The following is a 55,249-nucleotide window of genomic DNA, read 5'->3' as shown; positions in this document are numbered from 1 at the left end:
ATCACCTTTTCCTCGTCGATGCCGCAGCGATTGGCCACGCCCTGCAGGATTCGCTGGTTGGCCTGGTGCGGGATGAACCAATCGACCTCGGGCACGCTCACGCCCGCCTTCTCGGCGGCGGCGTGGATGGCCTCGGAGATGTTGATCACCGCGTGCTTGAAGACCTGGTTGCCCAGCATCCGCAGCTTGCCGACCGTGCCCGTAGTCGACGGACCGCCGTCGACATAGAGCAACTCCTGCTTGGTGCCGTCGGCACGCAGGGCGAAGCCCAGCATGCCGCGATCGGCCGTGGTCCCCTCGCCTTCCTGCGGCTCCAGCACCACCGCGCCGGCGCCGTCGCCGAACAGCACGCAGGTGCCGCGGTCGGTCCAGTCCATCAGGCGGGTCATGGCCTCGGCGCCGATCACCAGCGCGCACTTGGCGTTGCCGCGGGCGATGAAGCCATCGGCCACCGACAGGGCGTAGACGAAGCCCGAGCACACGGCCTGGACGTCGAAGGCGATGCCGACGCCCGCGCCCAGCTTGCGCTGGACGATGGTGGCGGTGGCCGGGAAGGTCAGGTCGGGCGTCGTGGTGGCCACGATGATCAGGTCGACGTCGGCGGCGGTCTTGCCGGCCCGTTCCAGCGCCTGCTTGGCCGCTTCCACGGCCAGGTCGGACACGGCCTGATCGTCGGCGGCCTTGTGGCGCTGGCGGATGCCCGTGCGCTCGATGATCCACTCGTCGGAGGTGTCGACGATCTTCGACAGGTCTTCGTTGGTGACGATCTGCGGCGGCAGGTAGGCCCCGACGCCGGTCACCACGCTGCGAACTACGCTCACTCGGCGGCTCCCTGGGTTTCGGCGCTGCCTGCGCCGTCGTCCTTGGCCGCTTGGTCTTTTTCCGCGGTCAGACGCTTCAGATTACGATCGATCTCGGCGGTGAAGTCGCTGCGCGCGAGGTCCACGGCCACACGCACGGCCGAGGCGAAGCCATTGGAATCGGCGCCGCCGTGGCTCTTCACCACGATCCCGTTGAGGCCCAGCAACGGCCCGCCGTTGACCCGGCCGGGATCCAGGCGCTGCTTCATCTTCTTCAGCGAGCCCGAGGCGATCAGCGCGCCCAGCATGGCCAGCGGGCCGGCGGTCAGGGTCTGCTTGATCTCATTGCCGAAGAACCGGGCCAGGCCCTCGGCGGTCTTCAGGGCGACATTGCCGGTGAAGCCGTCGGTGACGACCACGTCCACGGTGCCGTAGGCGATGTCGGTGCCCTCGACGAAGCCGCGATAGTCGAAGTCGAAGTGCGGGCTGTCCTGCAGGATGCGATGCGCCTCGCGCACCTCCTCGTGGCCCTTCTGCTCCTCGGAGCCGACATTGAGCAGGCCGACGGTCGGGCGCACCGAGCCGTGCACGGCGTGGTGGAAGGCCGCGCCCATGATGGCGAACTCGACCAGCTGCTCGGCGTCGCTCTCGACATTGGCGCCGACGTCCAGCACCGCCGAGATCCCCTTCATGGTCGGCCAGGAGGCGACGATGGCGGGGCGTTCCAGATCCGCGCTCATGCGCAGGATCAGCTTGGAGATCGCCATCAGGGCGCCGGTGTTGCCCGCCGAGACGCAGGCGGCGGCTTCGCCGGAGCGGATCGCCTCGACGGCGTTCCAGAGGCTCGAGCCCTTGCCCCGGCGCATGGCCTGGGCGGGCTTTTCGTCCATGGCGATGGACTTGTCGGTATGGACGACGGTGCAGACCGCCCGCGCGGCCGGCGCGCGCGCCAGCTCGGCGTTCAGCGCGACCTCGTCGCCGTGCACCAGGAAGCGCACGTCGGGCAGGGTCTTGGCCGCGATCTCCAGCGCCGGAACGACCACGGACGGACCGTGATCCCCGCCCATGGCGTCGATCGAGATGACTACAGGCTTGGGCACGAGGCGCTATCGACTCCTTAGACGGTCGCGACGCGGCCGATGATTCCCCGGCGTGATATCACGCCGGAAGGCGTAAGGGCCAACTCAGCCCTCGTCGCCCTTCGTTTTAAGCCCCTTCAGGGCCGCGAAGGGAGAAAGCTCAACCGGTTCGGGCGGTTGCACGAACACCGCGCCCGGCTTGCGGGGGAACGGGTCGAGCTCCAGCGCCAAGTGTTCGATGACATAGCCGGAGACGTCGATCGTCTCGCCTTCCAGCACGTCGGGCGGATCGTCGCCGTCCGGGTCGAGGCCCAGTTCGCCCCCCTCGTCCTGAGGCGCGTGCTCGCTGTTGGCCGGCAGGACGTGCAGGCTGAAGCGCGCGTCGATGGGGGTCTCGAAATCCTCGCTGGTGACGCCGCAGGTCTGGACGACACGAGCGCGCAGCACGCCCGACACCTCGGCGCCGTCCATCCACGAGCGCAGATAGACCTGGGCTTCCAGCTGATCCAGCGACACCAGGCCCAGTTGCTTGGCGATGGCCTTGCGCACGGTTTCGTCCGGCGCGAGCTTCAGGTCCACCCCGCCACGGTCGACGCGGGCCAGGGTGACGGTGCAGGGCCAGGGATCGATCAGACGTTCGGCCATTGCACTTCTCCGTTCAGCAAGGCGTCCAGCGACTGCTCCGCCAGAGCTTCGCGCGCGGACCGCACATAGGCGCTAACGGACGCCACGTCACCCTCGCCCCGCTCTTCGAAAACGGTGCGGGCCAGGGCGGCGTCGAGTTCGGCGGCGTCCGGCAGCGTCGCGAAGGCCTCGTCGTAGGTCTTCAGCCGGCCATAGAAGGCGCCGGCCAGCTTCTTCATCTTCTTGCCGACGGCGGTGTCGGACACGCCGATCTCGCGGAAGGCGTCGTCGAGACCGCGGACGTAGGAATCAAACACCGCCTGCGAGGTCTCGGCGGCGGCCTCGCCCTGCCCTTTCAGGCGTTCGATCACCAGCACCACATGCAGGGTAAAGAGCTCGAACCGCCCCTCCATCGAGTCGCGAACGCCCAGCTGCTCATAGAATCGCGAGGATCGGGCCTGGGCCGTCGCCGCTGCATAGAGCTTTTCCCCCGCCAGCGTCGCGGGCCTGGGCTTGAGTAGCCAATCCAGAAACATTCCACGCCTCTATTTCGCCGCGAGCCGCCAATAGATGGCCTGAGCATCCACGCGGGCCATTGAACTAAGCCCGCGCGGGCGATAGGTCAAAGTCCAGCCTTCTTCCGGTTCCGGAGCCTCAATGTCTCGCCCCGCCGTTTTCGCCGCCGCCGCCATCGGCCTCGCCGCCGTCGTCGGAGGCTGCACGCCGCTGACGAGCTATTCGGGCTTCCAGGCCATCGAGGCCAAGCCGGCCGACATGAAGGTGGGCGAGGACAGCAAGTCCACCGTCCGCGAGAAGCTGGGCTCGCCGTCCGCGGTCTCCACCTTCGACAACGACGCCTGGTACTACATCTCGCAGACCACCGACCGCGTGGCCTTCTACAAGCCGCGCGTGATCAAGCGCGACGTCGTGGCCATCAAGTTCAACACCGCCGACGAGAAGGTCGCCTCGGTCGACACCTTCACCCTGAAGGACGGCAAGGTCATCGCCTACAACGGGCGCGAGACCCCGACCCGCGGTCGCGAGATGACCGTGCTCGAGCAGCTGCTCGGCACCGTCGGTCGCGGCGGCATGCTGCCCCAGGACGACGAAGGCGTGCCCGGCACCCGTCCCGGCGACCGTCGCTAGGCTGACGACCTAAGTCGGTTAACCGACACTTCAACCTTACCGAAGCTTGACCATAAGCGTGTGATTTCGTGCGACTTTTTGTCGCCGCATCAACGTTTTCTCAAGCACGCCCGTCACAACCTTCCCGTCTGATCGGCGTCAGGGCCCCAACCCTGGCGTCGGTTGCTCTGGGGGAGAAGGTCGTGAGCGCGCTCGATCTGCGGGCGTTGACGATGCTTATCGTCGACGACAACGCCAACATGCGCGGCATCCTGTCCGCGATCCTGAAGTCCGCTGGGGTGCGGCGCATTCTCGAGGCCGGCGACGGCGTCGAGGGCCTGAAGCTGTTTTCCGAACGCGAGGTCGACATCGTATTCACCGACCTGATGATGCAGCCGGTGGACGGATTGTCGTTCGTGCACTGGATCCGCAACTCGCAGGCCAGCCCCAACCCGTACGCGCCGATCATCATGATGACCGGCCACGCCACCCGCCGCAGCCTCGACGAGGCGCGGATGGCCGGGGTGACCGAGTTCCTGGCCAAGCCGCTGACGGCGCGCGGGGTGATGCACCGCATCAACGAGGTCATCAACAATCCGCGCGATTTCGTGCGGACCGAGGCCTATTTCGGCCCTTGCCGGCGACGCCGCATCGACCACGACTTCACCGGCGACGACCGGCGCGGGGCCCAGCCCACGCCGACGGCCCTGGGCGGCGAGGCGGAAGGCGCCTACGACTTCGATCCCGAAGAGGTCTATTGATCCCCGACCGACTTCTGGGGGCATCCAAATGACGAACGCGCAGGAACAGGCGAGCCGGCCAGTCTTCTTGCACCTCAATCCGGACTGGAACGCCGAGCCGAACGCGCCCTGCCCGAAGGTCGCCGTCGACGGCGACGTCGTTCGGCTGAGCTTCCTGCTCAATCCCTATGCATACGAGGCCGAAGACGACGAGGTCGGGATCCTGACCTTCCGCTCTTGCCGCCGCTGGCGGCTCGATCCGACCAACGACGAGGCATGGTTCGCGGGCCGCGGACGCTTCGCCGGCGTCGCGCCGGCCTGGGGCGAGTTCTACGAGATCGTCGGCGCCATTGCACAAGACGCCCTTGATTGGGAAAGCGCGGCCGGAAGCGGCGCACGCCGCTTCCTGTTCTACTTCCGCGACGAGGCATTCGAATGCGAGGCTGAGGACTGGGCGCTGACGCGCCTCCCCGCCCCTTCCGCCTGAAACGGCAAACGCCCCGGAGGCCCAAGCCCCCGGGGCGCGCAAGGTAGGTCGAGCCGCCGATCAGCCGTGCGCCAGCACCGCCAGAAGCAGCAGGGCCACGATGTTGGTGATCTTGATCATCGGGTTCACGGCGGGACCCGAGGTGTCCTTGTAGGGGTCGCCGACGGTGTCGCCGGTGACGGCGGCCTTGTGGGTGTCGCCACCTTTCTTGTGCAGGACGCCGTCCTTGTCGGTGAAGCCTTCCTCGATCACCTTCTTGGCGTTGTCCCATGCGCCGCCGCCGCTGGTCATCGAGATAGCGACGAACAGGCCGGTGACGATCACCCCCATCAGCATGGCGCCGAGGCTGGCGAAGGCGTCGACCTTGCCGGCGATGGCGTTGATGACGAAGAACAGCACCACCGGCGAAACCACCGGCAGCAGGCTAGGCACGATCATCTCGCGGATGGCGGCCTTGGTCAGGATGTCGACCGCCTTGCCGTATTCGGGCTTGGTCTCGTAGGTCATGATGCCCGGGTTGTCGCGGAACTGGCGACGAACCTCGGCCACCACCGACTCGGCCGCGCGGCCGACGGCGGTCATCGACAGACCCCCAAACAGGAACGGCAGCAGGCCGCCGAACAGCAGGCCGACCACGACATAGGGGTTGGACAGGTCGAAGCTGACCGCCCCCATGCCGTCGAAGAAGCTGCCGGGAGCGGCGTTCTCGGAGAAGAACTTCAGGTCCTCGGTATAGGCCGCGAACAGCACCAGCGCCCCCAGCCCCGCCGAACCGATGGCGTAGCCCTTGGTCACGGCCTTGGTGGTGTTGCCGACCGCGTCGAGGGCGTCGGTGGTGACGCGGACTTCCGGCGGCAGACCGGCCATCTCGGCGATGCCGCCCGCGTTGTCGGTGACCGGACCGAAGGCGTCCAGCGCGACGATGAAGCCGGCCAGCGACAGCATGGTGGTGGTGGCGATGGCGATGCCGAACAGGCCCGCCAGGTTGTAGGTCACCACGATGCCGACGATGATCGTCAGGGCCGGCAGGGCCGTGGACTCCAGCGACATGGCCAGGCCCTGGATGACGTTGGTGCCGTGACCGGACACCGACGCCTGGGCCACCGACTTCACCGGACGGAAGCCCGTGCCGGTATAATACTCGGTGATCACCACGATCAGCGCCGTCACCGCCAGGCCCACGAGGCCGCAGTAGAACAGGTTGTTCGCGGTGAACAGGCGGCCGTCGAGCTCGATCGAGGTCGGCACCAGTTGATGGATCACCCACCAAACGGCCGGGATCGACAGGAGCCCGGTGACGATCAGGCCCTGATAGAGGGCCCCCATGATGTTGTTCTTCTTGCCCAGGCGAACAAAGAAGGCGCCGATGATCGAGGTGACGATGCAGACCGCGCAGATGGCCAGCGGCAGCAGCATCATCGAACCGACGACGTCGGTGCCGGTGAAAAAGATCGCCGCCAGCACCATGGTGGCCACCGTGGTCACCGCGTAGGTCTCGAACAGGTCGGCGGCCATGCCGGCGCAGTCGCCGACGTTGTCGCCCACGTTGTCGGCGATGGTCGCGGCGTTCCGGGGGTCGTCCTCGGGGATGCCCGCCTCGACCTTGCCGACGAGGTCGCCGCCCACGTCGGCGCCCTTGGTGAAGATGCCGCCGCCCAGACGGGCGAAGATCGAGATCAAGGACGCGCCGAAGCCCAGCGCCACCAGCGAGTCGATGACGACGCGGTCGGTGCCCTCATGCCCGACCGACAGCAGCAGGGCGAAATAGCCCGCCACCCCGATCAGCGCGAAGCCCGCCACCAGCATGCCAGTGACCGCGCCTGAGGTGAACGCCATCGAAAGGCCCTTGCCCAGCCCCTCGGACGAGGCCTGGGCGGTGCGGACGTTGGCGCGCACCGAGATCAGCATGCCGGCGAAGCCCGCCAGGCCCGACAGGATCGCGCCCAGCGCAAAGCCGACGGGCTGCTCCCAGCCCTTGAAGAAGAACGCGAGCAAAGCCACGACCACGACGCCGACGATGGCGATGGTCGTATACTGACGGTTCAGATAGGCCTGGGCGCCTTCCTGAATGGCCGCGGCGATTTCCTGCATCTTCGCATCGCCCGGCGAGGCCTTCAAAAGCCTGGCGGTCTGAACCGCGCCATACAGCACCGCCAGAAGCCCGGCGCCGATGGCTACGTAAAGCCAAGAACTCATGGGTATTGTGCCCCTTCGTGTTTCAATCACGAGGGGTCGCGGTTCCTGACCATGGCGCATTGACGACCGCCCCAGGCCAGGAGCGGCGGGCGGGCCTTAGGGCCTCACTCCCCCTCGAAGCTCCCTGATCTGGCCCCGACATCGGCGCCAGGGGGAAACACTGACATCCACAAGCCTAGCGCGCAACCGCTTGCGAGAACGGCGTTCGCGAAGCTTCAGGGAATGATCGGGGCCGAATCGGCGGGCGGCGGAGCCGGCTTGGCGGCGGCCTTCGGCGCAGCCTTGGGGAACGGCACGAAGTTTCGCGGGGTCTGCTTGCCGATGGTCACCGCGGCGACCTTGCCCTTGCCGACCAGGGCGACGGCCTCGCGCATGACGATGGCCTTCACCTTGCCCTCGTCGAGCAGCACGTAGCTGCCGGGCTTGTTCAGCGGCTGCTTGTGGGCCGCGCGCACCAAGGCGTCGCGCAGCAGCGGCTCCTTGCCGGCGAAGGCGGTGACGTCGCCCGTCGGCGGCAGGGTCAGCGACAGCTCGACGAAGATGTAGTTTATCAGGCGTCCCTCGGCGACGATCGGCAGGGCCATCGAGCCCAGCTTGATCACCGGATCTTCCTTCTCCTTCTCGCCCTCGCCGCCTTCCTTCTTCTTCTCCTTGCCGGAGGCGAAGGCGGGCGCGGCGCACAGCGCCAGCGGCGCGGCGAGCGCCAGGACGGCGCGACGGGACAGAGCGGTCGAGGTCATGCCCGCCTGTTAACCGAGAAGGCTTGAGGTTTCGCTACCGAGCGGAACCGACCCGCTAACCGTGCAGCCAGCCCAGGCGTTGGGGCGTGATGTCCTTGCCCTTGAACAGGGCGGCCACGCCCTCCCCTTCGACGAACTCGCCGATGTCGCGCACCGGCAGGCCGGCGGCGAAGGCGGCGGCCTGGAAGGCGGCGACGTCGGCGGCGGGCACGGCGCAGACGACCTCGTAGTCGTCGCCGCCCGAAGCCAGGGACATGCGGGCTTCGCCGCGCTCGGGCTGGGCTTCCAGCCACTTGCGGGCGCCGGTCGACAGCGGCAGCCGGTCGAGGTCGACCTTGACCTGCAGGCCGCTGGCCTTGGCGATGTGGCCCGCGTCGGCCAGCAGGCCGTCGGAGACGTCGGCGGCGGCGTGGGCGAACTGGCGCAGGGCCTCGCGCAGGGCCAGGCGCGGCGCGGGCGTGCGATAGCGGCGCACGAGGCCGCCGTCGGGATCCTCGACCTCGCCCCAGTGGGCCAGCAGGCCAAGCCAGCCGTCGCCGATGCTGCCGGAAACCATCAGCCGGTCTCCCGCCTTGGCGCCGCGGCGCAGGACGGCCGCGCCTTGCGGGACCCAGCCCAGCAGGGTGGCCGAGACGACCAGAGCGCCGGAGGTGGTGACGGTGTCGCCGCCCAGCAGGTTGACACCGAAGGCCTGGCCGTCCTCGGCCAGACCGCGGGCGAAGGTCTCGCGATCCTCGACGGTCGTGCCCGAAGGCCAGCCGACGGCCAGGAAATAGCCGTAAGGCTCGGCGCCCTTGGCCGCCAGGTCGGAAAGATTGGTGCGCAGCAGCCGCCGGGCGACGATGTCGAGATCCTCGCCGGCCAGGAAGTGCACGCCCGCGACCATGGCGTCCTTGGTGATCACCAGGTCATAGCCGGGACGCGAGGGCAGCACCGCCGCATCGTCCAGCAGGTCGAGCGCGACGGGGTCGCCGTTGGTCAGCGGACGCAGGTGGGTCGCGATCAGCTCGAACTCGTCCGGACCCGACGGCGCGGCCGCCGGAGGGACGTCGTCGAACCACGACTCGTCGTCCTCCGCCGCCGGCGCTACGGCCGGGGCGGGATCGTCGAACCAGTCGTCGTCAGACTCGGGCGTCACGCGCGATGGCGTCCAGGGCGCCGTTGATGAAGCCGGCTTCCGGCCCCTCGAAGAACGACTTGGCGATCTCGACGTACTCGTCGATCACCACCTCGGTCGGAACGTCCGGGCGGTTCATCAGCTCGTAGGCGCCGGCGCGCAACACGGCACGGGCGGTGGCGTCCAGGCGCTCAAGCTTCCAGCCCGAGGCCAGGCGGCGCACGATGGCCGGGTCGATGATCGCCTGCTTGGAGACGACGCCCTTTACCAGGTCGGCGAAGAAGGTCTCGTCGGCCTGGGCCAGCTGGGCGCCTTCGGTGTCCTCGACGGCGCGGTCGAAGCGGTGTTCGGAGAACTCGCGCACGACGGCGTCGACGCCGGCGCCGGAGACTTCCATCTGGTAGAGGGCCTGCACGGCCGCCAGACGCGAAACGGAACGGGGCTGGATGCGCTTGCTCATCGCGCTTGTCCCGACAGCTGACGCTTCAAACCCACGATCTCCAGGCATTCCCGAGCGGCTTGGCCCCCGCGGTCGCCCTGCGAGAGGCGCGCGCGATTCCAGGCCTGATCCTCGTCATCAACCGTCAACACGCCGTAACCAATGGCCAACCTTTTTCCGACGGCCAGGTCCTGCAGGCCCCGGGCGGTCTCGTTGGACACGATTTCGAAGTGGTAGGTCTCGCCGCGCACGACCACGCCCAGCGCGATGTAGCCGTCGTAGCGCACGCCCGACGGGCCCTTGCCGGCCTCCTCGGCGATGGCGATGGCGGCCGGGATCTGCAGGGCGTCGGAAACGGTGACGACCTCGTACTCCGCCCCCTGAGCCTCGATCGCCTGCACGGCGCCGGCCAGCAGCGCGTCCGACAGGCCCGAATAACGGCGCCCCTCGACGATCAGCAGACGAATCCTGTCTTCCACCATATGCCTCTGAACTCCTGGGCGGACGGGAGGCCTCACTGGGCCGTCACACGTCGACCCGAAAAAACGAATCGTAGGATGCGCCTATAGCTCGTCTTCGGCGACGTCGCTCAAGCCTTCTTCGCCCAAAAACTTCGCGAAATCACTGGTCTCCCGGAAATCGCGATAAACCGAGGCGTAGCGGACATAGGCTACATCATCGAGCGATTTCAGGGCCTTCATGACCATCTCGCCGACGACCGACGACTGAAGCTCGGTCTCGCCCTGGCTTTCCAGCTGGCGAACGATGCCGTTGACCATCCGCTCGACCCGCTCGCCCTCGATGGGCCGCTTGCGGGTGGCCAGCGAGATCGAGCGCATCAGCTTGTCGCGGTCGAACGGCGAGCGACGGCCCGACCGCTTGACGATAATCAGCTCACGAAGCTGGACGCGCTCGAAGGTCGTGAAGCGGCCGCCGCACTCCGGGCAAAGGCGGCGACGGCGGATGGCCGCGCCGTCTTCCGACGGGCGGCTGTCCTTCACCTGGCTTTCGGCGTGGCCGCAGAATGGGCAGCGCATGATCTTGGGCCCTCCCCTGCGGCCTTAGGCCATTAGTTGTAGATCGGGAACCGAGCCGTCAAGGCCAGCACTTCCTCGCGCACCTTGGCCTCGACCGCGGCGTTGCCTTCCGGACCGCTGGCGGCCAGGCCGTTGACGACCTCGCCGATCAGCTCGCCCACGCGGGTGAACTCGGCTTCCTTGAAGCCGCGGGTGGTACCGGCCGGCGTGCCCAGGCGGATGCCCGAGGTGATCGTGAACGGCGCGGTGTCGAACGGCACGCCGTTCTTGTTGCAGGTCATGTGGGCGCGTTCGAGGCTGTGCTCGGCGTCGCGGCCGGTCACGCCCTTGGGACGCAGGTCGACCAGCATCAGGTGGCTGTCGGTGCCGCCCGAGACGATGTTGACGCCCGACTTGCCCAGCGCGTCGGCCAGGGCCTTGGCGTTGGCGATGATCTGGGCGGCGTATTCCTTGAACGAGGGTTGCAGGGCCTCGCCGAAGGCCACGGCCTTGGCGGCGATGACGTGCTCCAGCGGGCCGCCTTGCAGGCCGGGGAACACGGCCGAGTTGACCTTCTTGATGATGGCTTCGTCGTTGGTCAGCACCATGCCGCCGCGCGGGCCGCGCAGGGTCTTGTGGGTGGTGGTGGTGACGACGTGGGCGTGCGGGACGGGATTGGGGAACACGCCGCCAGCCACCAGGCCCGCGAAGTGGGCCATGTCGACCATCAGGTAGGCGCCGACGCTGTCGGCGATCTCGCGGAAGCGGGCGAAGTCGATCTCGCGGCTGTAGGCGCTGCCGCCGGCGATGATCAGCTTGGGCTTCTCGCGCTGGGCGACCTCGGCGACGTTGTCGTAGTCGATCAGCTGGTCCTGCTGGCGCACGGTGTAGGACACCGGCTTGAACCACTTGCCCGACTGGTTGGCGGGCGAGCCGTGGGTCAGGTGGCCGCCGGCGGCCAGGTCCATGCCCATGAAGGTGTCGCCCGGCTGCAGGAGCGACATGAACACCGACTGGTTGGCCTGCGAGCCCGAGTGCGGCTGGACGTTGGCGAAGGCCGCGCCGAACAGTTGCTTGGCGCGCTCGATGGCGATGGTCTCGATCTCGTCGACGTACTCGCAACCGCCGTAGTAGCGCTTGCCCGGATAGCCTTCGGCGTACTTGTTGGTCAGGATCGAGCCCTGGGCCTCCAGCACCGCCTTCGAGACGATGTTTTCCGAGGCGATCAGTTCGATCTGGTTCTGCTGACGACCCAGCTCCCGACCAATGCGATCGAAGATGTCGCGGTCGGCGGTCGCGAGATCGGCGCCGAAGAACTTGGTCAGGTCGGTGGTGGTCGTCATCGGCAGCTCCTTGGGGCGGGCGGCTGGGCTTTGGGCGGCGCGCTCCCGCGAGGGAGTCGACGGCGCTCTCTTTAGCGCCCTTCGCGCCACGATCAATGACGGAACCGCGACGATAACCATGCGTTGGTGACGAACCTCGGCGGGGTGTTGCCGCTGCGCCGAGCGTTTTTTAGTGCAAACGAACAGAACGGGCGGGATGCGTATGGCGGCTTCACACGACGAGACGGGGTCGGACATGACGGACGACACCGATCTGCTGGCGCTGAGCGCGAGCATCGTCGCGGCCTATGTCGGCCAGAACAAGATTTCCCAGACAGCCGTCCCCGACCTGATCCGCACCGTGCACGGAGCGCTGCTGGGGTTGCACGGCGAACCGGTCGCCGCCAAGCCCGCCGAGAAGCAGAAGCCCGCAGTGCCCGTTTCGCGCTCGGTGCAGCACGACTACATCGTCTGCCTCGAGGACGGCAAGAAGCTGAAGATGCTCAAGCGCTACCTGCGCTCGCACTACGACATGAGCCCCGAGGACTACCGCCGCAAATGGGGCCTGCCGTCGGACTATCCGATGGTCGCGCCGGCCTATGCCGCGCGTCGCTCCGACTTCGCCAAGCAGATCGGCCTGGGCAAGGGCGTGCGCAGGAGGGCGTAGAGGCCTGGGAGGCGAAAACCCCGCCCTTCGACAGGTTCAGGGTGAGGTTTTCACTGCGCCGTCCATGATCCTCATCCTGAGCTTGTCGAAGGACGAAGATCACGCCCCTCACGCCGCCGAGAAGATGTCGCGCTTCTTGAAGCCGGCGGTCATGAACCGTCCCATGGCCTTGGGCATGGTCAGCCAGCGCACCGGCGCGGCCGTGGCCTCGCCCTTCAGCACGCCGTCGGCGATGAACGGCGCCACCGTCTCCACGCGGTCGCCGAGGATGTTGTAGAGCTTCATCGACTTGGCGCGGTCGGCGTCCGAGGCGTCGCGCATCTCCGACTGCAGGAGGTCGGTGGCGACGATGCCGGGGCTGATCGTGCCCATGCGCACCTTGGTGCCGTCCAGTTCCTTGCCCATCGACTTGGTGAAGTAGGTCACGGCCCGCTTGGTGGCGCCATAGAGCGTCAGGCCCGAGGCGGTCATGCCGTCGCTGCCGAAACCCTCGAAATTGTAGATCGCCCCGCCGCCGGGCTGGGCCAGCATGCGGATCATGGCCAGCTTGGAGGCCTTGATGACGCCCAGCAGGTTGGTGGCGACCACCGCGTCGATCTCGGCCTCCTCGACCTGGTCGAGACGCACGCGCGGCGAAACCGAGCCGGCGTTGTTGATCCAGATGTCGACCGAGCCGAACCGCTCGACGGCCGTGTTCCACAGCGCTTCCAGGTCGGCCACCTTGCTGACGTCGCAGGCCTGGGCGGCGACCGCGCCGCCGGTGGCTTCCAGCTTGGCCAGGGCCTCCGCGAGAACCGCCGGATTGCGCCCCGAGATCACGACCTGGCAGCCGCGCTCCAGGAAGGCTTCCGCCAGGCCGAAGCCGATGCCGCGGCTGCTGCCGGTGATCACGATGGTCTTCACGGGGCGACTCTCCTGCGCACGAGGCGCCATCCAGCCCCAAGCGACCGCCAAGCGCAGCGGCGAAGTGGCGGGAAACCGCCACGCGGAGAGGCTTTAGCCCGCCCCTGCCCGCTCCAGCCAGTCCCTTGCCTCGGTCCGCGCCCAGGCGATCTCCGGTCCGATGTCGAACCGCGCGTCTTCGTCGGCCAGCGACAGCAGATCCTCGGCCTCGTCGAGAGCGGAAAGGTCGTGGGCGGGATCGCCCAGATAGGCGCCTGGCAATTCGTGCTGGTGGAAAGCGATGTCGGCCAGGATCGCGCGGACCAGGTCCACCCGGGCCGGCACGCACAGCGGATCTCGCGCCAGGGCCTGGCGAAGGAACGGCGTCGGCGGCGCGTGCCAGGTCGCGCCCCCGCTCGACAGCCGGGCCAGCCAGACCAACGGCCAGGGATCGGTCGGCTTCGCGGCGACCCACTCTTCCAGGGTCGGGCGGACCAGCAGGCGAAACAGCGGGACGGGCAGCACGGCCTCGGGCTGCCCCCGATAGGCCAGGCGCTTCTCGCCGATCCAGGCGGCGAAGGCCACGCGGTCAGCCAGCGGCCTGCTCACCGCCTCGGCGACGAACGTGTCGAGCGCTTCCAGCGCCTCGCGGCGAAGCCCCTGGTGACGAAGACGGAAATAGTCGGCCGCGCCCGACCAGCCTGGATGCTCGGACGCATCCTCGGCCAGCTCGCGCAGATAACCGAGATCGAAACCCAAGACGGGTGCTTTAGGCCGCGTGGCCGCCCATGCGGGCGACATTGCAGTGGGCCCAGAGCTTTTCCATCGCCCCGACCAGCTTGCGCATCATGTCGTCGGTGTGGAACGGCGTGGGCGTGAAGCGCAGCCGCTCGGTGCCGCGCGGAACGGTCGGATAGTTGATCGGCTGCACGTAGACGCCGTGGTCGGCCAGCAGCATGTCGCTGATCAGCTTGGTGTGGATCGGATCGCCGACCAGCACCGGCACGATGTGGCTGTCGTTTTCCATCACCGGCAGGCCGGCGTCCTGGAACATCTTCTTCAGGGTGGCGGCGCGCTCCTGGTGGGCGTCGCGCACTTCGGGATGCTGCTTGAGCCACTTCACGCTTGCCAGCGCGCCGGCGGTCAGAGCCGGCGGCAGCGAGGTGGTGAAGATGAAGCCCGAGGCCATCAGGCGCACGGCGTCGATCACCTCGGCGTCGCCGGTGATGTAGCCGCCCATGACGCCAAACGCCTTGCCCAGCGTGCCCTCGATGATGTCGATCTGGTCCATCACGCCATCGCGCTCGGCGACGCCGCCGCCGCGCGGGCCGTACATGCCCACCGCGTGGACCTCGTCCAGATAGGTCATGGCGCCGTACTTCTTGGCGAGGGCCGCCGTGGCGCCGATGTCGGCGATGTCGCCGTCCATCGAGTAGACGCTCTCGAAGGCCACCAGCTTGGGCGCATCGGCCGGAGCGGCCGCCAGCAGCTCTTCCAGATGCGCCAGGTCGTTGTGGCGGAAGATGTGACGCGGACCGCCGCCGTTGCGGATGCCGGCGATCATCGAGGCGTGGTTCTGGGCGTCGGAGAAGATGATCAGGCCCGGCAGGATCTTCTGCAGGACGCTGAGCGTGGCTTCGTTGGAGACGTAGCCCGAGGTGAACAGCAACGCGGCCTGCTTGCCGTGCAGGTCGGCCAGCTCGACTTCCAGCTCCACGTGGTGGTGGTTGGTGCCCGAGATGTTGCGTGTGCCGCCCGAGCCGGAGCCATGGTCGTCGATCGCCTGGTGCATGGCGTCCAGCACGACGGGGTTCTGGCCCTGGCCGAGATAGTCGTTCGAGCACCAGACCACGACTTCGCTCTCGCCGCCGTCGGCACGCGTCCAGGTTGCGCGCGGGAAGGCGCCGCGATGGCGCTTCAGGTCGGCGAAGACCCGATAGCGACCCTCGTCGCGGATCTGGGAGACAGCGGCGGTGAACGCGGCTTTGTAGTCCATGCTGGTCTCTACCCGTCGAACCGAAGCTCTACGGTCCTTTTCTTCTGGCACGGCTTTTCGCACCACGCAGGCATAGTGTCCACCTAAGGGCCTCTACCTACAAATTGGAATTGGGCGTGGTGTCGCATCGATTGGTTCTATAATCGCCGATCGCAACCCTGCCTTGTTCAAACCAGCTCAGCAATACGGCCGCGCAGCATCTGCAGGACGGCCGAGAAGTCCTTGCCGCCGAAGCCGTTGGCGTCGAACAGGGCGTAAAGCGCCTCGGCCTGCGCGCCCATCGGCGTGCTGGCGCCGGCGCGCGCCGCCGCCTCCTGGGCCAGCTTCAGGTCCTTGAGCATCATCGCCGTGGCGAATCCGCCCTCGTAGCCGCGATCGGCCGGCGTGGCAGGACCCACGCCCGGCACGGGGCAATAGGTCGACACCGACCAGCACTGCCCCGACGACTGGCTGGCGATCTCGAAGAAGCGGTCTGCGGCCAGGCCCAGTTTTTCGGCCAGGGCGAAGGCTTCGCAAGTCCCCAGCATCGACACGCCCAGCAGCATGTTGTTGCAAATCTTGGCAGCCTGCCCCGCCCCGTGGTCGCCGGCGTGGATCACCGCCCTCGCCATCGGCTTCAGCGCCGCCTCGACGGCGGCGAAGTCGGCGTCGTCGCAGCCGACCATGAAGGCCAGACTCCCGGCCTCGGCGGCCATGATCCCGCCCGACACCGGGGCGTCGGCGAAGCGGAAATCCGCCGCCCTCGCCTGCTGCGCCACCGCGCGGGCGCTGTCGACGTCGATGGTCGAGCAGTCGATCAGCAGGGCCGACTTGGGCGCATTGGCCAGCACCTGCTCGCCATAGACCGCGCGGACGTGCGGACCGGCCGGCAGCATGGTTATGACGACTTCGGCGTCCTTGACCGCCTCGGCCACGGAAGCCGCAGCGACGCAGCCCGCGCCGACGGCCTTCTCCAGCGCCTTGGCCGAAAGGTCGAAGGCCGCCACCGCGTGGCCGGCCCTGGCCTGGTTGGCGGCCATGCCGCCACCCATGTTGCCCAGGCCGATGAAGGCGATCCTGGTCATTGGTACGCTCCCTAAATGCGAACCGCGCCTACGTGGGCGCGGTCCTTGTCGTTGCCGTCCGCGCGCGCGGAGCGCTTACCGCGCCCCGGCCGGCTTGCGGAACTTGTAGATGAACTGGTCGGTCTTGCCGCGGATCGACGGGTCGAAGACCGAGACGTTGCGCTTGTCGGCGGCGTCGCGCAGCACGCGGCTCTCGCCCTCGAACACGAAGCCGGCGGCGGTGACCTCGGCCTTCACGGTCTCGGGGTCGATACGGTGCAGCTTCTCGGCGTCGCGCAGGCCCGAGCCCGGCTGGGCCGAGTGGTCGAGCACCAGATAGACGCCGCCCGGCTTCAGCGACTGGAAGACCTTGCGATTGACCACCGCCATGTCGGGTTTGCCCATCAGCGGGGTGTGCATGTCGTGATAGTTCTGGGCGGTGAACACCAGGTCCAGCTTCTCGGGCGCGCCGAAGCTGGGCAGCAGGTTCAGGATCACCGAAACGTTCTTGTAGGCGGGGTCGGCGGCGATGGCGTTCACCGCCGGCTCGCGGTTGGCCAGCTTGGTCAGCTCGTCGGGCACGTAGGCGTAGACGTGGCCGCGCGGGCCGACGGCCTTCGACAGGATGCGGGTGAAGTAGCCGGTGCCGGGAATCAGGTCGGCGACCTTGGCTCCGTTGCGCACGCCGGCGAAGGCCAGCACCTGGGCCGGCAGGCGATCGGCGTCGCGCTTGCTGTCAACCTCGGGGCGCAGCGGGTTGTCGACCGCGGCGATGATGTTGGCCGGAATGGAAACCGGGGCGTCGGCGGGGGGCGGAGGCGGCGGCGCGGCGGGCCCCATCGGGGTCGTGGCGCACGCGGTCACGGCGAGCGCGGCGACGAGGCTGAGAAGCGGCTTACGCATGGTCTTCCTTCCGGCGGACTTTCTTCTTTGGCTGGCGGCAAGCTAGCGAGGCCAAGCGACAGCTTCAATGCCGCTACGGCATAACGCTGTCAGGCGTCCGACGCATGTCGGAAGACCGAACGCCTTTCAGGCGTCTGGCAAGGGCGTCCACTCTTCTTCCGGCGGCAGGGGCGCGAAGATCGCCTGGATGTCGGCGTCGTTCACGGCCTCGATGCTCGGCGGGTCCCAGCGGGGCGCGTTGTCCTTGTCGACGATCACCGCCCGCACGCCCTCGATGAAGTCGTGCCTGCGCACCACGCGCGAACCGATCCGGTATTCCATGGCCATGTTGTCGGCGAAGTCGGTCATGGCCTCGCCGCGCTTCAGCTGCTCGAAGGCCACCTTCAGGGTCTGGGGCGACTTGGTCTTCAGCACGGCCAGTTGGGCCTTGCCCCAGTCGCAGGAGTCGGCCTCGAGGAACTCGAAGATCTCTTCGACGCTGTCGCCGACGAACAGGCGGTTGAGGTCCTGCTCGAAACCGACCAGCGGCGCCTTGCCGGCGTCGGCGCGATACATTCGCAGGGTCTCGTCGATGCGGCGATGGTCGGCCAGGATCGCCTTCTTCAGCCCCTCGACGGCGCCGAACTCGATGAAGTGCGTGGCGATCCCCAGGCGCATGCAGTCCGCGCCCTTGATGCGCGCGCCGGTCAGGGCCAGCCACAGCCCCGCCTTGCCCGGCAGGCGCGGCAGGTACCAGCCGCCGCCGACGTCGGGGAACAGGCCGATGCCGGTCTCGGGCATGGCGAAGGTCGTACGCTCGGTGGCGATCCGATAGTGGGCCGGCATCGAGATGCCGACGCCCCCGCCCATCACCACGCCGTCCATGATCGCCACGATCGGCCGGTCGTAGTGGAACAGCAGATGGTTCAGCCGGTACTCGGTGTGGAAGAACTTCCGCGCCTCGACGCCGTCGCCGGCCCCGCTCTCGGCGAGCATCCTGATGTCGCCGCCGGCGCAGAAGCCACGCTCGCCCGAGTGGTCGATCATGACCATGTCGATCTCGGGATCGGCCTGCCACGCCAGCAGGGTCTCGATCATCGTCTCGCACATCGACAGCGTCAGGGCGTGCAACGCCTTGGGCCGGTTCAGGGTGATCCGGCCGACGTTCTTCTTGACGCTGACGAGGACTTCGCGGGCTTCGGTCATAGAGTTTCTCAAGCGAATTCGGGGTCTTCGACCGGGGCGCAGTCGAAGCGGTCGATCTGGCCGGCCAGCAGGCGATAGACCGCGTCCTGCGGAACCTCCTGGGCCAGGGTGTCGGCGCGCGACAGGCCGGCATAGGCGCCGCGCAGCAGCCGCCCGGCGACACCGTGGCTGACAACGATCAGCCGGCGCTCGTTTTCCGGGTCCTGCTCGGCCAGCCATCCGGCGACGCGGGCTGTGACATCCTCGAAGGTCTCGCCGCCCGGCGCGCGGAACGCCCATTCGTAGCTGGCGAACAGCTCCGGATTTTCGGCGCGGATGTCCTCCCGCAGACGGCCAGACCAGTCGCCGACGCTGATCTCCAGCAGGCGATCGTCGAAAGAGAGCGGCAGGCCGGTGCGCTCGGCGATGGCTTCGGCGGTGTTCCGCGCGCGGCGCAGCGGACTGGCGACGATCCGCCAGGCGTCGGACGGCTCTCGCGCGATCAGGTCGGCCAGCAGGTCGCCCATGGCCCGCGCCTGGGCGCGCCCCAGGGCGGTCAGGTCAGACTCGGTCTGCCCCTGGAAGCGTCCCTGGCGGTTGAACTCGGTCTGGCCGTGGCGGCAGAGATAGATCATCGGGCCTCGAAACGCGCTTTCCGTTCGGCGACCCTATCCATGAAGGCATCTGCAACGGGCAGATACAGGTCGTCGTCGATCTCGGAGAGATAGACAGGTTCGGGCGAGGCCAGAAGCTCCGAGCTGACGAACATCAGCGACAACCACAACGCTTGCACCGGATCGTAGCCGCCGATGGCCACAGCGCGCGCTCGCCCATCCGGCCAAGTGATCCGCGCCTCGCATCTCCATCCACCGCCCTGCGGATGGGGCGTGGGAACAAGCCAGCGACAAACCACCGGCCGCGCCTCGCCATCGACGAGAACCTGATAGGTCCGTTCGCACGCCACTCCGGCGGCCAGTGGAGCCTCCGGCGCGTTCACTGCCGGAACATCTCGCGGGCGATGATCACCCGCATGATCTCGTTGGTGCCCTCCAGGATCTGGTGCACCCGCAGATCGCGGACGATGCGCTCCAGCGGATAGTCCTGCAGGTAGCCGTAGCCGCCGTGCAGTTGCAGGGCGTCGTTGGCGACCTGGAAGCCGGCGTCGGTGGCGAAGCGCTTGGCCATGGCGCACAGCTTAGTGGCCTGAGGGTCCCTGTTGTCCAGCGCGTGGGCCGCGCGGCGCACCATCAGGCGGGCGGCCTCCAGCTCGGTGGCCATGTCGGCCAGCTTGAATTGCAGGGCCTGGAAGTCCTTCAGCGGCCGGCCGAACTGATTGCGGGTCTCGAGATAGGCCTTGGCGGTGTCGAGGGCGAACTGGGCGCCGCCCAGGGAGCAGGAGGCGATGTTCAGGCGCCCGCCGTCCAGGCCCATCATGGCGAAGCGGAAGCCCTCGCCCTCCCCGCCGATGCGATTGGCGACCGGCACGCGGCAGTCGTCGAAATTGACCTGGGCGGTGGGCTGGGCGTTCCAGCCCATCTTGCGCTCGTTGGCCCCGAAAGAGAGGCCCGGCGTTCCCTTCTCGACCACGAAGGCCGAGACGCCCTTGGGACCTTCGCCGCCGGTGCGGGCCATGACGACGTAGACGTCCGACACCCCGCCGCCCGAGATAAAGGCCTTGCCGCCGTTCAGTACGTAGTGGTCGCCTTCGAGGCGGGCGGTGGTTCGCATGCCCGCCGCATCCGACCCCGAGCCCGGCTCGGTCAGGCAGTAGCTGGCGATCAGCTCCATGGTGGTCAGGCGCGGCAGGTAACGCTGGCGCAGTTCGGGCGAGCCGAAGCGGTCGATCATCCACGAGGCCATGTTGTGGATGGTCAGGTAGGCCGCGACCGGCACGTCGCCATAGCTGAGGGCCTCGAAGATGATCGAGGCGTCGAGCCGCGACAGGCCGCTGCCGCCGACGTCGTCATTGACGTAGATACCCGCGAAACCCAGGCCCGCGGCCTCGCGCAGGACGTCGACGGGAAAGTGCTTGTGCTCGTCCCACTGGGCCGAATGCGGGGCAAGCCGTTCCGCGGCGAAGCCCGAGGCCATATCTTGAATGGCGCGTTGATCGTCGTTCAGCGCGAAATCCATGCGCCACTTCCTCCCATGCGGGGCATATCCGCCCTCACCTTCTTGACCGCTGACCTGCCCTGAGCAGCCAAGTGTGTCAATCATATCTCAGTTGGCGAATTTGAATGCGGCGCCGCAGCGAAATCGGGTGCGAAAGGTCGCACCTCCCTTGATCCGACACCTCGTCGGTATCAGATCACGCCCATCGGAGGCGTCGTCTCGGTTCCCATGTCCAAGTTCATTACCGCTCTGGCCGCGGTCGCGGCCCTGTTCACGTTCGTGTCCGCGCCGGCTCACGCCGAGAATCTCGGCGTGTGGCGCAACCCGAAGGACAACATCCGCCTGCACATCACCGACTGCGGTCCCAGCATGTGCGGTTGGGTCGTCTACGCCAGCCGCAAGGCCGAGGCCGACGCCAAGAAGAGCGGCTACGACACCCTGGTGGGCCAGCAGGTGTTGCGCGACTTCGCACCCACCGGCAATGGAAACATGAAGGGCAAGGTTTTCGTTCCGACCCTGAAGGTCACCCTCTCGGGCACCGCCGAGTTCGTCGACGCCCGCACCATGCGCGCCAAAGGCTGCGTGCTGGGCGGCCTGTTCTGCAAGTCTCAGGTCTGGACCCGCGTCGACGGCGGCATGCAGCAGGTCCGCGTCACCAAGACGGGCGAATAGCCCCTTAAGGGCCTTACAGCCTTGCCTCGACCGGCGGCGCGCGCGAAACCCTTCGCATGACCGTTCCGCCGCTCGCCCCCTACCCCGCCACGCGCCTGCGCCGCCTGCGCCAGGCCGACTGGACCCGCCGCCTCGTCCGCGAGACGGAAGTCCGTGCGTCCGACCTGATCTGGTCGATGGTGGTGCACGAGGGCGAAGGAACCGTTCCCGTCGCCTCGATGCCCGGCGTCGAGCGCCTGAGCGTCAAGGAGGCCGCCAAGGCCGCCGTCCGCGCCCGCGACCTCGGCATCCCGGCCATCGCCATCTTCCCACACATCGACCCGTCGCGGAAGGACGCCACCGGCTCGATCGCCGCCGATCCTGACGGCGTGATCCCGCGCGCCGTGAAGGCCATGAAGGACGCCGCCCCCGAGGTCGGCATCATGTGCGACGTCGCGCTGGACCCCTTCACCGACCACGGCCACGACGGCGTGGTCGAGAACGGCAAGATCCTCAACGACGCCACGATCGAGCGCCTGATCGAGCAGGGCCTGATGCAGGCCGCCGCCGGAGCCGACATCCTCGCGCCGTCCGACATGATGGACGGCCGCATCGGTCGCCTGCGCAGCGCCCTGGAAGGCGACGGCTGGCAGGACACGCTAATCATGTCCTACGCGGCCAAGTACGCCTCGGCGTTCTACGGCCCCTATCGCGACGCCATCGGCTCGGCCAAGCTCTCCGCGGGCCAGGGCGACAAGAAGACCTACCAGATGGACCCCTCCAACACGGAAGAGGCCATCCGCGAAGTCGCGCTCGACATCGCAGAGGGCGCGGACATGGTCATGGTCAAGCCGGGCCTGCCCTACCTCGACATCCTGCGCCGCCTGGTCGACGAGTTCCGCATGCCCACCTACGCCTTCCAGGTGTCGGGCGAGTACGCGATGATCAAGGCGGCCGGCGCCAACGGCTGGATCGACGAGGAGCGCGCGATCCTCGAAAGCCTGGCCGCCTTCAAGCGCGCCGGCGCGGCCGGGATCATCACCTACTTCGCCCCCTGGGCGGCCGAGAAACTGGGCTGACATGGCCGCGCCGAGAACCGCCTTCGCACCAGGACGGTTCTACGGCGCGCCGACAATCGAGCGTCGGCTGCCGGGCGTGCGGCTGGCCCACCTGGCCGCCACCATGAGCGCCGAGCACGTCGACGAGCACAGCCACGACGACGCCCATTTCGTGCTGGCCACCCACGGCCGCTACGAAACCACGGCCTGGGGCCCGCAGACCGAGGGCCCGGTGCTCGTCTACAATCCGCCGGGCGTGGTCCATCGGGACCGGTTCGTCGAAACGGGCGGCTACTTTCTTGCGGTCAGCTTCGGCGCCGGCGACTGGCGCGCGCTGGCCGATGGCCGCGGCGCGATCGACGCCCTGCGCCTGACCGGCCCCGCCGCCCACCGCGCCGCCTTGCGCCTCGTCCGCTCGCTGCTATCGGCCGACGCCGAGCCCCTGTCGCTTGAAGGCCTGAGCCTCGAACTGGCCGGCGAAGCCCTGGCGCCGCTTCGCGACGGTGATCACCGGCCGCCCTGGCTGGACTTGGCTGAAAGCTACCTTGCAGACACCTTCGACCAGCCGATCGGCGTCGCCGACCTCGCCCGCGCCGCCGGCGTGCATCCGGTGCACCTGGCTCGCGGCTACCGCCGCTGGCTGGGCGCCGCGCCGGGCGAGCGGCTGCGCGCGCGGCGACTGGAACGCGCCGCCGACCTGCTGATGCGGGGCCGCATGCCGATCGGCGAGATCGCCCTGGCGGCGGGCTTCTGCGACCAGAGCCACCTCAACAGGCAGTTCCGCCAAGCCTATGGCCTGACGCCCGGTGAGTTCGCACGCCTTTGCAGCCCCCGCCCCGCCATACGGCCCGATGTTTCAGGCGTCCAAGACGGGGCCGCGACCATGCCCTAGCTTGGCTGCGCAAGCCGCCGGAGTCGCTTTTCGTGAAACGCTTCCTGTTCGCCGCCACCCTGGCCCTGGCGCCGCTGTCGACCGCCTCTGCCGCCTCCGCCGCCTCTGAAATGCCGTCCGCAGCGCCTGCCGCCGAACGGATGTCGGCGACTAGGCTCGAGGCCATGTCGGCGGCCATCAAGGCGGGACAGTTTCAGAAGATCACCAGCGTACTGGTCGCCCGCCACGGCAAGCTGGTGTTCGAGGCCTACTACGACGAAGGCAAGCCCGACGGCGGCCCCGAGGCGCGCCGCAACACCCGCTCGGTGACCAAGACCGTCACCGCCATGCTGGCCGGCGCCGCCATCGACCGCGGCGCGATCCCCAGCGTCGATGCGCCGATCAAGCCATACCTGAAGGGCCGACCGCCGGCCGCTGCGCCCGATCCGCGCAAGGACAAGGTCACGGTCGAGGACCTGATGACCATGAGCTCGATCGCCGAATGCGACGACGACAACCAGTTCTCGCGCGGCAACGAGGAGCGGATGTATCTGATCGAAGATTGGGTCGGGTTCTATCTCGACCTGCCGGTGCGCGGCTTTCCCGACTGGGTGCAGAAACCCGCCGATGCGCCGTACGGCCGCAGCTTCTCCTACTGCACGGCGGGGGTGACGACGCTGGGCGCCGTGGTCCAGGGCGCGGTCGGCAAGCCCCTGCCGGCCTTCGCCCGCGAAGCATTGTTCGCCCCGCTGGGCATCGAGGGCGAGCGCTGGCAGGTCTCGCCGCTCGGCCTGGCGCAGGGCGGCGGCGGCCTTGGCCTGCGCAGCCGCGACCTCTTGAAGCTGGGCCAGCTCTATCTCGACGGCGGCAAGTGGAACGGCCGCCAGGTGCTGCCCGCGTCGTTCGTAACGGCCGCCACCAGCCCGCACGCCAATGCGCGGCCCGCCACCGACTACGGCTACCTGATCTGGCTGCAGACCCTGGGCGGCCACAAGGTCTGGGCGATGAGCGGTACGGGCGGCAACAAGGTGGCCATCGTCCCCGACCTTGGGATCGTCGCCGTGGTCACCACGGTGAACTTCGACGTCCGCCAGCCGCACGCCATCACCGAGCGCCTGCTGACCGAACACATCCTGGCGGCCGTCGAGCCCTGAGCTCCCACGAATCCGCTAGTCTGGCGGCCATGAGCAAGGTTCTCGACATCGTCACGGCCGTCATCCGCGACGAGGCCGACCGCATTCTGCTGGTGCGCAAGCGCGGCACGGCGATCTTCATGAAGCCGGGCGGCAAGCGCGACGGCGGCGAGGACGACCTGACGGCCCTGGCCCGCGAACTCGACGAGGAACTGGGCTGCCGTCTGGTTTCGGCGACCTTGCTGGGCCGCTTCTCGGCTCTAGCGGCCAACGAGGCCGGGTTCACGGTGCAGTCGGCGACCTATCTCGCCGTGGTCGAGGGCGAGATCGCCGCCCAGGCCGAGATCGAGGAACTGACCTGGATCGACCCGGCCGCGCCGCCCCCGGGCCTGCCCCTGGCGCCGCTGCTGAAGGACGAAGTGATCCCCGCCCTGCTGGCCCTGGCCTGAGTTGTCACAACCCGTGCTATAGGGCGGCCATGACGACGATCTACATCGACGCCGACGCCTGCCCCGTGAAGGACGAGACCTACAAGGTCGCGGCCCGCAACGGCCTGAAGACCTATGTCGTCTCCAACAGCTGGATCCGCGTGCCCACCACCCCGGCCATCGAACAGATCGTGGTCGACGCCGGCCCCGACGTGGCCGACGACTGGATCGCCGAGCGCGCCGGCCCCGGCGACGTGGTGGTGACCAACGACATCCCCCTGGCCGACCGCGTGCTGAAGGCCGGCGGCCAGGCGATCGCGCCCAACGGCCGGGTGTTCACCAACGACATGATCGGCTCGGCCCTGGCCTCCCGCTCGATCGGCGAGCACCTGCGCTCGATGGGCGAGGTCACCAGCGGCCCCAAGGCCTTCGGTCCCCAGGACCGCAGCAAGTTCCTCCAGGCCCTCGACCAGGCGGTCGTGAAGGCCCGTCGTGTGGTCCCGAAATGATCGAGATCACGTCCTGGCTGCGCATCGACGAGGATGAACTGGTCGAGAAGGCCGCCCGCGCCTCGGGCCCCGGCGGCCAGCACGTCAACAAGACCTCGACCGCGATCGAGCTGCGCTTCGACGTGGCCAATTCGCCGTCCCTGACCGACGATATCAAGGCCCGCCTCACCGCGCTGGGCGGCAGCCGCATGACCCAGGACGGCGTGCTGGTGCTGTTCGCCCAGGGCCATCGCTCGCAGGAAATGAACCGCCAGGACGCTCGCGAACGCCTGGTCGAACTGATCCGCCGCGCCACCGAGAAACCAAAGCCCCGCCGCCCGACCAAGCCAACCTATTCCAGCAAGCTCAAGCGGCTGGAGACCAAGACCAAGCGCTCGGGCGTGAAGTCGATGCGCGGCCGCGTCCGTCACGACGACTGACCGCGCGCAAGGTCTAGTCGGGCTGGACGACGCCTACGCCCAAGCGGGCGCCGTCAGCCTGCTGCTCGACCACGAACACCGCCTCGCCCTGGTTCAGCTGGGTGAGCTGGCCGGCGACGACGGTTCCGAAAAGATTGGCCAGGACGATGTCGGCCGAGCCCTGGCCGCCATCCTGGACCATCGCGTCCCACCCCATCATCCGATAGGTGGAACCAGAGGCCTGCACGGCGAAACCCGTGCCGCCGTCGGCGTAAGCCTGGATGTGCTCGGCGACCTGTCTGACGTTCATATTGTGAAGCTCCCCTCGCACGGCCCCTAGCAGCCGCGAGACCCCACCTTAAGGCGCAAGCCCCTTAACCGGAGATTGCGCCCTCGGCGTTGTCGAGGTTTCTTCAGGCCAGACGCGGAATCGGCGGGCCGAACGAGAGAATCTCGTCCTTCCAGTCGGGCTCGGGGATCAGGCCGCCCAGCATCTTCTTCAGATAGAAGGCCAGGGCCGATTGTTCGTCCGCGCTCAGTTCGGAGCAGGCTTCCTGGTGCAGCGGCGTCAGCTCGTCGCGGATCCGTTGCAGCAGCGCCGCCCCGGCTTCCGTGAGGCGCACGACCACCTTGCGGCGATCGTTCGGCGCCCCGCCGCGCTCGACCAGGCCGTCGCGGATCAGGCCGTCGATCGACCGGGTAAGGGTCGTGCGGTCGGCCGCCGAAAGCTTGGAAAGCCGCGTCATCGAACACTCGCCGAACCGGGCCAGCGACAGCATCGCCACCCACTTCGGAAACGACAGACCGTGACGCGCAACATGGTCGGCGGCCATAGCCCGCCGATGTTGCTCGGTCTGGTACATCAAATAGCTCAAATAGCTGGGCAGGGGCATGGATTGCCCCTCCCTCAAGTCATGCTCAGGCATGGTGTCCCCCCGCGCCGTGCGCCTTGATCTCACAACCTCTGCTGTCGCGCAATCGCCACGAGGCCCCTAGCCCGCGTAGCGTTCACCATGTCGCGAAACGCCTGTCTCGTCCGCACGTTCCGCAGGCGAGAAAGACCCCTCTCGCGCGAGTATCAGCGACGGGGCGGAGACGGCGCAGCGGGAGGAGCCGGCGGCGCCGGCGGGGCGGGCATGCCGCGCATGACGGTGATGCGCTTGACCCGGCCCGTGCAGCTCTTCAGCGACAAGCCTGGCGGCAGGCGGGCCTCGCCGCAGGCCTCGTCCAGCTGGTCCTGGGTCAGGCCCCGCGCGCCGCTCAGATCGACGCCCTGAAAGCGCACGGCCGTGAAGTCCGCGCCCTTGAAATCAGCGCCGGCGAAGCTGCCGCCGCGCAGGTGCGAGGCCGTCAGCGAGGCGTTACGGAACTGGGCGCGGTCGAAGCGGCCGCCGCTGAGGTTGGAACCGTTGATCTCGGCGTTCGAGAAATCGGCCCCGCGGGCGTTCACCGACGACAGGTTCGAGCCGTTCAGCTCGGCATTGGCCAGCCGGGCGTCAATCATGGTGGCGGCTTCCATATTGGCCCCATGCATCTCCGACGAGGTCAGGTCGGCGCGCGACAGGTTGGCGTTCTGGAAGTTGGCGCCGGCCGATTCCACGCCCGACAGGCGGGCGCCGTTGAAGTTCGCGCCCTGGAAATTGGCGGCGCGCATCTCGGCGCCGCGCAGGTCGGCGCGGGTCAGGTCGGCCGCCGCGAAATTGGAGCCGTAGAACACCGCGCCGCGCAGGTCGGCGCCGATCAGGTTGGCCCTGGCGAAGTTGGCGCCATTGAACTTGGCGCCGGTCATCTTGCGGCCGGCCAGATCGCAGCTGACACACACCCCGCCCAGAGACACCAGGCGCGCCACGTCCTTGTCCTCGATCGAGGCCTTGGCCTGGGCCTGGCCGGCCAGGGTCGTCAGACCCATGACCAGGGCGGCGGCGAGTGTCATGCCCATGCGGGCCATCGGCGGTCTCCGTGCGGTCGATAAGCGACCTTGCTTGGTAACGGTTTGAGCCCCGCACCGACGCTAGACCACTTAAATCGCGGTAATGACGGGGATTCGGGATCCCCGTCGCCCGCCAAACGCTTGTTGGCCTTAGCCTTCCAGCGCCCGCCGCGTCAAACCGCCACGCCCTCCCCGGCTAGTAGAAAGTCACGTCGTCGAGCTCGAACCACAGCTTGCCGCCGGCCGGACGCTCGCCCTCGACCCCGACCTGCAGGAGATCGGTCCCGGTGAAGGCGGCCTTCTCTCGCCCCGCCGGCGCGAACGCCGAGAACGGCAACTCGACGGTCTTCCACTGCGGACCCGCCTCGACCTTGGTCGTCCAGCGGCCGGTCGCGCCCACCAGGCTGACGACATAGACGCCGCCGTCGCCGCGCACGGCGAACTTCAGGCCCTTGAAGGCCGTGGCGTCGGTGGGGACCACCGAACCCCGGGTCAGGGGCAGCAGCACGCCGGCCGAGGCGTCGTCCTTGCTGGCCATGCGCGCGCCGACGCTCAGGATCTTGCCGCCGCCCTCGCGCTCGATGACCTGCGACACCTCCTGGCTGCGGTCGCGACCGCCGTCGAAGTCGTCCAGGCGCAGCGTGTCGAGGCTGGTGCGGCCGTCAGCGCGCTCGAAGTCGTCGATCAGGGCCTGAGCCTTCACCGCCGGCGGAGCGATGCGGTCATTGGCGGCCGAGCGTTTAGCGCCGGGGCCGTAGGACAGCTTGCCATCGATGAAGACACGCTCGACCTTGCGGGCGTCGGAAATGGTCTCCCAGGGCTTGCCCGCGACCAGCACAAAGTCGGCGCGCTTGCCAGCCTCCAGCGTGCCGCGGTCGGCCAGTTGGTTCATGGCCCTGGCGCTGCCGGCCGTGCCGATGGTCAGGGCTTGGCTCGGCGTCAGGCCGGCCTGCACCAGCAGTTCCAGTTCGCGCAGGGTCGAGGAGCCGTGCGGCGTGCCGGTCATGCCTGCGTCGGTGCCCAGGGCCAGCGGCACGCCCGCGTCGAACAGCGCCTTGGCGTTGGAAAGGGCATAGCCGAACTTCAGGCGGCTCTGGCGCGCGCGCGGACTGTCGGGATCGGCCGGCGGCTTGGCGCCGGGCTTTACCGGCTCGTAGACCGCCAAGGTCGGGGCGTAGAACAGGCCCGAGGCCTTGATGGAGGCGATCGTGTCCGCATCCAGCGGCGCGTCCTGCAGACTGTGGGCGATGACGTCGACGCCGCTGCTCGCCGCGACCTTGCCCTGCTCGACCGTCACCGTGTGGGTCAGCACCTTCAGCCCGTACTTGTGGGCCGTCTCGGTCAGGGCCTTCAGCGTCCAGGCGTCCATGGTGGTGTTGTCGGGCGCCGAACCGTAGCGCCAACCATCTGTGAAGGCCTTGATGGCGTCAGGCTTGTAGGCGGCGATCGCCTCGACGGCGGCCCGGGCGCCTTCCGGCGTGTCGACCCAGCGGGTGGTGGCCTGGTCGGCCCAGTCGGCGCCGTGACCGCCCGGCGTGCTGATGCGGGCGACGAAGTTGACGTGCGGCGCGGTCAGGGTTCCCAGCCACGTCCGGCGCGGCGCGAAGCTCTCGGGCTGTTGGTGGAAGTCGTTCACCGAGGTGACGCCCGCGGCCACATAGGCGTCGGCGATCTTGGGCGTCACGTCGGGAACGCCGTTGGGGGTCCAGTGGGTGTGGACGTCGAACAGGCCGGGGATCAGGGCTTCGCCCTTGGCGTCGACGATCGTCGCCCCCTTAGGCGCCTTCACCTTCGGGCCGACCGCCAGGATCCGCCCACCTTCGACCACCAGGGTCCCCCGATACGGCGCCGCGCCCGTGGCGTCGAAGATCTCGGCGTTGACGACCGCGAGTGGCTGGGCGGCCGCCAGGGACGTCGAGAGCGCGGCGGCGCAGAGGCCGCCGAGCAGGATGCGGGCGCGGGTCATGGGCGGTCGTCCTCGTTCGAAACGGGCGCTTTCAGCCGCGCCCTTTCCTCATGACGAACCAGGCGCGCAAAACCAGCAGTCCTCCCCGCCGATCGGCATGCCGGGCGGCAAGGTTTCCACCGCGCCGGCGCGCGGAGCCGCCAGCGCCTTGCGGTCGCCGGAGGTCAGCAGGCGCGAGATGCGGGCGGCCTGGTCGGCTTCCGCCCCGTGCCCCTTCCAGCCGGCCAGGGTCTTGGCGTAGCGCAACAGGGCCGCGTCGATCTGAGCGGCGGCGGTGGGCGACAGGGTCTTGTCGTCGAGCACGGCGACGAGATCGCCGACCAGCCGCGCGCGCAACCGGCGGCGCAGTTCGCCGGTGCGGCCGTCGGCCTGCGAGCCTCCGGGAGCGACCGCGGCCAGGAGAGCGTCGACCGTCTCGGTGACGTCCAGCTGGCCCGCGTCGCGACGCTTCTGCTCGACCAGGCGGTTGAGGCGCGCCGGGGTCAGCAGCAGCGACAGCGGCAGGTCCGCGGCGGTCTCGGCGGCTGTCGGCAGGTCGAAGACCGCAGCCCCCGAGGTCGGGAAGATCTCGATGGCGTAGGCCTTGTCGCGCGAGCCGGACATGCCCGACGACAGCAGCGACAGCAGCGGATCGGGCAGGTCCAGAGCCGCCGGATCGAGCGTACGGACCAGGGCCGCCAGGGCCCGGCGCTGATCGGCGGCCGGCGTCGCGGGCGCGGCCTCGCGACCATCGCCGACCACCGCATAGCCGTAGTCGACCCCGCCGACGAACTTCACCGCCGCTTCGACCTGGTAGCGGTGGAAGAGATAGATCGGCACGAGGGCCCGGCGCAGGTCGGCGGCGGGCGAGCCGGCCGGCACGCTGTTCAGGCCGAAACGCGACAGGGCGATGCGACGCACGGCCATGACGTTGTCGAGCTCGACCACCGGATCGGCGCCGTTGTCCCACAGCGCGCCGTAAGGCTGGGCCGACGCCGCGCCCCGGGCGTCGGCGTCGGACACGTAGCGATAGCCCTTGGCCTGGGCGTCGCGGGCCAGTTTGTCGAGACGCGCGGCCTCGTCGCTTCCCGGCGCGCCTTCCGAGTAGAGCCAGTCGATCGCGAAGGCGTCCCAGGCTCCCACGCCCTTGGCGTAGGCGTCCGACAGATCCAAGCGGTCGCCGTCGATCTTCACCAGCGGCGCGGGGTAATCCATCACCGAGGCGCGGCCGTAAACGCTGCCGGCGAAATTGTGCGACAGGCCGATGGCGTGGCCGATCTCGTGCGCCGAAAGCTGGCGGATGCGGTTCAGCGCGATCTGGATCGGATCGTCCGGACCGCCCTTCCCCGTCCTGTCGGCGCCCAGCAGCCCCTCGAAGATCATCCGGTCCTGACGGATGCGCAGCGAGCCCAGCTGCACCACGCCGCGCACGATCTCGCCGGTGCGCGGATCGACGACCGTCGTACCGGTCGACCAGCCGCGCGTCTGACGATGGATCCAGTTGACGACATTGTAGCGGGCGTCCATCGGATCGACGCCCTCGGGCAGCGACTCCACGCGGAAGGCGTCGATGTAACCGGCGGCCTCGAAGGCCTGGTTCCACCAGCGTCCGCCCTCCACGAGCGCGCTTCGCACCGGCTCGGGCGCCCCACGGTCGACATAGAAGATGATCGGCTTCTTGACCGGCGATTTCGCGGCCGTCGGGTCGGTCTTTTCCAGGCGGAAGCGGCGCACCAGGCGCTGCACGGTCGGCTGGTCGAGACCGACGGCGTAGTCGGCGAACAAGACCTGGGCCGAGGTGCCGGTGCGCGGATCGAAGGCGCGTGGCGTGAAGCCTGGCCCCGGCAGGCGGATGAAGCTGTGATGGACGCCGAAGGTCACCGCCCGGGCGTCAGGAACGATGCCCGAAACCTCGCCGCCCGGATCGTCGGCGGTGAAGGTCTGGCGGGTTTCGAACTCGAGGTTGTCGGGGAAGACGCCGACATGGCTAAGGTCGACATAGCTCAGCGTCGGCGCGGCCTTGAAGCCGCCCTGCTTGGCGTCCTTCAGCGAGCCGGTGATGTTGAAGGCGTCGCGCAGCAGGAAGCCGGCCAGGTCGACGGTGAAGCCGCCGTCGGGCGTCTCGCTCGCCACCTCGCCCGACCAGACCACCGAGCCGGGGAAGCTGTCGCGCACCGTGCGCTGCTCCTCGACCGTGCCGCCGACGGCGCGGAAGCCGAAGTTCTCGAACTCGGCCAGCACGCGCTTGCCGACGCGGCGGAAGACCAGCACCTGGGTTTCGCCCGTGGCGGCGCGGTCGAGGCCGACCGGCGTCGCGCCGAGGCCACCGCTAAGGCTGGGCTGATAGAGGAAGCGGCCGGAGATCCCGTCGGCGTCCGGCGCCGGCAGGGTGACCAGCACCGCGCCCTTGGCGGCGTCGGTCTTGACCGGCAGCAGGCTGGGCGTGGTGGCGGGCGCGGCGGCGGCCGGAACCGGGGCGGCGGTTGCCGAAGCGGCGGACAGCCCCATGGCGGTCAACGCGGTCGCCATCGCCAGGGCGCGCAGCGACGCGCCGCCGAAGTCCGATTTCTTCATCTGCCCCTCCGATTCCCGCTCTAGTCGCGGCGGGCGACGGTTTCGCCCCGGGCCGGTGCAGGCAAGCCTCTTTTTGCTGGAACGGGCCTCAGCGGATCTCGCGGGCCAAGGCGCGGGCGACCATCTCGCCGGCCTGCCTGCAACGATCCAGGGACGGGCGCCGGTTTTCGATCGGACGCGGCTCGGGCCTCAGGCGATCGGGATGCGGCTGGGCGACAAGCTGGATCATGAGCCAGCCGTGTCGAACGCGCGCGCTTCGGCTTCGAACTCGGTCAGGGCCGCCTCGGCCGCGTCGGCCATCCGCCCCCAGCCGAGCAGGACGGCGTCGAGATCCGGCGCGGCGGCCTCGGGCGCGGCGAGCCCCGCCTCCAGGTCGTCGAGCACCGCGTTCCAGTCGCCGCGCAGGCCCCGCACGCCGGCGACCGTCGTCGCCAGGCCGGCCGCCGGAGCGACGATGTCGTGCAGGGCGATCTCGCGACGGCTGCGCGGGGCGGGACTGAACGCCCATTGCTGAGCGGGCAGTCCTGTCTTTTCCCACAGACGCAGCGGCGCGCCGGCCTGCACCTCGGCGACGTCGAGCGCATGCTCCGGAAAGGCGACGTTCTCCAGCGTCGCGCCCTGGCGCGGCGGCACGCGGAAGAGATCGGCGCCGGTCGGCAGGTCGTCCTGCGCGCCCACCCGAGGCGGCGGCCCTTCGCTGATCAGCGGGAAGCCGAACGGCGTCGAGGCGTTGGCCAGCGTCCAAAGCTTGTCGTCGGCGGTGATGTGCAGGCCCAGCGCCGGATCGGCGGCCGAGCGCAGGCGATGGGCGTCGGCGGCCTGGTCGAACTGCAGTCGCCAGAACTGGCGCGCGGCGCCGCCCCGGACCGGTTCGAGATGCGGCGCGCCGTCATCGTCGTAGGACAGGCACAGTTCCGGCGCCTCGCGCAGCCAGATCCGCACCGCCGGGTCACGCTCGAAGCCGGCGAACGCCGCGGCGAAGGCGCCGGCGCGCGTTGCAAAGCCGCGCATCGCCGCGGCCAGGGCGGTGGCGCGGTCGGCGCGCATGCGAACCTGCAGGCGCAGGGCCTCCAGCGCCGCGCTGCGATCGCCGGCCAGCAATTGCCGATAAAGGGATGGCGCGACGTCGCGGCCGTAGGAGACCAGGTCGCGGGCGAAGGCGGCCATGCCCAGCTGAAGATCCAGCCCCTGTGTCTCAAGCACGGCGTCGAGATCGGTCCAGGCGGCCAGCAGGCGTTGGGCTTCGGCGCACAGTTCACCCGCCTCGACCGCGCGGCCGCCGCGACGCGGCTCCAGGGCCGAACCGACGACCTCGCCCAGGAAGTCGACGATGTCGCGACGCTGGCGCGCGGCGCGCAACGCAGCGCGGGTTTCGGCGGCGACACGGCCGAGCGCGGCGACGTCGCGCCAGTCGGCCAGGCCCAGATCGAACAGATTTCCGAATTGGGCGGAACGGCCGCTGGCGTCGCCGGCGAAGAGCAGAAGCCCGTTCATCGCCAGCCCCGCGGCTCAAGCCGTCGGTCCTCGATGCTTCGCAACGCCGCTACTCCACCCTGGGGTCGGCGATGGGCCGCTCGCGAGCGTCACGAGCGGCCCCCGCCCCGCATGCGAAGAGCCCCCCAAGACTTCCTCGCGCGCCAATGGCCTGGGAAACCCGGAGCCATCATGGCGAGACGGCTCCGGGTCCCTGATCGCTGGACGTCCGCTCTGGAGGCTTTTCGGCCCGGCCGTCCTTGATCTGCGACAGAATGTCCCAAGCCCTACAGCCCCGCTGTGCAATTTTTCACAGGGGGTGCGACGAGGCCTTAGCCGCGGGAAAGATTGAAGATCGAGACCGGCGGGAAGCTCTTGCGGGGCGTGGTTCGTCCCACATAGCCGCAGCGGTAGCGGTCGGCGTGGCGCGTGGCCAGGATGCCCGCCATGGCCTCGCTGACATAGGCCGCGCCCGGGGCCACGTCGGGCTCGATGCGGGCGGCGACGACCACGTGGGCGCCGACGACGGCCAGGGCGCCGGTGATCGGGTTCACCCGCAGGTGCACCGGCCCGTAGTGCCCGCCGATGCGCAGCGCGAGATGGCGCGGCAGGCCGCGCGCCCGCAGGTTCAGGCGGCGGTGGGCCTCCAGCAGGACGAGCGCGGCCTCGGCGGCGTCCGACGGCCGGTCGAAGACGAGAAACACCCCGTCGCCCCAGGTCTCGACGTGCTCGGGCGGCGCGGCGAGGCCGGCGATCGCCTCGGCCATGCCCGCCATGACGACCTCGAAGAAGGCCGGCACCTGGGCGTCGTGCAAAGCGCCGAAGCCGCGCACGTCGATGAACAGCATCGCCTTGACCCCGCGCTCGCCCGGCTCCGTCGACGCGGCGACGGCCGGCGCATCGGGCGCGGGACGTTCGAAAGTCAGGATCGCCTGCGGCCGTCCGGTCTCGCGCCAATAGGCGACGTCGGCGCCGGCCCCCGCCGGTCCTGCCGACGCGCGCCCATCCCATACGGCGACCTGCACCGCGCGGGTCGACAGGCCCTCTGCTCGCAGGATCGCGCAGCCGATCGCGAAGCGGCTGGCGTAGGCGAAGACCTCGTCGTCGCCGGCATAGGGGTCGCGGGCGGCGAACCGCACCGAGGCGGCCCTGGCCAGGCAGGCCTCGAACCGCCCGACCCAATGCTCGCCGAAAGGCCGCACCGAGGTCTCGACGTAGGAGGCCAGGCCCAAAGGCGCGACGACGTGCAGCTCCGCCCCCGCCGCCAGCAGGGTTTCGGCCCAGAGGATGTCGGCGCCGGCCGCCAGGCCGCCATAGCCGAAGCCGACCCTCTGCGCGGCGACGAGGTCGGCCATCCTGGCCTTGAGGGCGGCTTCCTCCTCGGGAGCGCGGGCGGCGAACATGTGGCCGGTGAAGTGGGCCGTCGCAGGCGGACGCAGGATCTCCAGCCAGGCGGTGGGCGCGCCGATCTCGGCGGCTATCATCGACAGCTGGCGCAGGGTCGAGGCGTGGGCCGACAGGCTGGTCGGCGCGCCGGCGACGGCGGCGGCCAGCATCTGGGCGGCCTCTTCCCGTCTTCCCAGCAGGAACAGCGCCTCGGCCCGGCTGGCGCGATCGAAGTAGCCGGCCTCGCCCTCGCCTGCGGCCACGCCGGCGGCGTCGAGGGCGGCGGCCGCAAGTTCGGCGGTTCGCGCCGCGTCTCCGGCCAACAGGCTCATGGTCGCGGCGTTGACGAGGCCGTAGCGCCCCCCGCCGTTGACCGCCGTGGCGACATAGGCGCGAGCCGAAGCACGGGCGAAGGCCCGTCGACGCTGGCCATCGGCCGTCAGGGCCACGTCCTTCAGCAGGCGCGCGCCCAGCGACAGGGCTTCGGGATCGTCGGAATTGGCCAGGCCCAGGCGCACGAACTCGGCGCGGGCGAAGTCGGCGGCGCCGGCGCGAGCCAGCGAAAGAACGGCCGCATGGGCCAGGATCAGCGAGCGTTCGCCCTCGTCGAGGGCCCGCCGCGCCAGATCGTAGGCGGAAAGATGCTCGCCGCGCCGAAGCAGCGCGGCGAGCTCGTCGAAAGACGCTTCGGCGCTCAGCTTAGCGGCCGGTGCCGTTTTCGATCAGCGGATCCAGGTCGATCGCCTGGCCCAAGGCGTCATGCATGAACAGGCTGTAGACGAAGATGCCCATGCGCTTGCATTCGTAGACGACCTTGAACTGGGCGTACGGAACCGGCTCTTCCGCACCCGGAGGCGTGTAGTTGGTCCAGTAGTAGCTGGAGAAGTTCTGGCCCCAGTCGTTCTCGAACGAGATCGGGGTCGGCTGGAAGCCCCAGCCCTTCGAAAGCAGGTCGTCGCTGAGACGGAACTGCAGCACGCAGCGCTGCTGCAGGTCGAGGTCCAGCGGCTCCGGCGGGTTCGGGGCCAGGTCCATGAAGCTGAGGTTGCCATCGAAGCCGACGATGATGTCGACGACCAGATCCGGCTCCGGGTTGGCGCCATTGTGGCTGAGCATAGAAAATTCCCCCTATAGGCGAGTTAACCTAAAGATGAATCGCGTGAAAACGCAACGAAGTCGGGTCTCGCATAACCGTGTAAACGAAGTTTGTTCACTATGGCCGAGGCCTCGGAAATTCTTCCCTGGCCATGCAGGGCGCGGGCCAGGACGTAGAGCGTCTCGGGCGACAGGGTCTCACGGCGTGGCCCCAGCAGGCCGATCACCTCGGCCGAGCGCCCCTGCGCCAGATGAGCCACGCCGAGCAGCCATTGCTCCAGCTGGGCGTCGCCATCCCCCTTCTTGCGGCTCGCCAGCGACTGCTCGATCTCGCGCGCGGCCGCGACAGCCGCCTCGGGCTTGCGGTCCCTCTCGGCCAGGCGGATCGCCTGCACCCTGAGCTTTCCGTTCAGCCGCGCCATCCAGGCATAGACTTCGGGATTGAGCGACCGCAGTCGCTCGATACGGCGCACCGCCTCGGCATGGGCCGCGCGCGCGGCCGGCAGATCGCCGGCGGCGAAGGCGACGTCGAAGGCGTCGAGCTCCACATTGGCCGCGTAGTCCAGCCAGTTGGCGTTCTCCGGATCCAGGGCGGTCAGGTCGCGGAAGCCCCGCCGGGCGCCATCGACCAGCCGGCGCGCCTCGTCGACGCGGCCCAGGTCCAGAGCCCGGCGGGCCAGGGCCAACTGTCCGGCATAGAGCTTGGCGGCCATCGGCCGGTTTTCGGGATCCCTCTTCAGAAGCCCGGCCACGATGGACTGGGCGATCGCGCGCTGCTCGTAGGCCTGCGCCAGGTTGCCCGATCGATAGTGGGTGTCCGAAAGCCAGGCGTGGGCGTCCGCGAGGTCCTTCACCGGCTGAACCGCGTCGGGCGAAGCCTTGGTCGCCGCCTCGAAGCGGACACGGGCGTCGTCGAAGGCCGCCAGGGCGTCCTTGCTGCGACCCTCGTCCAGCAGCAGCGTGCCCAGGTTGTTGCGCGCGTAGGCGACCTCCATCCGCCAATCGAGATTGGTCGGATCGAGCTTGGTCAGCCGCTCGGCCAGTTCGCCATAGCGCCGGAAGCCCGCCTCGGCGTCGGCCGTGCGAGCCAGCCGCCAGTCGACATAGGCCAACCAGAAGACGTTCTGCGCGTGGTCGTAGAGGCGCTTGCCGTCCTGCGGATTGCGGTTCGACAGCGCCTCGGAGGTCAGGGCCGCCTGCGAGAAGGCCTGCCGCGCGCCCTTCAGGTCGCCGCGCTTGTCGCGAATCTCGCCGAGCAGGGTCTGGGCCTTGGCCTGCTGCGACAGGTCCTCGTCGTCCAGGTCGCGAGCGTCGACATGGGCGTAGTGCGCCAGGGCCCGGGCGCCGACGCCGTCGAGCACGTCCAGGCGCCCGACCGGCTCAAGCTTCTTGCGCAGGTCGCCCAGCATGTAGGCCACCAGGTCCTCGGCCTCGGCGCGCTGGGCCTCGGCCTCGCGACGGGCGTCGAAGGCGACCACCGCCAGGGCCCCGGTGACGACGGCGACGCCGAGCGCGCCGGTCGTGGTGGCGGCCATCCAGCGCTGACGCCGACGGGCGTCGCGCTGGATCAGGTTGTCGAGCCGCACCCCCAGCAGCGTCGAAGCGACCTTCAGGAAGGCCAGGCGACGGCCATCGCCCCCCGGACGCAGGTCGGCGGCCAAGGGCTCGCCGCCAGGCGGGAAGGCCTCACGCAGCACCGGCGGCAGGCAGTCGATCACCTCGCCGCCGCCCTCGGGCGCATCGACCAGCACGCAGATCACCCGCTGGGGACCGTGGGTGGACAGGAAGTGACGGATCTCCTCGCCGACCCATTTCGAGCGGCGGGAGGCCTCGGAACAGACCACGATCAGGTGCTCGGAACGATCCAGCGCTTCGCGAATCGCCCCGCCCAGATCGGCGGCGGCCGAAAGCTCGGCCCGATCGCGGAAGATCGGACGCAGCGGACGTGCGTCCGCCGGACCCACGCCCCTTGGCGGGCGATAGGCTTCCAGCCGCTTGTGCAGCCAATCGACCAGCTTGCCGTCGCCATGGCTGTAGCTGATGAAGGCCTTGTAGTTTAAGTCCCCCATTGCCCCTCGACTCTCCCCGTACGCGAACTCAGGAGCGGCGATTATGGACTCTTCCGCGAACGCCGCCACCGCTGGCGCTTCGAACGCGGCAGGCTTCGGCGATCAGGCTTCACGCCTGCAGGCCTTGGCCGGCTGCCGGCTGCTGCGTCACATGCCTCCCGCCGAGGTCGAGGCCCTGGCCTCGCGCATCGAAATCCTGTCGGTGCGCCGCGGCGCGCGACTGGTGCAGCGCCACGATCCGGGCGGCGCGATCTATGTCGTCGTGCAGGGCCTCCTGCTGGTGAACCAGTACGCGCGCTCGGGCCGCGAAGTCGGCTATCGCCGGCTGCAGCCGGGCTCCTATTTCGGCGAGATCGCCGCCATCGACCGCCTGCCGCGCTCGGCCAACGTCACCGCCCTGACCGAAGCCGTGGTGGGCCGCCTTCCCGAGCCGCTGGTCGCCGAACTGATGGCCGGCTCGCCCAACTTCACCCGCGCGGTGATGGAGGACCTGGCCGCCATGGTGCGGGCGCTCAGCAGCCGGGTGTTCGAGCTGAACGCCGTCTCGGCCCCCTGTCGCGTGCAGATGGAGCTCCTGCGCCTGGCCACCGACGTCGGCATCGAGGACAACCGCACGGTGCTGGTGCGCGCCCCGACCCACGCCGAGATCGCCGTCCTGGCCGGCGCCCAGCGCGAGGCCGTGACCCGCGAGCTGAACCGGCTGGAAAGCCGCAACCTGATCGCCAAGCAGGGCCGCACCCTGACCATCCTCGACATCGACGGCCTGGTCGCCGAGATCGAGCGCCTGGGCGGCGACGAGCCGGAGCTTTGATTTTCCACACTCTGCTGGATCATCATCCTCGTCATCCCGGAAACGGCGAAGCCGTTATCCGGGACCCAGGAGCCGGCGCATTGCGCCTGCTAGTGTAGGCGGCGAACCCAAAATCAGCGCCCAGTCCCCTGGGTCCCGGGTCTGCGGCGCTCCGCACCTCCGCCCGGGATGACGACAGCTGGAAGTTCGCGCCTCAACGGCTCTCCTGGAGCGCCCGGGTCACGCCGTTGGTCCAGCCGAAGCCGTCCTGCAGTGGGTACTCCCCGCCCCCGCCGGCCTTGGCTTCCTCGACGTCGTACTTCTCCAGCATCTTGCCGCTGGCCCGATATTCGCGCTCGACCGTGGTGAGCCAGCGGCTTGAAATATCGGCCGCCAGCTGGGTTTCGCCGTAGCGGCGCAGGCCGGCGACCGCCACCCACTGTAACGGCGCCCAGCCATTGGGCGTATCCCACTGCTGGCCAGTGCGATTGGCCGTGGTGCGCAGGCCGCCCGAGGCCAGCAACTGGGCGCGGGTCGCGCTCGCCACCGCCTTGGCCTGATCCGGCGAGGCCGCGCCGACGAACAAGGGATAGAGGGTCGCGGCGCTGACGGTGTCGATCCGCTCCCCCCCGGTCCACAGGTAGTCGAGATAGACGCCCCGCGCGGCGTCCCACAGCACCGCGTCCATCGCCGCCTTGCGGGCCTTGGCCCGGCCGTCGAACTCGGCGACGCAAGGGCCGTCCGCGATCCGGGCGCATCCGGCCGATATCGCAGCCTCCAGGCCGTACATCAGGCTGTTGAGGTCGACGGGAACGATCGCCGTGGTGCGGATGGTCTTCAGGTGCTCGCCGTCGGCCATCCAGCGCGACGAGAAATCCCAGCCGCTCTCGGCCCCGGCCCGGAGGTCTCGGAATACCTCGGCGGGCGGACGGCCCGTGGCCAGCGACGCCTCGCGGGCCGTCTCCAAGTCCTCGCGGTAGGACTCGTCGCGCGGCGTGACGCGATCGTCGTAATAGCGGTTCAGCACCGCCCCGCCCGGCAGGGCGACGACGCGGCGATACGCTTTCCCAGGGGTCACGGTCCTCTCACCGTCCATCCAGAAGGCGTGCTCGCGCCGCATCAGATCGACACGCGCCTTGACCACCGACGTGTCGGTCGCATCCGACAGCCCGACCATGGCGTAGAAGAACGGCGGCTGCGAGCGGCTGAGATAATAGGTGCGCGCGCCGTTGGGGATGTGGCCGTAGGCGTCGATCAAGCCGCCGAAGTCGTCGATCATGTTCTCGACCAGGTCCGAACGCCCGTCGAGCTTCAGGCCCAGCATCGTGAAGTAGCTGTCCCAGTAGTAGATTTCGCGAAAGCGTCCCCCCGGCACGACGAACGGCTTGTCCATCGCCAGGGCAGAGCCGCCGGCCACCGGCTTCACCGGATCGCGGGTGAGGTGCGGCCAAAGCTGCGCGACGTGGGCCTTCAACGTGGTGCGCTCGGCGCTGGGCGCGGGCGCAGCGCCGGCCTCCGGCACGACGAAGTTGGCGCGCACGAAGCGCTTCAGTTCCGCGTCGCTGAAGCGGGCTTTGGCGCGGTAGTCTTTCAGGATCGCGGCCGGATCGCGCTTGGGCGTGGCGTCCACGAAGGTCTTGCCGTCGGGAAACAGCCGCCGGGTCTGCACCTGGTGGAAGAGCTCCTGATAGGTGTCCGCCGGCGTCGGGATCTCCGCGGCCGGCGTCTGGGCCAGAGCGAACGGCGTGATGGCCGTCCAGGCCGCTGCGGAAACGACGGCGAGCAGGCGGGCGCGGATCATCGGAGCCTCATTGAAGAAAAGAAACGCGGACCGGCAGGGAGGAAGCCGGCCCGCGCGCAGGAACCGTTGCAGGACAGAACCCGCGAAGGCCTCAGAAGTTGTAGCCGACGCTCAAGCGCACCGAGCGACCCAGGATCGGCCGGGCGTTGGCCCCGCTGGTCGAGCGCGGGTCGCCCTCTGTCAGGCCGTGGCTGTCGGTGAGATTGTCGCCGGCGACCTGCACGTCGAAGGCGCCCACCCGGAAGATCGCGCCGAGATCCAGCTTCTCGTAGCCCTTCAGCACCTGGGTGTTGGCGTTGTCGCCATAGCGGTCGTCCACGGCGCTGAGCGTGCCGTAGAAGGTGGCGTCGACAGTTCCCAGCTGCACGTCCCAGCTGGGCGTGAAGCGGATCTGCCAGTCGGGCTGGCGCTGGGCGCTGTTGCCGGCGTTGGCCGGGATCGAGGACTGCTTGATCTCGGTCTTCTGGAAGGTGCCGTTCAGGGCCAGCGACAGGCCGAAGTCCGACCGCCAGCGGCCGTCGAGCTCGATGCCGTGAGCCTTGTTGGTGTTGCTTTCCTGGATGCCGCCGACGTCGGCGAACTTGGCGCCCTTGAACTCGTTGGCGAAGCCGGTGGCGTAGAGCTCGAACGGCCCGCTGCGCAGCTTGTAGCCCAGCTCGTACTGGTCGACCTTCAGGGTGTCGGTCAGGTTTTCGCGGAAGTTGTCGAAGCTGGGGAACTTGTAGCCCCGCGAATAGCGCACGAAGACGCCCGAGACCTCGTTGAGGTCGTAGTTGGCGCCCACCGTGTAGGACGTCTTGCTCTGGCTGTAGTCGGTGGTGCGGATGGCCAGGCCGTCCGGATAGCCGTTTCCATCGTCGACCACGTAGTCGGTCTTGAAGCGTTCGCGGCGCAAGCCGAGGTCGATACGCAGGGCTTCGGTGGCCTGCCAGGCGTCCGCGAGGTACAGCGCGTCCACCCGCCCGTCGCCGGCCGAGACCAGGCCATAGTTCCAACAGCCCGTGCCGCTGCCCGCCGTGGCCAGGTTGGCGCAGCTGACATTGGCGGCCAGGTAGTCGCCGTTGGCCTTCACCTGCATCGGACGGAAGTTGCCGATGGTCCAGAAGTCGTCCGACGAGAAGCTGGAGGCGTAGTAACCGGCCGAGACCTCGTGCGCCCCGAAGGTCTTGGAGACGCTGAAGTCGTTGGTCAGCGCCTCGATCTCCTTCTCGACGATCCAGGCGCCCCAGGCCTGCACGTAGTCGTTGGCGCCCAGCGTGGTTCCGCCGCGCGTCACCACCGCACCGCCGATGACCGTGACCACCGACGAAGCCGTCACCGCCCCGCCGTCGGGCACCAGGCCGTAGGTGTTGGCGTCGCCCTTGGTGAAGCTGAAGCGGTCGCGCACCGTCCAGCCGTCGCCGAACTCGTGCTCGAAGCTGCCGCCGGCGACATAGCCCTTCCAGCCGCGGCCGTCGGCCAGATCAAAGCTGCGGGTCGCGCCGTTGGCGTGCACCTGCAGGGTCTGGTGGCGCGAAAGCTCGCCCAGCTGGGTGTAGGTCCCCTTGTCGACGCCGGGCACGTTGATCGCGAATGGCAGGTACCAGGCGCCGTGGTCGTCGGTGGCGCGGGCGTAGAGGTTGATCTTGCCGTTCTCCAGCTTCTTGGTGAGGTTCACCGTGAACTGCTGCCCCTTCTCGCTGTCGAACTGCGTGTCGCGGATGCCCGGCGAGCGGGCGACATAGCCGCCGACTATGAAGAACAGGTCGTCGGCCAGCTTGCCGCTGACCACGCCGTCGACGCGGCGCAGGCCGTAGTCGGAGGTCGAGGCCTTCACCAGACCCTTGGTCTCCTCGCCGCCCTCCTTGAGCATGAAGTTGGTCGTCAGGCCCGGCTGGCCGTTGGAGAAGATCGGGTTGGGGCCGCCGCGCAGGGCCTCCATCCGTGAGATGGTCTCGTCGACGCGGAAGATCGACGAGTTCTCGAGGAACGACAGGGTCGAGGGCGGATAGATCGGCGCGCCCTGCAGCTGGATGGTCAGGAACTCGGCGTCGCCGGTGGCGGGAAAGCCGCGCACGAAGACGTTGGCCCCGGCCACGCCGCCCGAGGTCTCGACCCAGACGCCAGGCACCAGGGCCAGCAGCTCGGCGCTCGACTTGGGCGAGGCCTTGGTGATGTCGGCGGCGTTGACGGTGCTGACCGCGAAGCTTGCCGACAGCTTGTCGATGCCGGCCCCGCCGGGGGTGCCGACGACGATGACCTCTTCCACTTCCGAAGGCGCCTCGGGCTGGGCCGGAGGCTCGGCGGCGACGGCCGGGGCGGCCTGGGCCGAAGCGCTGGCGGCGACCAGCAGGCTGCGGCCGCGGATGGCGTAGACGCCGCTGGCGGTGGGCTGGGCCACCATGTCGGATCCGGCCAGCAGGCGCTTGAGACCCTCTTCGGCCGAATAGCTGCCCTTCAGGCCGGCGCTGCGCTTGCCGCGCAGCTGGGTCTCGTCGAAGGCCAGCTGCTGGCCCGACACGCGACCGAAGGCGCGCAGGGCGCCGCCCAGGTCCTGGGCCGGAATGTCGAAGCTGTAGGTCGTCCGCGCCTGGGCGTAGCCGGCGCTCGGCGCGATCAGGGCCGCCAGGACGGCGGCGGCGGTGGTGGAGCCCCAGACGAGGCGGCGGTCGAAGCTCTTGCGCATCACTTCCCTCCCTCGCGCCGATCATTGTTCTTTGGCGGCGCTTTGGTCAGTGAGACGCCTCAGTCGGCGGAAGACTCACCAGCGCCGCTGATCTTTTTTTGCCCCCGGCCACTTTGCCCCCTGGCGATCCGCAGCACCGTCTCGCCCGAAGCCGGCTCGGCCCGCACCGGCAGCACGGCTGTGACGCCGTCGACGAAGGCGCGCGTGTCGCCCGAGGTGAAGACGCCGCTGATCTTCAGGCGCCCCACGGCCGGATCGGCGATCCGCAGCTTCTCGCGAGCGTAGCGGTTCACCCGCTCGACGGCGAGGTCCATGGGTTCGTCCTGGAACACCAGCTGGCCGCTCTCCCAGGAGGCGGCGCGCGAGGGATCAGTGGCTGAGACCACAGTCGCGTCAGAGGTCGTCGAGGCGACTAGTTCGTGGTCGGGCGTCAGCAGGCGCTCGGCCGGCGCGCCATCGACCTTCAGAGACGGCGGCGGACGGCCCCGCGCGCCCTCGCCGTCCAACACGGCGACGTGGCCCTCGTAGAGCACCACGCGCATCTGGCCCGGCAGTCGCTCGACGCTGAACGTCGTGCCGGTCGCCACCACCAACTTGCCGTCGGCGGCCACCGAGAACGGCCGCAGCGGATCCTTGGCCACCGAGAACTTGGCGCGCCCCTCCTCCAGCCACAGCCGGCGACGTCCGCCGTCATAGCGCACGCGCAGCACGGTGGCCGCGTCCAGCGAGGCGCGCGACCCGTCGGGCAGTTCGACGATGCGACGCTCGCCCTCGGTGGTGCGATAGACGTCCGGCAGGCTGGCCCGCCAGGCGAACCCGCCGCCGGCCAGGGCGGCCACGAGGCAGGCGGCGATGGCGCCGCCGATCACCGCGCGACGGCCGGGCCTGCGCGACCATCGCGCCTGCTGCGCCCGGCGCAGGTCTTCCAGAGCCTCGCCGCGCAGGGCGACCATGCCCGGGCTCATGGCCTGTTCGTCCACCGCGCGCCAGGCGCTGACCGCGTCGTCCAGCAAGGCGCGATGCTGCGGATCGGCGGCGAACCAGGCCTCGAGCTCGTGTTGCTCGGCGAGCGACAACTCGCCTTCGGCCAGGCGCACGCACCAGGCGGCGGCCGCATCCAGGGCCTCCTCGGCCGGCGTGTGGTTCATGTCGGGCCCGCTCATTCCCCGGCCCTCGTACGCTTGGTCAGGTGGCCCATGGCCTTGAGAATATGCTTCTGCACGCCGCTGGTGGTCATGCCGTAGAGCTCGGCGAGCTCGGCCTGCTTCATGCCCTCCAGCCGAAACAGCAGAAAGATGGCCCGAGTGCGCTCGGGCAGTTCGCGCAGGGCGTCGGACACCTCGCCCAGGCGCTCGCGCCCCATCAGCACGCGGGCGGGATCGAGGGGCTCCAGGTCCAGCGGCTCGGCTCGGATCGCCGCGCTGTAGCTCGAGCGCACGCGCTCACGCCGGGCGCGGTCTCGCAGCAGGTTGGCGGCCATCTGGAAGATGTAGGCGTCGGCATTGTCCATCGCCCGCTCGCCGTCGGTCAGGGCCAGCTTGGCGAACAGCTCCTGGGTCATGTCCTCGGCGTCGCTGTGGCTGGCGGCGCGGCGCATGAAGAACGCCATCAGCGCTGGCCGATAGCGCCGATCCAAGCTCCCCAGGTCCTGTTCACTCTTGGCCCGCACGGTCCGTCTCGACAGCTTTCCCGGAGTGCATGACGCACATCCTCGCCGGATGCACACCAGCGAGCGACGATTTTCTCATCTCAGGTTCCGGTCAGTCGCTTGAGACGATCGCGCAGCGGGGTCTCCACCCAGCGCCAGGCGGCCCACGAGGCCGTCGGCAGCACGAAGAAGGCCAGGACGCAGAACCACAGCGGCAGGTCGCGCTTCCAGCCGTTCGGATAGATCGAGATCATCACGTACCAGAACGCCCAGTGCAGGGCGTAGAGCGGATAGGACACCCCGCCCAGCCGCTCGCACAGCTTGGCCAGCCGGCCGCCGGGATCATAGGCGCCCAGCAGCACCAGCACCGGGAAGAGCAAGGTGCTGCAGGCGAAGTCATAGAGACCGTTGGCCACGCGGCTTGGCCACACCGGCAGGACCAGCACGACCAGCAGAAGCGCCGTCGGCAGCCAGGTCTTGCGGGCGGCGAAGGCGGCGCGATGGCGCCAGCACATCCAGCCGATGGCGAATGGAAAGGCCGCGCGCAACACGCCCAGGCCGAAGGTCGCCTGGTCCCAGCCGGTCTGCAATCCGCCCATGCCGATGGCCACGAACAGCAGGGCCGCGCCCGACATCAGGATGAACATGATCACCGCCATGTCCGGCGCGCGGCGGAACGGATACCAGGCCAGGCTGACCAGCACCTCCAGGCACAGCGACCAGGCCAGCGGGTTGAAGGGAAACAGTGACGGGAACGTCCCCGCCTCCATCGGCGCGAACTTGGGGATCAGCAGCAGGCCCTTGGCGAAGTCGATCCAGGTTTCGGCGTCGCCCTTGCCGGTCAGAAGCGCGCCGGCGACGGTGGCGATGGCCAGCATCGGCCAGACTCGCACCCAGCGGGCGACCAGATACTTGCCAAAGCCGATGCGCCGCTGTTCGAAGGCATGGGCCAGCACGAAGCCGCTGAGACAGAAGAAGAAATCGACCGCCAGGTAGCCGTGCGCGAAATGTCCGCGCCGACCCGACCAGTCGGCGATGTGGTAGAGCAGCACGCCCAGGGCCGCGACGCCGCGCAGCCCGTCCAGGGCGGTGAACCGTCCTTCGTCCTTGGTCGCCGCGATCGTCACCACATGGTGGTGTCACGATGCGGGGGCGCGGGGCAACCCTTTACCCCAGCCGCTTGATCGCCGCCTTCAGCGGCCGTGCCGCCTCCGCATAGTCGGCCCAGGCCGTGCTCCTGGCGATCAGGTCGGGCGCGGTGCGGATCGTGAACCGCGCCGGATCCAGGCCCGCCTTCACCTGCGTCCAGTTCAGCGGCATCGACACCGTCGCCCCCGGCCGCGCCCGCGCCGACAGCGGGGCGACCGCCGTGCTGGTGCGGTCGTTGCGCAGATAGTCGAGGAAGATCCGGCCCGCCCTGGCCTTCTTGCTCATGGTGATCAGGTAGCGGTCGGGCTCGTCGGCGGCCATGCGGGCGCAGACCTCGCGGGCGAAGGCCTTGGCCTGGTTCCAGGGAACCTTGTCGGACAACGGCGCGACCACGTGCAGCCCCTTGCCGCCGGTGGTCTTGCAGAACGAGGCAAGGCCCAGCTCCTCCAGCCGGTCGCGCATCTCGCGGGCGGCGGCGATGACGTCGTCGAAGGTCAGTTCCGGCGCGGGGTCGAGGTCGAAGACCAGGCGGCCGGCGACCTCCGGATCGTCCGGCCGGCAGTTCCACGGATGGATCTCGACGGCGGCGATCTGGGCGGCCGCGACCAGGGCCTCGACACGGTCGAAGCGGATGTAGGGCTGGCGGTCGCCGTCGACCTTCACCGTCTCGATCAGCGACGACATCCCGCGCATGGCGTGGCGCTGGAAGAAGGTCTCGCCGTCGATCCCGTCGGGCACACGGATCACCGAAGCCGGACGCCCCTGGATGTGCGGCAGCATCCACTCGCCCACGGCGGCGTAGTAGCGGGCCAGATCCAGCTTGGTCCCCGGCTCGCCGTCGCCGGCGTCGGGCCACAGCGGCTTGTCGGGCTTGGAGATCGCCACGCCCAGCACGACGCTGTCGGACCTGGCCCCCACCTTGGGCTTCGGCTCCGCCAGTTCCGCCTTGCTGGCCGGCACGGCGTCGGCCTCGACCTCCGAAGCGGGCTTGTCCTCGCGCAGGCCCTTGAAGGCGGCCTGCCGGATCGCACCCTCGCCTGTGAAGCCGGCATATTCGATCTCGGCCACCAGTTGCGGCTTCACCCAATGGATGTTGGCGGCGTCACGCGGCGCGCCCTTGCCCTTGAACGGCGAGCGGTCGGTCTCCAGCGCCTTCAGCTTCGGCAGCAACTTGGCGACCTTGTCCTTGCCAAAGCCAGTGCCGATACGGCCGACGTGAACGAGCTCGCCGTCGCGCATGACCCCGGCGATCAGCGAACGGAAGGCGGTCCCCGTGGTCGTCCAGCCGCCGATCACCACCTCGTGGCCGGCCCGGCACTTGGCCTTGGTCCAGGTCTCGCTGCGGCCCGAGCGATAAGGCGCGTCGAGGCGCTTGGAGATGATCCCTTCCAGTTCCAGCTTGCAGGCCGACAGCAGGACCGCGTCACCGGCCGTCTCGAAGTGATCGACATAGCGCAGGCGCGGTTCGTCCTCGCCCAGCAGACCCTTCAGCCGCGCCTTGCGCTCGCGCAGCGGCAGGCCGCGTAGGTCCTCGCCACCCGCGCACAGCAGGTCGAAGGCGAAGAAGATGATCTCGCCCTCCCCGCCTTCGGCCAGAGCAGCCTGCAAAGCCGCGAAGTCGGGCTGGCCGGCCTCGTCCAGCACCGCCGCCTCGCCGTCGATGATCGCGTCGGGCAGGTCGGCGGCCGCCTCGGCGACGCCGGCGAACCGCTCCGTCCAGTCGAGGCCCTTGCGGGTGCGCAAGACCGCGCGGCCGTCCTCGACGCACAACTGCAGCCGATAACCGTCGAACTTGATCTCGTGGCCCCAGCCTTCGCCCATTGGCGGACGGTCGACCGACTTGCAAAGCTGCGGTTCGATAAAGCGCGGCATGGCGGCGGACTTGGCCTTCTTGGCCGGCGCGAAGCTGCGCGTCTCCTCGGCGTCCTCGGTCAGCGCCTCGCGCTCCGCCTTGGTGCGGGATTTCCAGACCGCGTCGGCCTTGCCCTTCGATTTCAGAATGAACGGCTTGGGCGACCTGCCCTTGCCGGCCGCGATATCGGCCATGCTGCGGTTCGAAGCGATCGAGCGGTCCTCCTCCAGGACGGCGTCGCCCTTGTCGGGCCGCGCGGCCTCGTCCAGGTGCTTGATAAGCAGCCAGTTGGCCCGCCTTGCCTTTCCGCCCTTGGCGTTGCGGTCGTGCTTCATGCGGACCAGCACCCAGCCGCCGTGCAGGCGCTCGCCCTCCAGAACGAACTTCAGCTCGCCCTTCTTCAGGGCCTTTGCGACATCCTCGAAGCCCGGCTCGGGCGCCCAGTAGCCGCGATCCCACAGCTGCACCGTGCCGCCGCCGTACTGACCCTTGGGGATCGTGCCCTCGAAGTCGCCGTAGTCGAGCGGATGGTCCTCGACCTCGACCGACAGGCGCTTGTCGGCCGGATCGAGCGAGGGCCCCTTCGTCACGGCCCAGGATTTCAGGACCCCGTCGACCTCAAGCCGGAAGTCGTAGTGAAGGCGGGTGGCGTCGTGCTTCTGGATGACGAATCGCAGGTGCGGCGCGGCCGCCACGGCGCGCTCGCCGCTCGGTTCGGCCGTCTTCTTGAAGTCCCGCTTGCGGCGGTATTCGGTCAGTTGCGACTGCGCCATTTTCCCGATCCCTGTCTGAAAACAAGAGTCTCCGAGCGCATGAACGGTTCCCCTTCGCGCCTTGACGTGTTTCAGTGGACCAATTGTCAATGACACCGGTTTCCATTAGAGACAGCGCAGGTCCGACGAACGGGCCAGCCATGAGTAATTCCAGGGAGGCTACGCGGCGTGACCGTTTCTGAGGCGCAAAGCGACCTATTCGCACCGGCGTCGATCGCCCCCCAATTCGTCGAAGCCCGCCAGAAGGGCGTTTCGGTTCCCGGCTATCCCGGCGGCGCCCTGCCCCAGTCGATGGCCGACGGTTATGCGGTGCAGGACATCGCCATCGACCTCTGGCCCGACGAACTGGTCGGCTGGAAGGTGGGCCTGGTTCCCCCGCAGCACCGCGAGCGCCTGGGCGTCGACCGCCTGGCCGGCTGCATCTTCAAGAAGAACGTCTGGGACGCCGGCGCCGAGCCGACCCCGTTCCGCGCCATCGCCGGTGGCTTCACCGCGGTCGAGGCCGAGTTCATCATCCGCCTTTCCAAGGACGCCCCCGAGGGCAAGACCGAGTGGACGGCGGAAGAAGCCGCCGACTATGTCGGCGAGCTGATCCTGGGCGTCGAGATCGCCGGCAGCCCCCTGAAGACCATCAACGAACTGGGCCCGCCCATTGTGGTCTCTGACTTCGGCAACAACGACGGTCAGATCCTGGGCCCGGTCATCGAGAACTGGCGCGAGATCGGCTGGGAAGCCATGCCGGCCGAGACCTTCGTCAACGACGTCAGCGTCGGCAAGGGCGGCGCGACCTCGATCCCGGGTTCGCCGCTGGCGGCCCTGGCCTTCCTGCTCGGCCACGTCGCCTCGCGCGGCCGGCCGCTGAAGAAGGGCATGATCGTCACCACCGGCGCCAGCACCGGCATCCACGATGTGGCCGCCGGCGACGAGTCGACCATAAGCTTCGGCCCGCTGGGCGAGGTCCGCTGCAGGGCGGTCCCCGCCTGACGGCGGGCCGCCCCCAAACAACAAACCAAAACAAAGACTAGGGTAAGGAAGACGAAGTCCATGGACGTATCCGCGGCCCCCGCGCCGTCTGAAAAGATCGGGCGCTATCGCTGGGTGATCGTCAGCCTGCTGTTCGCGGCGATGGTCATCAACTATGTGGACCGGCAGACCATCGGCCTGCTCAAGCCGAACCTCTCCAAGGAGTTCGGCTGGAGCGAGGGCGACTATGCCGACCTCGTCTTCTACTTCCAGCTCTCCTACGCCATCGCCTACCTGGCGTGGGGCAAGATCATGGACAAGATCGGGGCCCGCTGGGGCTTCGGCATCGCCTTCGCCATCTGGCAGATCGCCCACATCGCCCACGCCGGCGCGCGCGGCCTGTCGGGCTTCATCTTCGCCCGCATGGGCCTGGGCGTCGGCGAGGCTGGCGGCTTCCCGGGCGGCATCAAGGCCGTGGCCGAGTGGTTCCCCAAGAAGGAACGCGCCTTCGCCACCGGCATCTTCAACGCCGGCACCAACATCGGCGCCATCGTCACCCCGCTGGTCGTGCCGGGCATCACCCTGGCCTTCGGCTGGCAGATGGCCTTCATCGTCACCGGCGTCGCCGGTCTGATCTGGCTACCGATCTGGCTCCTGGTCTACCGCCGCCCGCGCGAGCACAAGAAGCTGGGCGCGGCCGAACTGGCCCACATCGAGCAGGATCCGGCCGACCCCGTCGAGAAGATCGGCTGGGCCAAGCTGCTGACCAAGCGCGAGACCTGGGCCTATTCGCTGGGCAAGTTCCTGATCGACCCGATCTGGTGGATGTTCCTGTTCTGGCTGCCCGACTTCCTGGGCAAGCGCTACGGCCTGGACCTCAAGACCTTCGGCCCGCCGCTGATCGCGATCTACCTGCTGAGCGACGTGGGCAGCGTCGGCGGCGGCTGGCTGTCGTCGAACCTGATGAAGCGCGGCTGGAGCATCAACGCCGCCCGCAAGACGACCATGCTGGTCTGCGCCCTGCTGGCCGTGCCGGTGATGTTCGCCTCGTTCGCCAGCAACGTCTGGCTGGCCGTTCTGATCATCGGCGTCGCGACCGCGGCCCACCAGGGCTTCTCCGCCAATCTCTACACCCTGCCCTCCGACGTCTTCCCGCGCGCCGCCGTCGGCTCGGTAGTCGGCATCGGCGGCATGCTGGGCGCCCTGGGCGGCATGGTGTTCTCCAAATACATCGGCAAGGTGCTTGAGGACATCGGCACCTACACCCCGATCTTCGTGGTCGCCGGCACGGCCTACCTGATCGCCCTGCTGGTGGTGCACCTGCTGAGCCCCAAGATGGAGCCGGTGAAGATCTGATCTTCGCCTCTCCGCCGAAATCGAGCCCCCGGACGCAGCCGCGCCGGGGGCTTTTTCGTTGTGCATTTCCCTTACCGGCGCCGTGACCTCGCCGCGATCACGGCCTAGATTAGATGGATGACAACGTTGTCTCCCACCACAACCGCCCCGCTCAATGTCGCCCTCGTCGGCTATGGCTATGTCGGCAAGACCTTCCACGCCCCGCTGATCACCACCACGCCGGGCCTCGTCCTGCACACCGTGGTGTCGAGCGACCCGGTCAAGGTCGCCGCCGACCATCCCGAGGCCAAGGTCGTCGCCAGCCTCGACGAGGCCCTGGCCGATCCGGCGATCGACCTGGTGGTCGTCGCCACGCCCAACGACCTGCACGCCCCGCAGGGCCAGGCTGCCCTTTCCGCCGGCAAGCACGTGGTGATCGACAAGCCGTTCACCGTCACCCTGGACGAGGCCCGCGCCCTGATCGCCTCGGCCGAGACCCACGACCGCCTGCTGTCGGTGTTCCACAACCGTCGCTGGGACGCCGACTTTCTGACGCTGAAGGGCCTGATCGCCGATGGCGCGCTGGGCGAGGTGACCCAGTACGAAAGCCACTTCGACCGCTTCCGCCCGGTGGTCCGCGACCGCTGGCGCGAGCGGGCCGGCCCGGGCGCCGGGGCCTGGTTCGACCTTGGCCCGCACCTGCTGGACCAGGCGTTGCAGCTCTTTGGCCAGCCGCTGGCGATCAACGCCGACATCGGCGTGCAGCGCCAGGGCGCCGGAGCCGACGACTATTTCCACGTGACGCTGCGCTATCCGGCGCTGCGGGTCATCCTGCACGGCAGCCTGCTGACCGCGGCGGCCGACCTGCGCCTAGCCGTGCACGGCACGAAGGGCAGCTTCGTCAAGCGGGGCCTCGACGCCCAGGAAGACGCGCTCAAGCGCGGCCTCACCCCCGCCGACGAGGGCTTCGGCCTGGACCCCCGCCCCGGGACCCTGACCCGCGCCGACGGCGACGCCCTGAGCAGCGAGGTCGTCGAGGGACGTCGCGGCGACTACGCGGCCTACTACGCCGGCATCCGCGATGCGATCCTGACCGGCACGGCCAATCCCGTCCCGGCGCGAGAGGCCTTGCAGGTCATGGAACTGCTGGACCTGGCCGCCCGCTCGGCCGCCGAACGCCGCGAACTGCCGGTCGAGGCCGCGCGATGAGCCACAAGGACGACCTGGACCGCATCGCCGCCCAGGAGGCCAGCCTGGTCTTCCCCCGCTTCGATCTCGACACCGCCTGGGCCCTGGGCGCGGGCCTGCGCGACGCGGCCCTGGCCCGCAAGGCGCCGCTGGCCATCGACGTCTCGCTGCGCGACCGCCCGCTGTTCCACGCCGCCCTGCCCGGCTCGACCGGCGAGAACACGGACTGGCTGCGTCGCAAGCGCAACACCGTACTGCACTTTTCCAGGAGCTCGTACGGGATCGGCCTGTCGCTGGCGGCCAAGGGCGAGACGCTGGAGGCCAAGCACGGCCTGCCGACGCGGGACTACGCGGCCCACGGCGGCGGCTTTCCGCTGCTGGTGAAGGGACTGGGCTGCATCGGCGCGGTCACCGTCTCGGGCCTGCCGCAACGCCAGGACCATGTGCTGGTGGTCGAGGCCCTGGCCCTGGTGCTGGGCAAGGAGCTGGACGACCTGGCGCTGGGGTGACCCCCTCAGTCGCTCCGCGACAGCTCCCCCAGAGGGGGAGCATCTCGAAGAGCGCCGACGCCAATAGATCCTCCCCCTCTGGGGGAGGTGGCCCGGAGGGCCGGAGGGGGCTTCACCCCCGCTCCCCACTTTTCGCGCATGGCCTAGCCTCCCCAGCCGGCCGCCCCTAGAAACGGACTCGCCGTTTTCGTGGGGACCTTGAGACATGCGCCGCCGCACCTTCTTCGCCGCCCTGCCCGCCGTCGCCTTTGCCGGCCAAGCCCTGGCGCAGTCGCAGATCATCACCGGCCCCAACCCGAACCGTAAGCGTCCCGACGTGCATGGCGGCGACCGGGTGGACGGGGCGACCTTCGCCTCGCGCTCGGCCGCCTGGGGCATCCACGGCGCGGCGGCCACGGCCCATCCGCTGGCCACCCAGGCCGCCATCGCCGTCCTGAAGAAGGGCGGCTCGGCGGCCGACGCGGCGGTCGCCGCCAACGCCATGCTGGGCCTGTGCGAACCGATCGCCTGCGGCATCGGCGGCGACTGCTACGTGTTGCTGTGGGATCCCAAGACCCGCAAGGTCGTGGGCCTGAACGGCTCGGGCCGCTCGCCCAAGGGCCTGTCGCTGGAGACCGTTCGCGGCCGCGCCAAGGACGGCAAGATCCCCTCCTACGGCGCCGTCAGCGTCAGCGTGCCCGGCGCGGTCGACGCCTGGCGGGCCCTGCACGAGCGCTACGGCAAGCTGAAGTGGGCCGAGTTGTTCGAGCCGGCGATCGCCACGGCCGAGGAAGGCCATCCGATCACCCAGAACGTCGCCTTCTACCTGGCCGGCAGCCACCGCCGCTTCACCAATCCCGCCTCCAACATCGAGGAGGTCGAGAACTTCAAGAAGGTCTGGGCGCCGCAGGGCAAGACCCCCGTCGAGGGCGAAATCTTCAAGAACCCGGCGCTGGCCCGCACCTATCGCCTGATCGCCCAAGGCGGCGGCCGGGCCTTCTACGAGGGCGAGATCGCGTCGACGATCGAGGCCTATTTCAAACGCATCGGCGGCTGGATGACCAAGGCGGACCTCTCCGCCCACCGCTCGGTCTGGACCACGGTTCACACCACCGGCTATCGCGGCGTCGACGTCCACGCCCTGGGCGACAACACGCAAGGGCTCGCCACCCTGCAGATGCTGAACATCCTTGAACAGTTCGACGTGGCGGGCATGGGCTTCCAGTCGGCCCAGGCGATCCACCACGCGGTCGAGGCCAAGCGCCTGGCCTACGAGGACCGCGCCCGCTTCTACGCCGACCAGGACTTCTACAAGTCGCCGATCGAGTGGCTGATCTCCAAGGACTACGCCAAGGAGCGCGCCAGGCTGATCCGTCCCGACAAGATCTGGACGCCGAGCTATCCGGGCACGGCGCCCAGCAAGGGCGACACCACCTATTTCACCACCGCCGACAAGGACGGGATGATGGTGTCGATCATCCAGTCGAACTATCGCGGCATGGGCTCGGGCCTGATGGCCGACGGCCTGGGCTTCATGTTCCAGGACCGGGGCGAGCTGTTCGCCCTGACCGACGGCCATCCCAACGTCTATGCGCCCGGCAAGCGCCCCTTCCAGACGATCATTCCGGGCTTCGCCACCCGCAAGGGCGAGCCGTGGCTGAGCTTCGGGGTCATGGGCGGCGACATGCAGCCCCAGGGCCAGACCCAGACCATCAGCAACATGGTGGACTTCGGCCTGGGCGTGCAGGAAGCCGGCGACGCGCCGCGCTGGCACCACGGCGGCTCGCCCGAGCCGACCGGGATCGCCGCCGAGGACATCGCCGCGCTCGACCTTGAAAGCGGCGTGCCGGCCGCGACCCGCAAGGCGCTGGAAGCCATCGGCTGGACGCTCAAGACCGACGCCGGCGGCTACGGCGGCTACCAGGCCATCGAGCGCTGGCCGGGGCGCTATGCGGCCGCGACCGAGATGCGCAAGGACGGGGTGGCGCTGGGCTACTAGTCCCCTTCTCCCCTTGCGGGAGAAGGTGTCATCCGAGGATGACGGATGAGGGGTCGCGCGGACGGTTCTGAGAGTCCCCTCACCCGACCTCCCTTCAGGAGGCCACCCTCTCCCGCAAGGGGAGAGGGAAAATTAAGCGCCACAAGAATTGCGGCCCGAATCCGGCAGAAACGGCGCCATTCCGGGTCATGAGGAACCCCGTTCGAAACCTCCCGTTACTTATCTCGACAAGGATAAGCTGAGGAGGACCCAAATGCCTGCCTTGAACCTCGATGGTCCTGAACCCGCGATCGCCAATGCCGGCGATGGTTCGGCCCTGTTTCCGCAAGCTCCGGTCTATGCGCGTACCTCGACGCGGAAGAAGAAGTCTTCGAACAACCTGCCTCTGCTGATCGGCGCACCGGTCGCCGTGGTCGCCGTCGGCGCCCTGGCCTGGGGGATCATGAGCAATCAGGCCCAGACCCCGGCCTCGTCGAGCGAGAGCCTGCAGGTGGCGCAGGCCGAACCGGTGGCCACGCCGGCGCCCGCGCCGACCCCGGCCCCGATGCCCGAACCGGCGGCCGTGACGCCCGCCGCGACGCCGGCCCCCGCCCCGGCGGCCCGCACCGAGGTGGCCCGCGCCGAAC

Annotated in this window: 52 protein-coding genes and 2 pseudogenes (1 of these 54 cut by a window edge); 18 read left to right on the top strand and 36 right to left on the bottom strand. The window is 69.0% G+C overall.

Annotated features, from left to right (window positions below; translation table 11 throughout):
• The 4 genes from ACODR1_RS20310 to ACODR1_RS20295 all read right to left on the bottom strand — a co-directional run.
• Window positions 1-821, bottom strand: partial view of a beta-ketoacyl-ACP synthase III gene (locus ACODR1_RS20310; protein WP_488882076.1) — the 5' portion only. 157 nt of this gene lie to the left of the window's left edge; the window shows 821 of its 978 coding nt (coding positions 1-821); its start codon is at window positions 819-821; the stop codon falls past the left edge of the window.
• Window positions 818-1,900: a phosphate acyltransferase PlsX gene (gene plsX, locus ACODR1_RS20305; protein ID WP_488882075.1), complete on the bottom strand. Its 1,083-nt coding sequence runs from the start codon at window positions 1,898-1,900 to the stop codon at window positions 818-820. Before plsX ends, ACODR1_RS20310 begins: the two co-directional genes overlap by 4 nt.
• An 84-nt stretch (window positions 1,901-1,984) precedes the next feature.
• The gene (locus tag ACODR1_RS20300; RefSeq protein WP_488882074.1) at window positions 1,985-2,524 is read right to left on the bottom strand and encodes a YceD family protein; all 540 of its coding nucleotides are present in this window, start codon (window positions 2,522-2,524) and stop codon (window positions 1,985-1,987) included.
• Window positions 2,509-3,039 carry a ubiquinol-cytochrome C chaperone family protein gene (locus tag ACODR1_RS20295; RefSeq protein WP_488882073.1) on the bottom strand — a complete coding sequence of 177 codons (531 nt, stop codon included), beginning with the start codon at window positions 3,037-3,039 and terminating at the stop codon, window positions 2,509-2,511. Before ACODR1_RS20295 ends, ACODR1_RS20300 begins: the two co-directional genes overlap by 16 nt.
• A gap of 121 nt (window positions 3,040-3,160) precedes the next feature.
• On the opposite strand from ACODR1_RS20295, the gene ACODR1_RS20290 reads away from it, so the two are divergent.
• From ACODR1_RS20290 to ACODR1_RS20280, 3 genes are all read left to right on the top strand, one after another.
• Window positions 3,161-3,649: an outer membrane protein assembly factor BamE gene (locus ACODR1_RS20290; protein ID WP_101719715.1), complete on the top strand. Its 489-nt coding sequence runs from the start codon at window positions 3,161-3,163 to the stop codon at window positions 3,647-3,649.
• Between the two features lie 239 nt (window positions 3,650-3,888).
• A complete protein-coding gene (locus tag ACODR1_RS20285; protein WP_488882085.1) occupies window positions 3,889-4,389 on the top strand; it encodes a response regulator in 501 nt (166 codons plus the stop codon).
• A 28-nt stretch (window positions 4,390-4,417) separates the two neighbouring features.
• A complete protein-coding gene (locus ACODR1_RS20280; protein ID WP_488882072.1) occupies window positions 4,418-4,855 on the top strand; it encodes a hypothetical protein in 438 nt (145 codons plus the stop codon).
• Window positions 4,856-4,915: 60 nt separating this feature from the next.
• Here the strand turns inward: ACODR1_RS20280 and ACODR1_RS20275 are convergent, their stop codons facing one another.
• The 7 genes from ACODR1_RS20275 to glyA all read right to left on the bottom strand — a co-directional run bounded on the left by ACODR1_RS20275 (window position 4,916) and on the right by glyA (window position 11,706).
• A complete protein-coding gene (locus tag ACODR1_RS20275) occupies window positions 4,916-7,051 on the bottom strand; it encodes a sodium-translocating pyrophosphatase (RefSeq protein WP_488882071.1) in 2,136 nt (711 codons plus the stop codon).
• A gap of 215 nt (window positions 7,052-7,266) precedes the next feature.
• A complete protein-coding gene (locus ACODR1_RS20270) occupies window positions 7,267-7,791 on the bottom strand; it encodes a hypothetical protein (protein ID WP_488882070.1) in 525 nt (174 codons plus the stop codon).
• A 55-nt stretch (window positions 7,792-7,846) separates the two neighbouring features.
• A complete protein-coding gene (thiL, locus tag ACODR1_RS20265) occupies window positions 7,847-8,929 on the bottom strand; it encodes a thiamine-phosphate kinase (RefSeq protein ID WP_488882069.1) in 1,083 nt (360 codons plus the stop codon).
• On the bottom strand, window positions 8,913-9,368 hold the full coding sequence (nusB, locus tag ACODR1_RS20260; protein WP_101714274.1) for a transcription antitermination factor NusB: 456 nt from the start codon (window positions 9,366-9,368) through the stop codon (window positions 8,913-8,915). Before nusB ends, thiL begins: the two co-directional genes overlap by 17 nt.
• Window positions 9,365-9,829 (bottom strand): 6,7-dimethyl-8-ribityllumazine synthase, encoded by a 465-nt coding sequence (locus ACODR1_RS20255; RefSeq protein ID WP_058346896.1) that lies wholly within the window; start codon window positions 9,827-9,829, stop codon window positions 9,365-9,367. The genes nusB and ACODR1_RS20255 overlap by 4 nt, the downstream gene beginning before the upstream one ends.
• 81 nt (window positions 9,830-9,910) lie before the next feature.
• Window positions 9,911-10,384, bottom strand: a complete 474-nt coding sequence (gene nrdR, locus ACODR1_RS20250; RefSeq protein ID WP_101714276.1) for a transcriptional regulator NrdR — start codon at window positions 10,382-10,384, stop codon at window positions 9,911-9,913.
• 32 nt (window positions 10,385-10,416) lie between these two features.
• Complete coding sequence (gene glyA, locus ACODR1_RS20245; protein ID WP_488882068.1) at window positions 10,417-11,706, bottom strand: serine hydroxymethyltransferase; 1,290 nt, start codon at window positions 11,704-11,706, stop codon at window positions 10,417-10,419.
• 202 nt (window positions 11,707-11,908) lie between these two features.
• Here glyA and ACODR1_RS20240 point away from each other — a divergent pair, with 202 nt between their 5' ends.
• Entirely contained in the window at window positions 11,909-12,352 is a 444-nt protein-coding gene (locus ACODR1_RS20240) for a Ros/MucR family transcriptional regulator (protein ID WP_488882067.1), read from the top strand.
• Between the two features lie 108 nt (window positions 12,353-12,460).
• On the opposite strand, the gene ACODR1_RS20235 is transcribed toward ACODR1_RS20240, so the two are convergent.
• The 9 genes and pseudogenes from ACODR1_RS20235 to ACODR1_RS20195 form a co-directional block, all read right to left on the bottom strand.
• Window positions 12,461-13,255: an SDR family NAD(P)-dependent oxidoreductase gene (locus ACODR1_RS20235; protein WP_488882066.1), complete on the bottom strand. Its 795-nt coding sequence runs from the start codon at window positions 13,253-13,255 to the stop codon at window positions 12,461-12,463.
• 93 nt (window positions 13,256-13,348) lie between these two features.
• On the bottom strand, window positions 13,349-13,993 hold the full coding sequence (locus tag ACODR1_RS20230) for a hypothetical protein (RefSeq protein WP_488882065.1): 645 nt from the start codon (window positions 13,991-13,993) through the stop codon (window positions 13,349-13,351).
• A gap of 10 nt (window positions 13,994-14,003) precedes the next feature.
• Window positions 14,004-15,230: a 5-aminolevulinate synthase gene (hemA, locus tag ACODR1_RS20225; RefSeq protein WP_488882064.1), complete on the bottom strand. Its 1,227-nt coding sequence runs from the start codon at window positions 15,228-15,230 to the stop codon at window positions 14,004-14,006.
• Window positions 15,231-15,397: 167 nt separating this feature from the next.
• A pseudogene (gene mmsB / locus ACODR1_RS20220) lies at window positions 15,398-16,336 on the bottom strand (3-hydroxyisobutyrate dehydrogenase); the annotation flags it as partial.
• A 33-nt stretch (window positions 16,337-16,369) separates the two neighbouring features.
• Window positions 16,370-17,176: a class I SAM-dependent methyltransferase gene (locus tag ACODR1_RS20215; RefSeq protein WP_488882063.1), complete on the bottom strand. Its 807-nt coding sequence runs from the start codon at window positions 17,174-17,176 to the stop codon at window positions 16,370-16,372.
• Between the two features lie 126 nt (window positions 17,177-17,302).
• A complete protein-coding gene (locus ACODR1_RS20210) occupies window positions 17,303-18,361 on the bottom strand; it encodes an enoyl-CoA hydratase/isomerase family protein (RefSeq protein WP_488882062.1) in 1,059 nt (352 codons plus the stop codon).
• Window positions 18,362-18,369: 8 nt separating this feature from the next.
• On the bottom strand, window positions 18,370-18,975 hold the full coding sequence (locus ACODR1_RS20205; protein WP_488882061.1) for a histidine phosphatase family protein: 606 nt from the start codon (window positions 18,973-18,975) through the stop codon (window positions 18,370-18,372).
• Window positions 18,972-19,337: a DUF6968 family protein gene (locus tag ACODR1_RS20200; protein WP_488882060.1), complete on the bottom strand. Its 366-nt coding sequence runs from the start codon at window positions 19,335-19,337 to the stop codon at window positions 18,972-18,974. The genes ACODR1_RS20205 and ACODR1_RS20200 overlap by 4 nt, the downstream gene beginning before the upstream one ends.
• Window positions 19,334-20,473, bottom strand: a complete 1,140-nt coding sequence (locus ACODR1_RS20195; protein WP_488882059.1) for an isobutyryl-CoA dehydrogenase — start codon at window positions 20,471-20,473, stop codon at window positions 19,334-19,336. Before ACODR1_RS20195 ends, ACODR1_RS20200 begins: the two co-directional genes overlap by 4 nt.
• A gap of 207 nt (window positions 20,474-20,680) precedes the next feature.
• Here ACODR1_RS20195 and ACODR1_RS20190 point away from each other — a divergent pair, with 207 nt between their 5' ends.
• The 7 genes from ACODR1_RS20190 to arfB are packed head-to-tail and all read left to right on the top strand — an operon-like array spanning window position 20,681 to window position 25,521.
• Window positions 20,681-21,124, top strand: coding sequence for a DUF2147 domain-containing protein (locus ACODR1_RS20190; protein WP_488882058.1), 444 nt, complete (start codon window positions 20,681-20,683; stop codon window positions 21,122-21,124).
• A 56-nt stretch (window positions 21,125-21,180) separates the two neighbouring features.
• Complete coding sequence (gene hemB, locus ACODR1_RS20185; RefSeq protein WP_488882057.1) at window positions 21,181-22,182, top strand: porphobilinogen synthase; 1,002 nt, start codon at window positions 21,181-21,183, stop codon at window positions 22,180-22,182.
• A gap of 1 nt (window position 22,183) precedes the next feature.
• Window positions 22,184-23,053: a helix-turn-helix transcriptional regulator gene (locus ACODR1_RS20180; RefSeq protein WP_488882056.1), complete on the top strand. Its 870-nt coding sequence runs from the start codon at window positions 22,184-22,186 to the stop codon at window positions 23,051-23,053.
• A 32-nt stretch (window positions 23,054-23,085) separates the two neighbouring features.
• On the top strand, window positions 23,086-24,186 hold the full coding sequence (locus tag ACODR1_RS20175) for a serine hydrolase domain-containing protein (RefSeq protein WP_488882055.1): 1,101 nt from the start codon (window positions 23,086-23,088) through the stop codon (window positions 24,184-24,186).
• A 29-nt stretch (window positions 24,187-24,215) separates the two neighbouring features.
• A complete protein-coding gene (locus ACODR1_RS20170) occupies window positions 24,216-24,614 on the top strand; it encodes an NUDIX hydrolase (RefSeq protein WP_488882054.1) in 399 nt (132 codons plus the stop codon).
• 29 nt (window positions 24,615-24,643) lie between these two features.
• The gene (locus ACODR1_RS20165) at window positions 24,644-25,102 is read left to right on the top strand and encodes a YaiI/YqxD family protein (protein ID WP_488882053.1); all 459 of its coding nucleotides are present in this window, start codon (window positions 24,644-24,646) and stop codon (window positions 25,100-25,102) included.
• Window positions 25,099-25,521, top strand: a complete 423-nt coding sequence (gene arfB / locus ACODR1_RS20160) for an alternative ribosome rescue aminoacyl-tRNA hydrolase ArfB (RefSeq protein ID WP_488882052.1) — start codon at window positions 25,099-25,101, stop codon at window positions 25,519-25,521. The genes ACODR1_RS20165 and arfB overlap by 4 nt, the downstream gene beginning before the upstream one ends.
• 13 nt (window positions 25,522-25,534) lie before the next feature.
• Here arfB and ACODR1_RS20155 read toward each other — a convergent pair whose 3' ends face one another.
• The 10 genes from ACODR1_RS20155 to ACODR1_RS20110 form a co-directional block, all read right to left on the bottom strand.
• Entirely contained in the window at window positions 25,535-25,810 is a 276-nt protein-coding gene (locus ACODR1_RS20155; protein ID WP_488882051.1) for a hypothetical protein, read from the bottom strand.
• Between the two features lie 103 nt (window positions 25,811-25,913).
• Window positions 25,914-26,393 carry a MarR family winged helix-turn-helix transcriptional regulator gene (locus ACODR1_RS20150; RefSeq protein ID WP_240621587.1) on the bottom strand — a complete coding sequence of 160 codons (480 nt, stop codon included), beginning with the start codon at window positions 26,391-26,393 and terminating at the stop codon, window positions 25,914-25,916.
• Between the two features lie 185 nt (window positions 26,394-26,578).
• Entirely contained in the window at window positions 26,579-27,448 is an 870-nt protein-coding gene (locus ACODR1_RS20145) for a pentapeptide repeat-containing protein (RefSeq protein WP_488882050.1), read from the bottom strand.
• A 178-nt stretch (window positions 27,449-27,626) separates the two neighbouring features.
• Window positions 27,627-29,396 (bottom strand): amidohydrolase family protein, encoded by a 1,770-nt coding sequence (locus ACODR1_RS20140; RefSeq protein WP_488882049.1) that lies wholly within the window; start codon window positions 29,394-29,396, stop codon window positions 27,627-27,629.
• Between the two features lie 48 nt (window positions 29,397-29,444).
• Window positions 29,445-31,949 carry a zinc-dependent metalloprotease gene (locus ACODR1_RS20135; protein WP_488882048.1) on the bottom strand — a complete coding sequence of 835 codons (2,505 nt, stop codon included), beginning with the start codon at window positions 31,947-31,949 and terminating at the stop codon, window positions 29,445-29,447.
• A gap of 88 nt (window positions 31,950-32,037) precedes the next feature.
• Window positions 32,038-32,178, bottom strand: a complete 141-nt coding sequence (locus tag ACODR1_RS20130) for a hypothetical protein (RefSeq protein WP_488882047.1) — start codon at window positions 32,176-32,178, stop codon at window positions 32,038-32,040.
• Window positions 32,175-33,443 (bottom strand): hypothetical protein, encoded by a 1,269-nt coding sequence (locus ACODR1_RS20125; protein WP_488882046.1) that lies wholly within the window; start codon window positions 33,441-33,443, stop codon window positions 32,175-32,177. Before ACODR1_RS20125 ends, ACODR1_RS20130 begins: the two co-directional genes overlap by 4 nt.
• 311 nt (window positions 33,444-33,754) lie before the next feature.
• A complete protein-coding gene (locus ACODR1_RS20120; protein ID WP_488882045.1) occupies window positions 33,755-35,326 on the bottom strand; it encodes an adenylate/guanylate cyclase domain-containing protein in 1,572 nt (523 codons plus the stop codon).
• Between the two features lie 181 nt (window positions 35,327-35,507).
• The gene (locus ACODR1_RS20115; RefSeq protein ID WP_101719683.1) at window positions 35,508-35,924 is read right to left on the bottom strand and encodes a hypothetical protein; all 417 of its coding nucleotides are present in this window, start codon (window positions 35,922-35,924) and stop codon (window positions 35,508-35,510) included.
• A 23-nt stretch (window positions 35,925-35,947) separates the two neighbouring features.
• Window positions 35,948-37,972 carry a TIR domain-containing protein gene (locus tag ACODR1_RS20110; RefSeq protein WP_488882044.1) on the bottom strand — a complete coding sequence of 675 codons (2,025 nt, stop codon included), beginning with the start codon at window positions 37,970-37,972 and terminating at the stop codon, window positions 35,948-35,950.
• Window positions 37,973-38,015: 43 nt separating this feature from the next.
• Here ACODR1_RS20110 and ACODR1_RS20105 point away from each other — a divergent pair, with 43 nt between their 5' ends.
• Window positions 38,016-38,783 carry a Crp/Fnr family transcriptional regulator gene (locus ACODR1_RS20105; RefSeq protein ID WP_488882043.1) on the top strand — a complete coding sequence of 256 codons (768 nt, stop codon included), beginning with the start codon at window positions 38,016-38,018 and terminating at the stop codon, window positions 38,781-38,783.
• A gap of 193 nt (window positions 38,784-38,976) precedes the next feature.
• Here ACODR1_RS20105 and treF read toward each other — a convergent pair whose 3' ends face one another.
• The 6 genes from treF to ligD form a co-directional block, all read right to left on the bottom strand.
• Window positions 38,977-40,563 (bottom strand): alpha,alpha-trehalase TreF, encoded by a 1,587-nt coding sequence (gene treF / locus ACODR1_RS20100; protein ID WP_488882042.1) that lies wholly within the window; start codon window positions 40,561-40,563, stop codon window positions 38,977-38,979.
• Between the two features lie 91 nt (window positions 40,564-40,654).
• Entirely contained in the window at window positions 40,655-43,228 is a 2,574-nt protein-coding gene (locus ACODR1_RS20095; protein ID WP_488882041.1) for a TonB-dependent receptor, read from the bottom strand.
• A gap of 59 nt (window positions 43,229-43,287) precedes the next feature.
• Window positions 43,288-44,391 carry a FecR family protein gene (locus ACODR1_RS20090; protein WP_488882040.1) on the bottom strand — a complete coding sequence of 368 codons (1,104 nt, stop codon included), beginning with the start codon at window positions 44,389-44,391 and terminating at the stop codon, window positions 43,288-43,290.
• Complete coding sequence (locus tag ACODR1_RS20085) at window positions 44,388-44,825, bottom strand: RNA polymerase sigma factor (RefSeq protein WP_488882039.1); 438 nt, start codon at window positions 44,823-44,825, stop codon at window positions 44,388-44,390. The genes ACODR1_RS20090 and ACODR1_RS20085 overlap by 4 nt, the downstream gene beginning before the upstream one ends.
• 152 nt (window positions 44,826-44,977) lie before the next feature.
• Window positions 44,978-46,006, bottom strand: a complete 1,029-nt coding sequence (locus tag ACODR1_RS20080) for an acyltransferase family protein (protein ID WP_488882038.1) — start codon at window positions 46,004-46,006, stop codon at window positions 44,978-44,980.
• 37 nt (window positions 46,007-46,043) lie between these two features.
• Window positions 46,044-48,650, bottom strand: a complete 2,607-nt coding sequence (ligD, locus tag ACODR1_RS20075; protein ID WP_488882037.1) for a DNA ligase D — start codon at window positions 48,648-48,650, stop codon at window positions 46,044-46,046.
• 168 nt (window positions 48,651-48,818) lie between these two features.
• Between ligD and ACODR1_RS20070 the strand changes: the two genes are divergently transcribed.
• The 6 genes and pseudogenes from ACODR1_RS20070 to ACODR1_RS20045 all read left to right on the top strand — a co-directional run.
• Window positions 48,819-49,634: a 2-keto-4-pentenoate hydratase gene (locus tag ACODR1_RS20070; RefSeq protein ID WP_488882036.1), complete on the top strand. Its 816-nt coding sequence runs from the start codon at window positions 48,819-48,821 to the stop codon at window positions 49,632-49,634.
• Window positions 49,635-49,694: 60 nt separating this feature from the next.
• Window positions 49,695-50,969 (top strand): MFS transporter, encoded by a 1,275-nt coding sequence (locus ACODR1_RS20065; protein ID WP_488882035.1) that lies wholly within the window; start codon window positions 49,695-49,697, stop codon window positions 50,967-50,969.
• A gap of 126 nt (window positions 50,970-51,095) precedes the next feature.
• Window positions 51,096-52,157, top strand: a complete 1,062-nt coding sequence (locus tag ACODR1_RS20060) for an oxidoreductase (protein WP_488882034.1) — start codon at window positions 51,096-51,098, stop codon at window positions 52,155-52,157.
• Window positions 52,154-52,645 (top strand): heme-degrading domain-containing protein, encoded by a 492-nt coding sequence (locus ACODR1_RS20055; protein ID WP_488882033.1) that lies wholly within the window; start codon window positions 52,154-52,156, stop codon window positions 52,643-52,645. The genes ACODR1_RS20060 and ACODR1_RS20055 overlap by 4 nt, the downstream gene beginning before the upstream one ends.
• A gap of 205 nt (window positions 52,646-52,850) precedes the next feature.
• A complete protein-coding gene (gene ggt, locus ACODR1_RS20050; RefSeq protein ID WP_488882032.1) occupies window positions 52,851-54,623 on the top strand; it encodes a gamma-glutamyltransferase in 1,773 nt (590 codons plus the stop codon).
• A gap of 253 nt (window positions 54,624-54,876) precedes the next feature.
• A pseudogene (locus ACODR1_RS20045) lies at window positions 54,877-55,249 on the top strand (hypothetical protein); the annotation flags it as partial.

The organism is Caulobacter sp. FG7 (assembly GCF_057808875.1).
This window is presented reverse-complemented; position numbering and strand designations above follow the sequence as displayed.

Excerpts from the sequence above, each read along its gene's own strand:
- ACODR1_RS20300 (WP_488882074.1), bottom strand. The coding sequence starts at position 2,524 with ATGGCCGAACGTCTGATCGATCCCTGGCCCTGCACCGTCACCCTGGCC.
- ACODR1_RS20295 (WP_488882073.1), bottom strand. The coding sequence starts at position 3,039 with ATGTTTCTGGATTGGCTACTCAAGCCCAGGCCCGCGACGCTGGCGGGG.
- ACODR1_RS20290 (WP_101719715.1), top strand. The coding sequence starts at position 3,161 with ATGTCTCGCCCCGCCGTTTTCGCCGCCGCCGCCATCGGCCTCGCCGCC.
- ACODR1_RS20285 (WP_488882085.1), top strand. The coding sequence starts at position 3,889 with ATGCGCGGCATCCTGTCCGCGATCCTGAAGTCCGCTGGGGTGCGGCGC.
- ACODR1_RS20280 (WP_488882072.1), top strand. The coding sequence starts at position 4,418 with ATGACGAACGCGCAGGAACAGGCGAGCCGGCCAGTCTTCTTGCACCTC.
- ACODR1_RS20275 (WP_488882071.1), bottom strand. The coding sequence starts at position 7,051 with ATGAGTTCTTGGCTTTACGTAGCCATCGGCGCCGGGCTTCTGGCGGTG.
- ACODR1_RS20270 (WP_488882070.1), bottom strand. The coding sequence starts at position 7,791 with ATGACCTCGACCGCTCTGTCCCGTCGCGCCGTCCTGGCGCTCGCCGCG.
- nusB (WP_101714274.1), bottom strand. The coding sequence starts at position 9,368 with ATGAGCAAGCGCATCCAGCCCCGTTCCGTTTCGCGTCTGGCGGCCGTG.
- ACODR1_RS20255 (WP_058346896.1), bottom strand. The coding sequence starts at position 9,829 with ATGGTGGAAGACAGGATTCGTCTGCTGATCGTCGAGGGGCGCCGTTAT.
- nrdR (WP_101714276.1), bottom strand. The coding sequence starts at position 10,384 with ATGCGCTGCCCATTCTGCGGCCACGCCGAAAGCCAGGTGAAGGACAGC.
- glyA (WP_488882068.1), bottom strand. The coding sequence starts at position 11,706 with ATGACGACCACCACCGACCTGACCAAGTTCTTCGGCGCCGATCTCGCG.
- ACODR1_RS20240 (WP_488882067.1), top strand. The coding sequence starts at position 11,909 with ATGGCGGCTTCACACGACGAGACGGGGTCGGACATGACGGACGACACC.
- hemA (WP_488882064.1), bottom strand. The coding sequence starts at position 15,230 with ATGGACTACAAAGCCGCGTTCACCGCCGCTGTCTCCCAGATCCGCGAC.
- ACODR1_RS20215 (WP_488882063.1), bottom strand. The coding sequence starts at position 17,176 with ATGCGTAAGCCGCTTCTCAGCCTCGTCGCCGCGCTCGCCGTGACCGCG.
- ACODR1_RS20210 (WP_488882062.1), bottom strand. The coding sequence starts at position 18,361 with ATGACCGAAGCCCGCGAAGTCCTCGTCAGCGTCAAGAAGAACGTCGGC.
- ACODR1_RS20205 (WP_488882061.1), bottom strand. The coding sequence starts at position 18,975 with ATGATCTATCTCTGCCGCCACGGCCAGACCGAGTTCAACCGCCAGGGA.
- ACODR1_RS20195 (WP_488882059.1), bottom strand. The coding sequence starts at position 20,473 with ATGGATTTCGCGCTGAACGACGATCAACGCGCCATTCAAGATATGGCC.
- ACODR1_RS20190 (WP_488882058.1), top strand. The coding sequence starts at position 20,681 with ATGTCCAAGTTCATTACCGCTCTGGCCGCGGTCGCGGCCCTGTTCACG.
- hemB (WP_488882057.1), top strand. The coding sequence starts at position 21,181 with ATGACCGTTCCGCCGCTCGCCCCCTACCCCGCCACGCGCCTGCGCCGC.
- ACODR1_RS20180 (WP_488882056.1), top strand. The coding sequence starts at position 22,184 with ATGGCCGCGCCGAGAACCGCCTTCGCACCAGGACGGTTCTACGGCGCG.
- ACODR1_RS20170 (WP_488882054.1), top strand. The coding sequence starts at position 24,216 with ATGAGCAAGGTTCTCGACATCGTCACGGCCGTCATCCGCGACGAGGCC.
- ACODR1_RS20165 (WP_488882053.1), top strand. The coding sequence starts at position 24,644 with ATGACGACGATCTACATCGACGCCGACGCCTGCCCCGTGAAGGACGAG.
- arfB (WP_488882052.1), top strand. The coding sequence starts at position 25,099 with ATGATCGAGATCACGTCCTGGCTGCGCATCGACGAGGATGAACTGGTC.
- ACODR1_RS20155 (WP_488882051.1), bottom strand. The coding sequence starts at position 25,810 with ATGAACGTCAGACAGGTCGCCGAGCACATCCAGGCTTACGCCGACGGC.
- ACODR1_RS20150 (WP_240621587.1), bottom strand. The coding sequence starts at position 26,393 with ATGCCCCTGCCCAGCTATTTGAGCTATTTGATGTACCAGACCGAGCAA.
- ACODR1_RS20145 (WP_488882050.1), bottom strand. The coding sequence starts at position 27,448 with ATGGCCCGCATGGGCATGACACTCGCCGCCGCCCTGGTCATGGGTCTG.
- ACODR1_RS20140 (WP_488882049.1), bottom strand. The coding sequence starts at position 29,396 with ATGACCCGCGCCCGCATCCTGCTCGGCGGCCTCTGCGCCGCCGCGCTC.
- ACODR1_RS20135 (WP_488882048.1), bottom strand. The coding sequence starts at position 31,949 with ATGAAGAAATCGGACTTCGGCGGCGCGTCGCTGCGCGCCCTGGCGATG.
- ACODR1_RS20130 (WP_488882047.1), bottom strand. The coding sequence starts at position 32,178 with ATGATCCAGCTTGTCGCCCAGCCGCATCCCGATCGCCTGAGGCCCGAG.
- ACODR1_RS20125 (WP_488882046.1), bottom strand. The coding sequence starts at position 33,443 with ATGAACGGGCTTCTGCTCTTCGCCGGCGACGCCAGCGGCCGTTCCGCC.
- ACODR1_RS20115 (WP_101719683.1), bottom strand. The coding sequence starts at position 35,924 with ATGCTCAGCCACAATGGCGCCAACCCGGAGCCGGATCTGGTCGTCGAC.
- ACODR1_RS20110 (WP_488882044.1), bottom strand. The coding sequence starts at position 37,972 with ATGGGGGACTTAAACTACAAGGCCTTCATCAGCTACAGCCATGGCGAC.
- ACODR1_RS20105 (WP_488882043.1), top strand. The coding sequence starts at position 38,016 with ATGGACTCTTCCGCGAACGCCGCCACCGCTGGCGCTTCGAACGCGGCA.
- treF (WP_488882042.1), bottom strand. The coding sequence starts at position 40,563 with ATGATCCGCGCCCGCCTGCTCGCCGTCGTTTCCGCAGCGGCCTGGACG.
- ACODR1_RS20095 (WP_488882041.1), bottom strand. The coding sequence starts at position 43,228 with ATGCGCAAGAGCTTCGACCGCCGCCTCGTCTGGGGCTCCACCACCGCC.
- ACODR1_RS20090 (WP_488882040.1), bottom strand. The coding sequence starts at position 44,391 with ATGAGCGGGCCCGACATGAACCACACGCCGGCCGAGGAGGCCCTGGAT.
- ACODR1_RS20085 (WP_488882039.1), bottom strand. The coding sequence starts at position 44,825 with ATGCGCCGCGCCGCCAGCCACAGCGACGCCGAGGACATGACCCAGGAG.
- ligD (WP_488882037.1), bottom strand. The coding sequence starts at position 48,650 with ATGGCGCAGTCGCAACTGACCGAATACCGCCGCAAGCGGGACTTCAAG.
- ACODR1_RS20065 (WP_488882035.1), top strand. The coding sequence starts at position 49,695 with ATGGACGTATCCGCGGCCCCCGCGCCGTCTGAAAAGATCGGGCGCTAT.
- ACODR1_RS20055 (WP_488882033.1), top strand. The coding sequence starts at position 52,154 with ATGAGCCACAAGGACGACCTGGACCGCATCGCCGCCCAGGAGGCCAGC.
- ggt (WP_488882032.1), top strand. The coding sequence starts at position 52,851 with ATGCGCCGCCGCACCTTCTTCGCCGCCCTGCCCGCCGTCGCCTTTGCC.